Annotated in this window: 51 protein-coding genes, 1 other RNA gene and 1 riboswitch (1 of these 53 running past the window's edge); of the genes, 39 read left to right on the top strand and 13 right to left on the bottom strand. The window is 62.9% G+C overall.

Translation table 11 applies throughout. The annotated features are described in order from the left end of the window. On the top strand, positions 1–185 hold the 3' portion of the coding sequence (locus AC2FLM_RS13475; protein WP_496858551.1) for a protein-tyrosine phosphatase family protein. It extends 313 nt beyond the left edge of the window; only the last 185 of its 498 coding nucleotides appear in the window; the start codon falls outside the window, past its left edge; it ends in the stop codon at positions 183–185. A gap of 4 nt (positions 186–189) precedes the next feature. Here the strand turns inward: AC2FLM_RS13475 and AC2FLM_RS13470 are convergent, their stop codons facing one another. Continuing rightward, on the bottom strand, positions 190–402 hold the full coding sequence (locus AC2FLM_RS13470; protein ID WP_496858549.1) for a hypothetical protein: 213 nt from the start codon (positions 400–402) through the stop codon (positions 190–192). Between the two features lie 271 nt (positions 403–673). Beyond that, positions 674–886, bottom strand: a riboswitch (cobalamin riboswitch). A gap of 105 nt (positions 887–991) precedes the next feature. Between AC2FLM_RS13470 and ypfJ the strand changes: the two genes are divergently transcribed. Further along, entirely contained in the window at positions 992–1,840 is an 849-nt protein-coding gene (ypfJ, locus tag AC2FLM_RS13465; protein ID WP_496858547.1) for a KPN_02809 family neutral zinc metallopeptidase, read from the top strand. Here ypfJ and AC2FLM_RS13460 read toward each other — a convergent pair. Beyond that, positions 1,837–2,394: a TetR/AcrR family transcriptional regulator gene (locus AC2FLM_RS13460; RefSeq protein ID WP_234221271.1), complete on the bottom strand. Its 558-nt coding sequence runs from the start codon at positions 2,392–2,394 to the stop codon at positions 1,837–1,839. The genes ypfJ and AC2FLM_RS13460 overlap by 4 nt on opposite strands. An 83-nt stretch (positions 2,395–2,477) precedes the next feature. On the opposite strand from AC2FLM_RS13460, the gene AC2FLM_RS13455 reads away from it, so the two are divergent. Beyond that, complete coding sequence (locus AC2FLM_RS13455) at positions 2,478–3,338, top strand: alpha/beta hydrolase family protein (RefSeq protein ID WP_496858545.1); 861 nt, start codon at positions 2,478–2,480, stop codon at positions 3,336–3,338. A 23-nt stretch (positions 3,339–3,361) separates the two neighbouring features. On the opposite strand, the gene rsgA is transcribed toward AC2FLM_RS13455, so the two are convergent. The 3 genes from rsgA to AC2FLM_RS13440 all read right to left on the bottom strand — a co-directional run bounded on the left by rsgA (position 3,362) and on the right by AC2FLM_RS13440 (position 6,578). Then, positions 3,362–4,393 carry a ribosome small subunit-dependent GTPase A gene (rsgA, locus tag AC2FLM_RS13450; RefSeq protein ID WP_496858543.1) on the bottom strand — a complete coding sequence of 344 codons (1,032 nt, stop codon included), beginning with the start codon at positions 4,391–4,393 and terminating at the stop codon, positions 3,362–3,364. Between the two features lie 175 nt (positions 4,394–4,568). Continuing rightward, positions 4,569–4,667, bottom strand: an RNA gene (gene ffs / locus AC2FLM_RS13445) — signal recognition particle sRNA small type. A gap of 39 nt (positions 4,668–4,706) precedes the next feature. After that, entirely contained in the window at positions 4,707–6,578 is a 1,872-nt protein-coding gene (locus AC2FLM_RS13440; RefSeq protein WP_496858541.1) for a 5'-nucleotidase C-terminal domain-containing protein, read from the bottom strand. Positions 6,579–6,804: 226 nt separating this feature from the next. Between AC2FLM_RS13440 and nudC the strand changes: the two genes are divergently transcribed. After that, the gene (gene nudC, locus AC2FLM_RS13435; RefSeq protein WP_496858539.1) at positions 6,805–7,788 is read left to right on the top strand and encodes an NAD(+) diphosphatase; all 984 of its coding nucleotides are present in this window, start codon (positions 6,805–6,807) and stop codon (positions 7,786–7,788) included. 38 nt (positions 7,789–7,826) lie between these two features. Next, positions 7,827–8,288 carry an SRPBCC family protein gene (locus AC2FLM_RS13430; protein ID WP_234144501.1) on the top strand — a complete coding sequence of 154 codons (462 nt, stop codon included), beginning with the start codon at positions 7,827–7,829 and terminating at the stop codon, positions 8,286–8,288. Between the two features lie 38 nt (positions 8,289–8,326). On the opposite strand, the gene AC2FLM_RS13425 is transcribed toward AC2FLM_RS13430, so the two are convergent. Then, on the bottom strand, positions 8,327–9,160 hold the full coding sequence (locus AC2FLM_RS13425; protein WP_234138774.1) for a prephenate dehydratase: 834 nt from the start codon (positions 9,158–9,160) through the stop codon (positions 8,327–8,329). A gap of 119 nt (positions 9,161–9,279) precedes the next feature. On the opposite strand from AC2FLM_RS13425, the gene AC2FLM_RS13420 reads away from it, so the two are divergent. The 5 genes from AC2FLM_RS13420 (at position 9,280) to AC2FLM_RS13400 (ending at position 15,657) form a co-directional block, all read left to right on the top strand. Beyond that, entirely contained in the window at positions 9,280–9,786 is a 507-nt protein-coding gene (locus tag AC2FLM_RS13420; protein WP_234138814.1) for a c-type cytochrome, read from the top strand. A gap of 151 nt (positions 9,787–9,937) precedes the next feature. Further along, positions 9,938–11,869, top strand: coding sequence for an extracellular solute-binding protein (locus AC2FLM_RS13415; protein WP_496858537.1), 1,932 nt, complete (start codon positions 9,938–9,940; stop codon positions 11,867–11,869). A gap of 9 nt (positions 11,870–11,878) precedes the next feature. Then, the gene (locus tag AC2FLM_RS13410; protein WP_234138775.1) at positions 11,879–12,970 is read left to right on the top strand and encodes a microcin C ABC transporter permease YejB; all 1,092 of its coding nucleotides are present in this window, start codon (positions 11,879–11,881) and stop codon (positions 12,968–12,970) included. A 3-nt stretch (positions 12,971–12,973) separates the two neighbouring features. After that, positions 12,974–14,080 (top strand): ABC transporter permease, encoded by a 1,107-nt coding sequence (locus AC2FLM_RS13405; RefSeq protein ID WP_234138776.1) that lies wholly within the window; start codon positions 12,974–12,976, stop codon positions 14,078–14,080. Then, positions 14,077–15,657 carry an ABC transporter ATP-binding protein gene (locus AC2FLM_RS13400; protein ID WP_496858534.1) on the top strand — a complete coding sequence of 527 codons (1,581 nt, stop codon included), beginning with the start codon at positions 14,077–14,079 and terminating at the stop codon, positions 15,655–15,657. Before AC2FLM_RS13405 ends, AC2FLM_RS13400 begins: the two co-directional genes overlap by 4 nt. A 74-nt stretch (positions 15,658–15,731) precedes the next feature. Here AC2FLM_RS13400 and AC2FLM_RS13395 read toward each other — a convergent pair whose 3' ends face one another. Together AC2FLM_RS13395 and hemN are read right to left on the bottom strand one after the other, a co-directional pair. Beyond that, positions 15,732–17,660, bottom strand: coding sequence for an elongation factor G (locus AC2FLM_RS13395; protein ID WP_496858532.1), 1,929 nt, complete (start codon positions 17,658–17,660; stop codon positions 15,732–15,734). Positions 17,661–17,907: 247 nt separating this feature from the next. Beyond that, complete coding sequence (gene hemN / locus AC2FLM_RS13390) at positions 17,908–19,263, bottom strand: oxygen-independent coproporphyrinogen III oxidase (RefSeq protein ID WP_496858530.1); 1,356 nt, start codon at positions 19,261–19,263, stop codon at positions 17,908–17,910. A 64-nt stretch (positions 19,264–19,327) separates the two neighbouring features. Between hemN and fnrL the strand changes: the two genes are divergently transcribed. After that, entirely contained in the window at positions 19,328–20,071 is a 744-nt protein-coding gene (fnrL, locus tag AC2FLM_RS13385; RefSeq protein ID WP_496858528.1) for a transcriptional regulator FnrL, read from the top strand. A 72-nt stretch (positions 20,072–20,143) separates the two neighbouring features. Here the strand turns inward: fnrL and AC2FLM_RS13380 are convergent, their stop codons facing one another. Beyond that, entirely contained in the window at positions 20,144–21,016 is an 873-nt protein-coding gene (locus tag AC2FLM_RS13380) for a LysR family transcriptional regulator (RefSeq protein WP_496858526.1), read from the bottom strand. A gap of 98 nt (positions 21,017–21,114) precedes the next feature. On the opposite strand from AC2FLM_RS13380, the gene glyA reads away from it, so the two are divergent. From glyA to AC2FLM_RS13365, 3 genes are read left to right on the top strand one after another with little or no spacing between them, the layout of a single operon-like run. After that, positions 21,115–22,437, top strand: coding sequence for a serine hydroxymethyltransferase (gene glyA, locus AC2FLM_RS13375; protein WP_496858524.1), 1,323 nt, complete (start codon positions 21,115–21,117; stop codon positions 22,435–22,437). Positions 22,438–22,497: 60 nt separating this feature from the next. Further along, complete coding sequence (locus AC2FLM_RS13370) at positions 22,498–22,752, top strand: GlsB/YeaQ/YmgE family stress response membrane protein (RefSeq protein ID WP_234144495.1); 255 nt, start codon at positions 22,498–22,500, stop codon at positions 22,750–22,752. 31 nt (positions 22,753–22,783) lie between these two features. Then, the gene (locus tag AC2FLM_RS13365) at positions 22,784–24,523 is read left to right on the top strand and encodes an adenylate/guanylate cyclase domain-containing protein (protein WP_496858522.1); all 1,740 of its coding nucleotides are present in this window, start codon (positions 22,784–22,786) and stop codon (positions 24,521–24,523) included. A 12-nt stretch (positions 24,524–24,535) separates the two neighbouring features. On the opposite strand, the gene AC2FLM_RS13360 is transcribed toward AC2FLM_RS13365, so the two are convergent. Then, positions 24,536–25,375, bottom strand: a complete 840-nt coding sequence (locus AC2FLM_RS13360; RefSeq protein WP_234138784.1) for a universal stress protein — start codon at positions 25,373–25,375, stop codon at positions 24,536–24,538. A gap of 192 nt (positions 25,376–25,567) precedes the next feature. On the opposite strand from AC2FLM_RS13360, the gene ccoN reads away from it, so the two are divergent. From ccoN to rplA, 13 genes are all read left to right on the top strand, one after another. Then, on the top strand, positions 25,568–27,175 hold the full coding sequence (ccoN, locus tag AC2FLM_RS13355; RefSeq protein ID WP_234221247.1) for a cytochrome-c oxidase, cbb3-type subunit I: 1,608 nt from the start codon (positions 25,568–25,570) through the stop codon (positions 27,173–27,175). 14 nt (positions 27,176–27,189) lie between these two features. Continuing rightward, positions 27,190–27,918 (top strand): cytochrome-c oxidase, cbb3-type subunit II, encoded by a 729-nt coding sequence (ccoO, locus tag AC2FLM_RS13350; RefSeq protein WP_011049205.1) that lies wholly within the window; start codon positions 27,190–27,192, stop codon positions 27,916–27,918. Between the two features lie 10 nt (positions 27,919–27,928). After that, entirely contained in the window at positions 27,929–28,165 is a 237-nt protein-coding gene (locus AC2FLM_RS13345; RefSeq protein WP_234178007.1) for a cbb3-type cytochrome c oxidase subunit 3, read from the top strand. After that, positions 28,162–29,028, top strand: a complete 867-nt coding sequence (gene ccoP / locus AC2FLM_RS13340; RefSeq protein WP_234138787.1) for a cytochrome-c oxidase, cbb3-type subunit III — start codon at positions 28,162–28,164, stop codon at positions 29,026–29,028. Before AC2FLM_RS13345 ends, ccoP begins: the two co-directional genes overlap by 4 nt. A gap of 482 nt (positions 29,029–29,510) precedes the next feature. Continuing rightward, positions 29,511–30,839 carry a cytochrome c oxidase accessory protein CcoG gene (gene ccoG / locus AC2FLM_RS13335; protein WP_496858857.1) on the top strand — a complete coding sequence of 443 codons (1,329 nt, stop codon included), beginning with the start codon at positions 29,511–29,513 and terminating at the stop codon, positions 30,837–30,839. A gap of 2 nt (positions 30,840–30,841) precedes the next feature. Then, entirely contained in the window at positions 30,842–31,300 is a 459-nt protein-coding gene (locus AC2FLM_RS13330) for a FixH family protein (protein WP_234138789.1), read from the top strand. A 4-nt stretch (positions 31,301–31,304) separates the two neighbouring features. Beyond that, positions 31,305–33,482 (top strand): heavy metal translocating P-type ATPase, encoded by a 2,178-nt coding sequence (locus AC2FLM_RS13325; RefSeq protein WP_496858519.1) that lies wholly within the window; start codon positions 31,305–31,307, stop codon positions 33,480–33,482. A gap of 4 nt (positions 33,483–33,486) precedes the next feature. Continuing rightward, positions 33,487–33,645, top strand: coding sequence for a cbb3-type cytochrome oxidase assembly protein CcoS (ccoS, locus tag AC2FLM_RS13320; RefSeq protein WP_234138791.1), 159 nt, complete (start codon positions 33,487–33,489; stop codon positions 33,643–33,645). A gap of 47 nt (positions 33,646–33,692) precedes the next feature. Further along, positions 33,693–34,115 carry a (R)-mandelonitrile lyase gene (locus AC2FLM_RS13315; RefSeq protein ID WP_496858517.1) on the top strand — a complete coding sequence of 141 codons (423 nt, stop codon included), beginning with the start codon at positions 33,693–33,695 and terminating at the stop codon, positions 34,113–34,115. A gap of 58 nt (positions 34,116–34,173) precedes the next feature. Further along, complete coding sequence (gene secE / locus AC2FLM_RS13310) at positions 34,174–34,371, top strand: preprotein translocase subunit SecE (protein ID WP_234138793.1); 198 nt, start codon at positions 34,174–34,176, stop codon at positions 34,369–34,371. Positions 34,372–34,573: 202 nt separating this feature from the next. Further along, positions 34,574–35,107 (top strand): transcription termination/antitermination protein NusG, encoded by a 534-nt coding sequence (nusG, locus tag AC2FLM_RS13305; protein ID WP_234138794.1) that lies wholly within the window; start codon positions 34,574–34,576, stop codon positions 35,105–35,107. Between the two features lie 215 nt (positions 35,108–35,322). Beyond that, a complete protein-coding gene (gene rplK / locus AC2FLM_RS13300) occupies positions 35,323–35,748 on the top strand; it encodes a 50S ribosomal protein L11 (protein WP_234138795.1) in 426 nt (141 codons plus the stop codon). A gap of 1 nt (position 35,749) precedes the next feature. Next, a complete protein-coding gene (gene rplA / locus AC2FLM_RS13295; RefSeq protein ID WP_234138796.1) occupies positions 35,750–36,448 on the top strand; it encodes a 50S ribosomal protein L1 in 699 nt (232 codons plus the stop codon). A gap of 85 nt (positions 36,449–36,533) precedes the next feature. Here rplA and AC2FLM_RS13290 read toward each other — a convergent pair whose 3' ends face one another. Next, positions 36,534–37,361 (bottom strand): hypothetical protein, encoded by an 828-nt coding sequence (locus tag AC2FLM_RS13290; RefSeq protein WP_496858515.1) that lies wholly within the window; start codon positions 37,359–37,361, stop codon positions 36,534–36,536. Between the two features lie 194 nt (positions 37,362–37,555). Between AC2FLM_RS13290 and AC2FLM_RS13285 the strand changes: the two genes are divergently transcribed. From AC2FLM_RS13285 to AC2FLM_RS13250, 8 genes are all read left to right on the top strand, one after another. Beyond that, positions 37,556–38,482: a glycosyltransferase family protein gene (locus tag AC2FLM_RS13285; protein ID WP_496858513.1), complete on the top strand. Its 927-nt coding sequence runs from the start codon at positions 37,556–37,558 to the stop codon at positions 38,480–38,482. 289 nt (positions 38,483–38,771) lie between these two features. After that, positions 38,772–39,290 (top strand): 50S ribosomal protein L10, encoded by a 519-nt coding sequence (rplJ, locus tag AC2FLM_RS13280; protein WP_011049190.1) that lies wholly within the window; start codon positions 38,772–38,774, stop codon positions 39,288–39,290. Positions 39,291–39,369: 79 nt separating this feature from the next. Further along, positions 39,370–39,747 carry a 50S ribosomal protein L7/L12 gene (gene rplL / locus AC2FLM_RS13275; protein ID WP_234144484.1) on the top strand — a complete coding sequence of 126 codons (378 nt, stop codon included), beginning with the start codon at positions 39,370–39,372 and terminating at the stop codon, positions 39,745–39,747. 293 nt (positions 39,748–40,040) lie between these two features. Next, the gene (gene rpoB, locus AC2FLM_RS13270; RefSeq protein ID WP_496858511.1) at positions 40,041–44,177 is read left to right on the top strand and encodes a DNA-directed RNA polymerase subunit beta; all 4,137 of its coding nucleotides are present in this window, start codon (positions 40,041–40,043) and stop codon (positions 44,175–44,177) included. 89 nt (positions 44,178–44,266) lie between these two features. Further along, the gene (rpoC, locus tag AC2FLM_RS13265; RefSeq protein WP_496858509.1) at positions 44,267–48,508 is read left to right on the top strand and encodes a DNA-directed RNA polymerase subunit beta'; all 4,242 of its coding nucleotides are present in this window, start codon (positions 44,267–44,269) and stop codon (positions 48,506–48,508) included. Positions 48,509–48,602: 94 nt separating this feature from the next. Continuing rightward, on the top strand, positions 48,603–49,172 hold the full coding sequence (locus tag AC2FLM_RS13260) for a helix-turn-helix domain-containing protein (RefSeq protein WP_496858507.1): 570 nt from the start codon (positions 48,603–48,605) through the stop codon (positions 49,170–49,172). Between the two features lie 3 nt (positions 49,173–49,175). Then, complete coding sequence (locus tag AC2FLM_RS13255) at positions 49,176–50,384, top strand: MFS transporter (protein ID WP_496858505.1); 1,209 nt, start codon at positions 49,176–49,178, stop codon at positions 50,382–50,384. A 118-nt stretch (positions 50,385–50,502) separates the two neighbouring features. Further along, entirely contained in the window at positions 50,503–51,372 is an 870-nt protein-coding gene (locus AC2FLM_RS13250) for a DMT family transporter (RefSeq protein ID WP_234144477.1), read from the top strand. On the opposite strand, the gene AC2FLM_RS13245 is transcribed toward AC2FLM_RS13250, so the two are convergent. Together AC2FLM_RS13245 and AC2FLM_RS13240 are read right to left on the bottom strand one after the other, a co-directional pair. Continuing rightward, positions 51,355–52,170, bottom strand: a complete 816-nt coding sequence (locus AC2FLM_RS13245; protein WP_496858503.1) for a putative rhamnosyl transferase — start codon at positions 52,168–52,170, stop codon at positions 51,355–51,357. The two genes, AC2FLM_RS13250 and AC2FLM_RS13245, sit on opposite strands and share 18 nt — an antisense overlap. A 2-nt stretch (positions 52,171–52,172) precedes the next feature. After that, positions 52,173–52,979, bottom strand: coding sequence for a putative rhamnosyl transferase (locus tag AC2FLM_RS13240; protein ID WP_496858855.1), 807 nt, complete (start codon positions 52,977–52,979; stop codon positions 52,173–52,175). A 344-nt stretch (positions 52,980–53,323) separates the two neighbouring features. Between AC2FLM_RS13240 and rpsL the strand changes: the two genes are divergently transcribed. The 4 genes from rpsL to AC2FLM_RS13220 all read left to right on the top strand — a co-directional run. Next, positions 53,324–53,695: a 30S ribosomal protein S12 gene (gene rpsL, locus AC2FLM_RS13235; protein WP_005862801.1), complete on the top strand. Its 372-nt coding sequence runs from the start codon at positions 53,324–53,326 to the stop codon at positions 53,693–53,695. Between the two features lie 15 nt (positions 53,696–53,710). After that, positions 53,711–54,181: a 30S ribosomal protein S7 gene (gene rpsG / locus AC2FLM_RS13230; RefSeq protein ID WP_011049181.1), complete on the top strand. Its 471-nt coding sequence runs from the start codon at positions 53,711–53,713 to the stop codon at positions 54,179–54,181. A gap of 18 nt (positions 54,182–54,199) precedes the next feature. Continuing rightward, a complete protein-coding gene (gene fusA, locus AC2FLM_RS13225) occupies positions 54,200–56,317 on the top strand; it encodes an elongation factor G (RefSeq protein ID WP_234138806.1) in 2,118 nt (705 codons plus the stop codon). A gap of 86 nt (positions 56,318–56,403) precedes the next feature. Continuing rightward, a partial coding sequence (locus tag AC2FLM_RS13220; protein ID WP_496858501.1) for a GTP-binding protein occupies positions 56,404–56,780 on the top strand: 377 nt, incomplete at its 3' end.

Here is a 56,780-nt window from a genome sequence, read left to right as displayed (position 1 = left end):
GGCGCGTATTGATCCATTGCAAGGGCGGCTGTGGCCGGTCGGGCATGGCGGCGTTGCGCCTGATGATCGAGACGGGCGAAGAGCCGAAGGCGGCGCTGGCGCATTTGCGGTCGGTCCGCCCCTGCGCGGTGGAAACCGACGCCCAGATGGACTGGGCGCTGGCAGGCCGTGCTATCCGGGACTGATCCTTCAGGCCGTTGCTTGCACTGTCGCAGCAGAGTGGACGCAGCGGGGGCGGGCCTCGGCCATGGCGCATGGTACCGGGCCTAGCCCGGCGGCAAATCCCGCTCCGTCGGGAGCCATCAGCGCATCGGCAAAGCGATTCAGATGCGGCAGGGCGGTGTCTTCGTCGACGCCGCAAAACACGCGGATCCGGCTGTGCGAAGCGGCGTAGCGGGCCATGCAACCTGCTCCACACGGGGGCATCTCGCAATGCCCCTCTATCGCGAAACCTGCATCGGTCATCGGTTCAGCCTGCCGCAGCGCTCGGGCTAGGTTCTCGGCCAATGCCGACAGCGCCGGGCAGGGCCTGCCGGTTCGGCGACAGAGCGTTGCGGCAAATTCATGCGTTTTAGTCGTCCAGATCATCCTGCGCCCTCCGCGCGGCGGAACAGGGTGTCGGGGACCGGCCGATCAGGGCCTAGGCATCCCGTCCGGACACCCCGCCCGGGTTCGAGTTACGGTTGCGATGGCAGGTCTCCTGACTTGCGGGTCCGGGCTTTGCCGGCCTTCCCGGCCCGGAGGGCCAGTGGCATTTCGGCATCGCTCACCGCTTACAGTTGCGGGGGCAGTCTCGGCATTGGTCCCCTGTCGCCAGAGGGCCGCACCGTGTTCCCTTTTCATCCCGGCGCATGTGCCACCGGGAACCATCGCCTCAGCGGTAGCGGGTGTTGCGGGCCGGAGTCAAGCCGGGTGTTCGTGCCGTGTTTTTCCACATGCGGCGGGATGCTAGTGTCGGTATCGAGCAGTCAGGCTGAAGAAGGGTGCCGTTATGCGGTTGAGAGGGGTACGCGGCAGCAGGCATGTCGAGGATCGTCGCGGGCGACGTGGCGGCGGCATGGCCATCGGCGGGCGCGGGCTGGGTATCGGCGGGGTGCTGCTGCTTCTGGTGATCGGCGCCTTTACCGGCATCGACGTCACCCCGTTCCTGACCGAACAGCCGGGCCCGAGCCAGAGCACACCCAAGGAACTGACCGCCGAAGAGCGGCAGGCGGGCGAATTCGTCTCGCGCGTATTGGCCACGACCGAGGATGTCTGGGGCACGGTGTTCCGCGACCAGCTTGGCCGCGACTACATCCCGCCGACGCTGGTGCTGTTCTCTCAGGTCACCTCCAGCCCCTGTGGCGGCGCCTCGGGCGCGACCGGACCATTCTACTGCCCCGCCGATCAAAAGGCCTATCTCGACACTGATTTCTTTGCCACCCTGGCCCGGCGTCTCCAGGCAGGCGGTGATTTCGCCGCCGCTTATGTGATCGCACACGAGGTGGCCCATCACGTGCAGAATCAGCTGGGCATTCTGGGTCAGTTGGATCAGGCCCGCCGGCAATCCTCGCAGGTCGAGGCCAACGCCCTGACCGTGCGGCTGGAATTGCAGGCCGATTGCCTGTCCGGGGTCTGGGCGCGCTCGGTCCGGGGTCTGATGGAACGCGGTGATCTGGAAGAGGCGTTGAACGCCGCCCGGATGATCGGCGACGACCGGCTGCAACGGCAGGCGGGCCGGGTGCCGCAACCGCATACATTCACCCACGGCACTTCGGCGCAGCGGGCATCCTGGTTCGAACGCGGTTATCAAAGTGGCCGGGTCGCAAGCTGCGACACGTTCAGCACCAACCGGCTCTAATCCGCGCGCGGCAACATCTCGGGCAGGCGGCGCAGCACGTCCGAGGATTGCCGGGCCCGGGCCAGCATCCAGCCGCCTTGCAGCAGGATGAACATGGTCTCGGCGGTCTTTTGCGGATCGGTTAGCCCAAAGCGTCTGGCGTGATGCGCACCCTCGGTAATCCAGCCTTCGAACAGGTGGCGGGCATGGGCGCGAAACGCGGCATTGTCCGGCCCTTCGAACAGGGTCGACGAAATCGGGCAGCCATCCCACTGGCCCGATTTGTCGAATAGTTTCGCGACCTTGCCGCATAGCACCTGCATCCCGTCATGGAAACTGTCGGCCGGTTCAAACGAGGCCGCGATTAGCCGCAGCATCTGATCCGAGGCCCAGGTCGCCGAGGCCAGCGCCAGGTCGGATTTGCCGTTCGGGAAGTGGTGATAGAGCGAGCCCTTGGGCGCCTCTGCCTCGGCCAGCAGTTCGGACAATCCAACACCGTGATACCCCCGGCGCTGGAACAGCTGCGCGGCGGTACGGATCAGGCGGTCTTTGGTCGGAAGCGGACGTTGGGTCATGTGCCGGGGATATTGACAGCTCTGGACCGATTGGTCCAGACGTGAGAAATAGACCAATCGGTCTAGCTCATCTGGAGATCGCAATGCTGGATATGCAGTCATCTGTCAGGGTCGAGGATTTTCATTTCCCCGCCGGGTCGGCGCAGCTTTCGGCGCGGCTCTATCTCCCCGCGGGCACACCCCGGGTTGCAGTTGTGATCAACAGCGCCACCGGGGTGCCGCGCGAGTATTACCAGCATTTCGCCTCCTGGCTGGCGGCCGAGCGGGGCATGGCCTGCCTGACCTATGATTATCGCGATTTCGGGCATTCGTTGCGGGGGCCGCTTGCGGCCTCGACCGCCACCATGTCCGACTGGGCGCTCATTGACATGCCCGCCGCCTATACCGAAATGCAGCGCCGGTTTCCCGGCCTGCCGCTCTGGGTGATCGGCCATTCGGTGGGCGGCATGCTGGGGCCGCTGCAAACGGGCATCGAGCCCATCGCGCGCATGATCTGCGTCTGTTCCGGGCTGGTGCATCACTCGGACCACCCCTGGCCCTATCAGGCGCTGGCACGGCTGTTCTGGTTCGGCCATGCGCCCCTGCTGGTCAAGACACTGGGCTATCTGCCGGGGCGGGCGATTGGCTTTGGCACCGACCTGCCGCCCGGCGTCTATTGGGAATGGCGGCGCTGGTGCACCACGCCCGGCGCCTATCTGCCCGAAACAGGCACCCGCCTGCCGAAACCCGATTGGGGCCGGTCGGGCGCGCAGGTCGATCTCTTTGCCTGCGAAGATGACGACACGATCCCACCCAAATGTGTCTGGCGTCTGGCTGACCTTTATGGCGACACCGCGCGGCGGCACCTGTTGCGGCCAAAGGAACACGGGGTCCGCGAGATCGGCCATCTGGGTGCCTTTGCCCGGCGCAACGCCGCGCTTTGGCCTCGGCTGATCGCCCCCTGAGGCGGGGGCGATCCCGGGGCTGGTCAGCCCTTGCTTCGGCCCTGCTTATCGCGCATCACCGCGCGGACCATCTTGCCAAACGCCTTGTCGCGCGAGCGTGCTTCGGCCACGCTTTCCGAGTTGCGCGCATCCTCGCGCCGCAACTTGCGCCAGCGGTCGAGGCGGGCAGGCTCCAGCGTTCCCACCGCAATCGCGGCCTGGATGGCGCAGCCCGGTTCGCTGTCATGCCCGCAATCCGAGAAACGACAGCTGGCAGCAAGGTCCGAAAGGTCCTGAAACACCTCGTCGATCCCGTCGCCCGCATCCAGCAGGCGCAGGGCCCGCATGCCCGGTGTATCGACCAGCCAGCCGCCGTTGACCATCCGCCGCAGGGCGCGGGCGGTGGTGGTGTGACGGCCCTTGGCATCGTCCTCGCGGATACCGGCCGTGGCCTCCTGCGTACCGGTGAGGCCGTTCATCAACGTGGTCTTGCCCACGCCTGATGAGCCCACCAGCGCCCCGGTTTGGCCGGATGGGCACCATGAGAGGACCTGATCCAGATCGGCAGGATCAAGCGCGTTGACCGCCAGCACCGTCAGAAACGGCGCCAGCGCCTCGGCCCGCGCGACATAGGTGCGGGGGGCGGTACAGGTGTCGGCCTTGGTCAGCAGCACCACCGGATAACACCCGGCCTGATGGGCAAGCGCCAGATAGCGCTCCAACCGGGGCAGGTTGAAATCGGCGTTGCAGGAACTGGTGATGAACAGAACGTCGACATTGGCCGCGATCAACTGCGCCTCGGCCCCGGTACCGGCGGCGCGCCGTTTCAACAGGCTGCGCCGGTCGAGCAGATGCCGGACGCGGTGCTCGGGATCGGCCAGGACCCAATCGCCCGCGGCAAAGGTGCCGGTCGGCTGGTCGGGTGGGGTCATCAGGGTATGATCGCCCTCGGGCGACAATCCGGTCAGGGTGCTGCGGTGAATGGCTGTCAGGCGATAGGGCGTACAGCCGGAATGGGCCGCGGCCTGCGCGGCAAAGAAAGAGGACCATCCAAGGTCCGGGAGTGTAAGAGACATCGGTCTGCCTGTTGCGAAAGAACGCAAGACGGGCGGATGGCGCACGCGCATCCGACCGGAACGGGTTCAGGCAGGGGTGTGAGTCGTCAGAACCGCACTGCCCGAAGGGTCTTTGCTACAATCATACATCCCTCCGCAGTCTAAAGGGTTCCAAGTGCCGCAGGCGCGGCGGAGCAAGTGAGAGGCTGGACATCGACCCAAGCGGGACTCGTTGTGGCTGCTTCCTTCCGGACCTGACCAGGTTGGCGAGGCGCTCGCCCGCGCCAACCTCTCGCGTCCCGATATAGGCAGGTCGGGCCGGGATGACAAGATCTCAAAGCCCGACGCGCAGGCAGAGAAACCCGTCGTCATCCAGACCGAGATCGGTGATGTCGCGCCCGGCAAGCTCGTCCAGGTGCTCGCGGGCGCGTGGCCCGGTGCGCAGGATGGCGGCCCGACCCGGCAGCGGGGCAAATCGCCAGGGCTGGGGCGCGTCCTCAAGCGGATCGCGGGGCAGGTGCCCGGACAGGTAGTCGCGCAAGACGGCCTGTATCCGCAATCCCGGCAGGGAAACGGGCAGCCCATTGTCCAACATGTGGAAATGACCGCCGCCATTGGTGCGGTAATTGTTCAGCGCGACGACAAGCTTCTGTCCCTCTTCGACGGGCTTGCCGTCGTGAAACAGGGCGCCGATTCGATGGTTCCGGTCCGAGATCAGTTGGCCGCCGATATCGTATCGTGGTGGCGTTGACAGGTCGATTTCGTAACTGAGCCCATAGAGGATATCGAAATTGTGCCCAGGAACTCTGGCATCCCGCAGCAGGTCGGCGCCACCTGCCTCACCGGGTCTGTGGAACACGCCTGCTGCCATCTCGAGCCATTCGCGCAGCTCCGCCCCGGTCAGGACTAGCGCCCTCAACTCGTTGGGAAACATGTGCAGATCGGCCACGTGGCGCATCGATAACGGCCCTGCGGGCACGTCTGTATAATGATCCGGTCCGGCGCGACCGCCGGCCTTGAGCGGCGAGACCGCCGACAGCAAGGGCAGCCCCGCCAGTGCCGTGCCGGCTAGAAACGGGCGCAATCCAGCGGCCTGCGCGGCGGCGACCTTGGCCAGACCGCGATCGGGCGCAATGAAGGCGAAATAGCTGTGCATCGGCTGGTCCGAGTGACCGGCAGGCTGATTGGCGGCTGCGCGCGTGGTTGCATGATCGGCAGCCAGCAGGCGTACGAGGGTCGCATCCTTCTTGCCAACGGCTGCGCGCAGGGCGGCTTGTGCCCGCTCGACCCGCCAGCGGCCATTCGCTCCCAGCCTCAGATCGAGGTCGATGACCCCCAGATGCGAGCCATGATGTCCGGGCATGACGACAGGTTTGCCATGCACCAGCCCTTCGGCCATCCGCGTATGGGGGTAAGAACCGGTATCGGGCGCGGGCACCAGCAAATGGGTATGCCCGGCGATCACCGCATCAACGCCCTCCAGCGCGGCAAGCGGGATCACCGCGTTTTCCTGCTCGGGCGTCGCGCCGGGTTCGGCCAGCCCGGAATGTGCCAGCGCAACGATCAGGTCGCAGCCCTCGGCCTTGAGACGGGCCACTGCTTCACGTGCCGAATCTACGATACCCTCGACGCGCATCCGCCCTGACAGCAGGTGCGAGTCCCATTCCACCGTCTGTGGAGGCAATGCAGCCAATACGCCGATTTTGAGCCGGGATTGCACCGATCCGCTTTGCACAATGCGATCAAGGATCGCGGTGCGCTGCCACAAGGGTGAACTGTCCAGCCGGTGGGCGTTCGAGCAGACCACCGGGCAGGGTGCCTGACCCAGCACCCGGTCCAGAACCTCCAGCCCGAAGTTGAAGTCATGATTGCCCAGACCCAGCGCGTCATATCCGAGATAGGCAAAGGCCCGCATCAGCGGATGCGGGGTCTCGGGACTGTTGGCGCAGACATCGCCCATCTGGGTGCCCTGAAGGCAGTCGCCATTGTCGAACAACATGCACAGATCGACCCCCGGCTCGGCCCGCGCGGCATGGATCAGCCGGGCAATCCGGGTCAGCCCTCCGGACGGGTCAGGACGGTCGGCATAATAGTCGTGGCCCGTCAGTTGCATATGCAGGTCGGTGGTCGCCAGCAGGCGGACGCGTAATGCAGCGCCGTCCTCTGCGGCGGCATCCGTTGACAAGGCCTGATGTGAAGATTCCATTCAAATTCCATTGCCCGGTCAATGCAAAAACTCTCCCATAGGTAGAGTTGTCTATTCAGAAATAGAAAAAACCGTATCATGGCAAGGTGTTAGTTGATCACGATTTGTGTCAACCCTGTCTCTTTTCGGCGTCAGTGCGGGCAGTTCCCGATTGATCTGCGCCGCCCGCCGTGGCAGCCCTGTGCCACCGGTGAGCCGGTCAGGGCGAAGTCGAGAGAGGGCAGGCATGAAAACCGCAGAACAGGTCACGTTTGGAGGCTCGGGTCTGGATCGGGCGGCGCATCTGCGCGGTGATGCGATGGCGCAGGCGCAAATGGCCGCCGACCCCAAAGCACGCTGCCTGCTTCTGTGGCGCGGCAAGCTGCTGGTCGAAGGTGAGCGGTTGGAGCGTCTGGCCTGGGTGGCGCCGGCACATCCGCTGGTGACCGAGGGTCCGGGTGGAGAAGCCGAGACGCCGATTTTCCTGGGCCTGGACGACACCGGTGCGCCGCTTTTTGCACAGGACATTTCGGCCTGGGGGGCCGAGGGGCAGGACCTGACCGGGCTCGGCGGGTTCGTGGACCGCTCCGAGCAGCAGCACCCCGATTTGCCTGAGGGGCAGGTGTTTGCCGAGTTGCGGCGGATCATGACCCGGCTCAGCCCGCGCGATGCTGAACTGGCCGCTACGGCCAAGGCCGTGATCGGCTGGCACGCCAGTCACAGGTTCTGCGCCCGCTGTGGCGCCCGCAGCGAAATATCGCAGGCGGGGTGGCAACGCGGCTGCCCGGCTTGTGGTGGCCAGCACTTCCCACGCACCGATCCGGTGGTAATCATGCTGATCACACACGGCGACCAGGTGCTGATGGGGCGTTCTCCGGGCTGGCCAGAGGGGATGTATTCGCTGCTGGCGGGTTTTGTCGAACCGGGCGAGACGCTGGAGGCCGCCGTGCGGCGCGAGGTGCTGGAAGAGGCGGGCGTGCGCGTCGGCGCGGTCACCTATCTGTCCAGTCAACCCTGGCCGTTTCCGGCCTCTCTGATGTTCGGCTGCGCGGGCGAGGCCCTGTCGCGCGACCTGAAAATCGACCCGGTGGAAATCGAGGATGCGATCTGGGTCAGTCGCAGCGACATGATGCTGGCCTTTGCTGGCGAGCATCCGCGCCTGCTTCCCGCGCGCAAGGGAGCGATTGCGCATTTCCTGTTGCAGAACTGGCTTGCGGACACCCTGGATTAAGGGGAAACTCGCGCAAAAACCACAACCGGCGAGGGGTCATGCAGTTCATCAGCAAGGAAGACATCGAGGCGCCGGTGGCGCAAGTCTTTGCCATCCTTTCGGAATTCGAGACCTTTGAGCGCTCGGCCATGCGCCGCGGGGTCGAGGTGCAGCGCGTCGATGCCAGCGCCCCGATCGGGGCAGGCATGGCCTGGGACACCCGGTTTCGTCTGCGCGGTAAGCCGCGCGAGATGCATGTGGTGTTGAAACAGTATGACGCACCGTCGCTGATGCGCTTTGCCAGTCACAGCAAGGGCATCAACGGCGATGTTGTGATCGAGCTGCTGGCGCTGTCGCCGCGCCGTACCCGCTTGAGTTTCTCTGTCGAGTTGAAGGCCAATACCCTCTCGGCACGTCTGTTTCTGCAATCGCTGAAACTGGCGCGCAAGAACATGTCCCGCCGGTTCAAGCTGCGGATGGCCGAATTCGCCAAGGAAATCGAAAGCCGCTGCGCCCGCTGAGCGGGCACCTTTGCGAATCGAACTGTCAGGCGGTTGTTTCAGCTGCGGGGCCGGGCAGCGGGATAAACGCCCAGGATTTCGACATTGTTGGTGAAATGGTTCAACTCGTCCATCGCGAGGCGCACATTGTCGTCCTCGGGGTGACCGACGATATCGGCATAGAACTGCGTGGCCGAGAACGATCCATCCAGCATGTAGCTTTCCAGCTTGGTCATGTTGACGCCATTGGTGGCAAATCCTCCCAGCGCCTTGTACAGGGCGGCGGGAATGCTGCGCACCTCGAACACGAAACTGGTGATCATGCCGAAATCACCGCGGCGCGAATCGTCTGTCTCGCGCGACATCACCAGGAAACGCGTTGTGTTGTTGTCGGTATCCTCGATATGGCGGGCAAGCACGTTCAACCCATAGATTTCGCCGGCCAGTTCGCTGGCCAGTGCCGCGTGGGTCTTGTCGCCGCGTTCGGCCACTTCGCGCGCGGCGCGGGCGTTGTCTGGGCTGACCCGACCGGTGATGCCGTGCTGTTTCAGGAAACCCGCGCATTGTGGCAAAAGCACCAGGTGCGAATGGGCATCGCGGATATCGTCCAGCGTCGCGCCCGGCACACCCAGCAGGTTGATATGCACGCGAACAAAGGCCTCGTCGATGATATGCAGCCCGCTATGGGGTAGCAGGCGGTGGATATCGGCGACCCGGCCATAGGTGGTGTTCTCGACCGGCAGCATGGCCAGCTCGGCCTCGCCCCGGCGCACCGCGTCGATCACGTCCTCGAAGGTGCGGCAGGGCAGCGCCTCCATGTCCGGGCGCGCATTGCGACAAGCCTCGTGACTATAGGCGCCGGGCTCTCCCTGAAAGGCGATGCGATGGGTCATGGGGTCGTTTCCGTGCAACAAGTTACATTTTGGGCGTTTGGTCGCGGTGTCTATACCTTGCCTCTTGCGAGGGGAAGCCTTAGACAGCCGCCCAGACAGCTGAAATGGACTCGCGATCAATGTTCGACACGATGACAGTTACCAAGGCCGCTGCCGGCCTGTTCGGCGCTTTCCTGGCGCTTCTTCTCGCCAAGTGGGCGGCCGAGACGGTCTATCATGTTGGTGGCCACGGCGACGAGCCCGCCTATGCAATCGAAGTAGCCGAAGCCGAAGAGGCCTCCGGTGAAGAAGAAACCGTCAGCTTTGAAGAGCTGATGGCCTCGGCGGATGCCGCCAAGGGCGAAAAAGTGTTCAAGAAATGCGCCGCCTGCCACAAGGTCAATGGCGAAGACGCCACCGGCCCGCATCTGGATGGCGTGGTTGGCCGTGCGGTCGCCTCGGTTGCCGGCTTTGGCTATTCCGGCGCCATGCAGGGTCACGGCGGAGACTGGACGCCCGAGGCGCTGGATGAATTCCTGGCCAAGCCTTCGGCGGCGGTTCCGGGCACCTCGATGAGCTTCTCGGGCCTCAAGAAACAGGGCGACCGGGTTGACCTGATTGCCTATCTGCAGAGCGTTTCGAACTGATCGCTCGACATAGACCGGTTTTGACCAAAGGCCGCTGCCCCGAGCAGCGGCCTTTTTCGTTGGTCGGCGTGACTTCACGATTGCTTCACCTATTCTAAACTTGCAACTCCCCACGCTGGACCATTAGCTAACGGCAACAAGATTGGTGGATATGCCAACCCAACCCGGAGGAAGAGCCTTGACTATACGCCCCCGCGCCGCCACCCGTGCCAAAGCATTGGATATCCGGCCAGCTGTAATGGTGCTGGTCGCAGGGATCGTCCTGCTGGCACTGGCAGGGCTTGCGCGGGCCGAGGAGACGATCATCAAGAGCCACGGGTTCTCGGAATTCGGCGATTTGAAATACCCCGAGGGGTTCGCGCATTTCGATTATGTCAATCCAGATGCGCCAAAGGGCGGCGAACTGAGTTATGCCGCGATCGGGACCTTCGACAACCTCAACCCGTTCACCCGCAAGGGACGGGCGGCGGCGCGATCGGCGGATCAATACGAATCCCTGCTGATGCCGTCTTATGACGAACCGGCGTCCTATTACGGTTTGGTGGCCGAAAGCCTGGAATATCCCGAAAGCCAGGATTGGGTGATTTTCAACATTCGGCCTGAGGCGCGGTTTTCCGATGGCACGCCGATCACCGCCGAAGATGTGGTGTTCAGCCACGAATTGCTGCTGGAGCAAGGGCTGAAATCCTATGCCGAGGCAGTCAGGAAACGCATTCCCAAGGCCGAGGCGCTGGACACGCACCGGGTCAAGTTTCATTTCGCCCCGGACATCCCGCGCCGTGCGCTTATCACCCAGGTTGGGGGTACGCCGATCTTTTCCAAGGCCTGGTTCATGGCCGACCCCGAGAAACGCCGTCTGGACGAACCGCGTCTGGAGCAGGGCATCGGATCGGCGCCTTATGTGCTGGACAGCTTCGACATCAACCGGCGCATCACATATCGCCGCAATCCCGATTACTGGGGGGCGCATCTGAACGTGAATGTCGGGCGCAACAACTACGACAGTATCCGGGTCGAGTATTACACCGACACCATTGCCGCGATGGAGGGGTTCAAGGCGGGGAACTACACGCTGCGGCAGGAGAACAACTCGAAAAGCTGGGCCACCGCCTATGACTTTCCGGCCATCGAAAAGGGCCATGTGGTCAAGGCCGAGCTGTTGGATGGCGACGTGCCCAGTGCCAGCGGTTTCGTGATCAACATGGACCGGCCGCAGTTCCAGGATATCCGCGTGCGCGCGGCGGTGCAGTTGGCGTTCAACTTTGAATGGACCAACGAAAGCCTGCAATATGGCCTGTTCCAGCAGCGTCATTCCTTCTGGCAGGGCACGCCGCTGGAGGCGACAGGCCTGCCCGAGGGCCGCGAGCGCGAGGTGCTTGAGGCGCTGGGCGACGCCCTCGATCCAGCGGTTCTGAGTGAAGAGCCGGTCAGCGCCCACACATCCAGCCCCGACCGTCAGAACGACCGCAAGAACCTGCGCCGCGCGATGAAGCTGTTGGATGAGGCGGGCTGGGCCGTCGGCAGCGATGGTATCCGGCGTAATGCGGCGGGCGAAACGCTGAGGATCGAGTTCCTGTCAGATGAACCGACGCTGGACCGGATCATTCAGCCGTTTGTCGACAACCTCAAGGTCATGGGCATCGACGCCCGGTACAACCGCGTCGACGATGCGCAATTCACCCTGCGGCGGCGCGACCGCGATTTCGACATGATCATGGGCGGCTACCCGATGTCGTTGCAACCGTCGACCGGGCTCTATCAGCAATTCGGAAGCGAGGCGGCGGCCTATTCCGTGTTCAACCCTTCGGGCGTCCATGGGCCGGATATCGAGCCGCTGATCGACGGAATCGTCGCAGCCTCGACCACCGAAGAGTTGCAGGCCAACGTGCGCGCGCTCGATCGCGTCTTGCGGGCCAAGCGGATCATGGTGCCGACATGGTACCTGGGCAAATACTGGGTGGCTTATTGGGACAAGTATTCCTATCCCGAGAACCTGCCTCCCTATGCGCTGGGGGTCGAGGATTTGTGGTGGATCGATTCTGACCGTGCAGCAGCGCTGAAATCTTCGGGCGCGTTGAGGTAACCGGTCTCGATGGGTGCCTATATCCTCAGACGATTGCTGCTGGTGATCCCGACGCTGCTTGGGATCATGCTGGTCAATTTCGTGCTGGTGCAATTCGTGCCGGGTGGCCCGGTGGATCAGGCCATCGCGCAGTTGCAGGGCGGTGGCGATGTATTCGAAGGTTTCGCAGGCCAAGGCAACGATGCGCAGTTGAACAGCCAGACCAACGCGGTGAACGACCGCTATATCGGTGCACGTGGCCTGCCGCCGGAATTCATCAAGGAATTGGAAGAGCTTTACGGGCTCGACAAGCCGGCGCACGAACGGTTCCTGCTGATGCTTTGGAACTATCTGCATCTGGATTTCGGCGAAAGCTATTTCCGCAAGATCGACGTAGTTGATCTGGTGTTGGAGAAGATGCCGGTGTCGATCACGCTGGGCCTGTGGTCGACGCTGATTGCCTATGCGATCTCGATCCCCTTGGGCATCCGCAAGGCGGTGCGCGATGGCTCGCGTTTTGACACCTGGACCAGCGGGCTGATCATCGCGGCCTATGCGATCCCCGGATTCCTGTTCGCCATCCTGCTGCTGGTTCTGTTTGCCGGGGGCAGCTATTGGCAGATCTTCCCGCTGAGGGGCCTCACCTCGGACAATTTCTCGGAGCTGTCTTTGCTGGGCAAGGTGCTGGACTATTTCTGGCATATCGCCCTGCCGCTGACCGCCTATACCATCGGCGCCTTCACCACGCTGACGCTGCTGACCAAGAACAGCTTTCTGGACGAGATAAAGAAGCAATACGTGATCACCGCCCGCGCCAAGGGGCTGAGCGAAAGCCGGGTTCTCTATGGCCACGTATTCCGCAATGCGATGCTGATCGTGATCTCGGGCTTTCCGGGCGTGTTCCTATCGGTCTTTCTGGGCGGCTCGCTGATCATCGAGACGATCTTCTCGCTCGACGGTCTGGGCCGGCTGGGGTTCGAAGCGACGGTGGCGCGTGATTATCCGGTGATGTTCGGAACACTCTTCGTGTTCGGCCTGATTGGCCTCTTGGTCGGGATTCTGTCGGACCTGACCTATGTGTTGGTCGATCCCCGCATCGACTTTGAGCGGCGGGAGGGCTGAGCCATGCGCCTGTCGCCTCTGAACCAGCGCCGCTGGAACAACTTTTGCCGGAACCGCCGCGCCTTCTGGTCGCTGATCGTGTTTTCGGTCCTGTTCGGGATTTCGCTCTTTGCCGAGTTCCTGGCCAATGACAAGCCGATCCTCGTCAGTTATCGCGGCGAGTTGCGGATGCCGATCTTTTCTTTCTACCCCGAAACCGCTTTTGGTGGCGACTTCCAGACCGAGGCGATCTATCGCGACCCCGAGGTGAAATGCCTGATCGCCAGCGGCGGCATCGAAGACTGTTTCGACGATCCCGAAGGAGTGATCGAACAGATCGAGGCGGGCACCTATCAGGCCGAGGGTTTCGAACAGGGTTGGGCCATCTGGCCGCCGATCCCCTATTCCTATCGCACCTCGGTCGATCGCCCCGGCGCAGCGCCGCTGCCCCCGAACGAGCAGAACCTGCTGGGCACCGACGACACCAAGCGCGACGTGCTCGCGCGGGTGATCTACGGGTTCCGCCTGTCGATCCTGTTTGCACTGATCGTGACCTTTGCCGCCTCGATCATCGGGGTGATCGCTGGCGCGATACAGGGGTTCTTTGGCGGTCGTACCGACCTGATCATGCAGCGGGTGATCGAGATCTGGGGCGCCACGCCGGGCCTATACGTGATCATCATCATGTTCTCGATCTTTCAGCGCAGTTTCTGGATGCTGGTCATCATCTCGATCCTGTTTGGCTGGACCGCGCTGGTGGGCGTCGTGAGGGCCGAATTCCTGCGCGCCCGGAACCTGGAATATGTACGCGCGGCGCGGGCGCTGGGTGTCAGCGACTGGACCATCATGTTCCGCCACATGCTGCCCAATGCGATGGTGGCCACGGTCACCATCCTGCCGTTTCTGGTCACCGGGTCCATCGGCGGGCTGGCCTCGCTCGACTTTCTGGGCTTTGGCTTGCCCTCCTCGGCCCCGTCGCTGGGCGAGCTGACCTTGCAGGCCAAGCAGAACCTGCAAGCGCCCTGGCTGGCCTTTACCGCGTTTTTCACCTTTGCCATCATGCTGTCGCTCCTGGTCTTCATCTTCGAAGGCGTGCGCGATGCATTCGACCCCAGAAAGACCTTTTCATGAGCGCGCTTCTCGAGGTCAAAGGGCTGAGTGTCTCGTTTCGCCAGGATGGGCGGATCAGCCATGCGGTGCGCGGAGTCTCGTTCACGGTGAACCGGGGTGAAACCGTTGCGCTGGTCGGCGAAAGCGGCTCGGGCAAGTCTGTCTCGGCGCTCTCGACCGTGTCGCTGCTGGGGGATAGCGCGATTGTAGAAGGCTCGGTCACCTACGACGGGCAAGAGATGATCGGTGCCAGCGAACAGCGGCTGATGGATGTACGTGGCAACGACATAAGCTTTATCTTTCAAGAGCCTATGACCTCGCTCAATCCGCTGCACACGATCCGCAAGCAGATGGCGGAATCGCTGGCCTTGCATCAGGGTCTGGTGGGCGAGGCGGCACAAGAGCGCATTCTGGAGTTGCTAGTCAAGGTCGGCATCCGCGACCCGGAAACCCGGCTCGACGCCTATCCGCACCAGCTGAGCGGCGGGCAGCGGCAAAGGGTCATGATCGCCATGGCGCTGGCCAACAAGCCCGACATCCTGATCGCGGACGAACCGACCACGGCGCTGGATGTGACCATCCAGGCGCAGATCCTCGAATTGCTGGCCGATCTCCAGCGCGAGGAGAACATGGGGATGCTGTTCATCACCCATGATCTGGGTATCGTGCGGCGGATCGCCGACCGGGTCTGCGTGATGAAGGCGGGCGAGATTGTCGAGAGCGGCAGGACCGAAGAGATTTTTGCCAATCCCCGGCATCCGTATACACGCAAGCTGTTGGCGGCCGAACCCAAGGGCCGACCTGACCCTGTGCCGGCCGGAGCCGAAGAGGTGGCGCGCACCGATCACCTGCGGGTCTGGTTCCCGATCCAGCGTGGTTTCCTGCGACGCACGGTAGGGCATGTGAAGGCGGTGAACGACGCCTCGATTTCGGTGCGGGCGGGCGAAACGCTGGGCATCGTGGGCGAAAGCGGGTCGGGCAAGACCACGCTGGCGCTGGCGATCATGCGGCTGATCGGCTCCGAGGGCGGCATCACCTTTCGCGGCGAGGATGTACGCGGCTGGTCCACGCGCGAGCTGCGCCGACTGCGCAAGGACATGCAGATCGTGTTTCAGGATCCATTCGGCAGTCTGAGTCCACGGATGACCTGCGCCCAGATCATCTCGGAGGGGTTGGCGATTCACAAGGTCGACCCCCATCGTGCGCCGCGTGAGCTGGTGACCGAAGTGATGCAGGAGGTGGGATTGGACCCCGCCACGATGGATCGCTATCCGCATGAGTTCTCGGGCGGTCAACGGCAGCGTATCGCCATCGCACGGGCCATGGTGCTGCGGCCCAGGTTGCTGGTGCTGGATGAGCCCACCTCGGCACTGGACATGACGGTGCAGGTGCAGATCGTGGCACTGCTGCGCGAGTTGCAGCGCAAATACGGTCTGGCCTATCTGTTCATCAGTCATGACCTGAAGGTGGTGCGGGCGATGTCGCACAAGGTGATCGTGATGCGTCAGGGCGACGTGATCGAAATGGGCGAGACCGAGGCGCTGTTTACCAACGCACAGACCGACTATACCCGCAGCTTGATCGCGGCGGCAGGGTAGGTCGCCGTTTTCCGACACGGAAAACGGCCCGGAAAACATAAGTTTTCCGGGCCGGAATTCTTGCAGAATTCCGGTCAGCCTGCGGCTGCGGTTTCGCGGGACGGTTTCGGGACCGGGCCGCGCAATTCCTCGTAGTGATCGAAGCTCAGCCTGACCCAGCCGGTGCCCCGGCTGGAACTGGCCAGCATCCGATGAAGCTCGTCCTCTGCGACTGCTGGCAGTAGGGCGTTGAAGATTTCCCAGCCTGCGGCCGAGGGATGCGCCTCGAACCCCAGAACCTGGCCCTGGAGCCCGCTGATCGCGGGCACCAGATCTCCCACAAACATGGACGGCACGTGTATCTCGGCCCGCAGGATCGGTTGCAGTACCACCGGTTTTGCCTGCGGCAATGCCTCGCGCACCGCCGCCTTGCCGGCGGTGCGGAAGGCGTAATCGGAACTGTCCACCGCGTGATGCTTGCCATCCTTCAGTGTCACCTTCACATCGACCACCGGGAACCCTTCGGGACCGCGCGCCAGCGCCTCTTCGGCCCCCTGCGCAACCGAGGGAATATAGGTCTTGGGCACCGCGCCGCCTTTGACCACCTCGTCGAACTGGAACCCGGCCCCGCGCGGTAGCGGCTCGACCGTCAGCAGCACATCGGCGAACTGCCCGGCGCCGCCGGATTGCTTGCGATGGCGATAATGGTGTTCAACAGGTTTCTGGATCGTCTCGCGATAGGCCGTCGCCACCGGTTCCGAGGTGATCTCGACGCCAAAGTCCTCGGCCAGCTTGGTTGCGATCCGGCGCAGGTGCTGTGGCCCCTGACAACCCAATACTGCGTGGCCGGTCGCTTCGTCCACACCCAGATGCAGACCTGGGTCGATCTCGTCCATCCGGGTCAGGGCAGCGGACAGGCGGGCATCGTCGCGCTCATGGGCGGGGCTGACCAATTGACGATGACCGGGCGGATGGCTGCGTGCCCAATCGGGCAATTCCGTCGCGCCGGCACTGTGATAGATATGGCCTGGCCGCAGGTGTTCGGATTTCACCGCCAACCCGATCTGACCCGCCGCCAGCGCACCGATCTGGCTGCGGGCGTCCAGTTCCATCAGGCTGCCGACGGTATCGCCTCCCAGCGCCTCATGCGCCTTTACCCCATCGCCGAGGCCCCGCAGCACCACGATCTTGCCCATGTGTTTCTTGACATCGGCAAATCCCGCGATGGCGCGCGCTTGTTCGCTGGCTGCATCGCGACCGGCGGCAATATCGAATTCGGGGGCCTCGTGGCGCAGTGCCTTCATCATCCGGGTCAGCCCGTTGCCATGGCTCGCCGCGCCCAGATAGGCCGGGATCAACTGGTGATTCTGCGACACTCGGGCCGCCAGGTCATATACTTCGGCACTGGGCGGCTGGCGGTCCTCGATCAGCTGTTCGAGCAGATGATCGTCGAAATCCGACAGCGCCTCGAGCAATTCAGCACGCGCTTCCTGTTCACGCTCGACCGCCGCAGCGGGCAGTTCGATCAGGGCCGAGGGTTCGCCCTCACGGTATTTCCAGGCCCGCTCCGAGATCAGGTCCACCGCGCCCACCACCTGATCTCCCTCGCGGATCGGCACCTGGCGCAGGGCGATGTGATGGGTGCAATAGGCCTGAAGCGCCGCAACGATGTCGCGGATGCGGCCATTGGGGTTGTCCAGCCGGTTGATGAACAGAAAGGCCGGGATGCCAGCCTCTTCGACCAGCCGCAGGTAGGGTGCGCACAGCACCGCCGCCTCGGAGTCGGGTGGCACCACGATCACGGCCGCGTCCGAGATCGCCATGGCCGGCCCGGCAAAGGCCAGCGCATCGCTGCCGCCATCCACGTCGATTGCGCACCAAGGTTCCTCCAGATAAGAAAAACCGTGCAGATGCACGGTTTCGGACAGGTCGAATGTGGTCGGGCGGCTGTCGAGGCGACTGATGGCCTCGACCAGCGTGGACTTGCCGGATTGGCTCGGTCCGAGAACGGTGAATACGCGCATGGAGGCTATCCCTTTTCTTGTTGCAATCCTGTCATCTGCTGCGCAATCGGGGTTCCAGCGGATGCCCTCGCATCGCATGCCTGTCGTGCATCAATAGCCTGCCTCGGGGGCAAGGGCGCCACGCTGACCGGCGCAATCCTTGCCGGGTGCAGGGCAGCCCGCCCTGTCCCGAGTGTGTGAAATCCGGCACTTGGCCGTCAAGCCCTTTGGTGCGTATGGGCGGGAAACCGGCGCTGGTGCGGGTCTGTCAGATCGCCGAGCTGTGTCCGGCCTTGCTGAGGTCATAGGCGTCGAATACCCGCGCCACCATCCGGGTCAGCGCCCGCGCCTCTTGCGGGATGAACAGCCCGTCCGGGGTGATGCGCAGCAGGCCATCGAATGCCTCGTTGGCGGAGCGGAACATTTGATCCAACTCGTCGGCGGAGATCTCGTGATCGCGCAGGATCTCGGCCCGGTCGATGCGGAAATCGCACATCAGCGCCTCGATCAGGCGGGCGCGCATCACGTCCTGCCCCTTGAACAGGTGGCCGCGCGCGGTTGAAAAGCGCCCGGCCCGGATGGCGCCGGTATGGGCAGAGGTGGCCGGTGCGTTCTGCGCGTAACCCTGTGGGAATCGCGAGATCGAACTGGCGCCGACCCCGATCAGCACGTCGGCCTGATCGTCGGTATATCCCTGGAAGTTGCGGCGCAGCTTGCCCGCCTTCAGCGCGCGGGTCAGACCATCGTCCTGGGTGGCGAAATGGTCGATGCCGATCTCGGCGTAATTGTCCCACATGAACAGGCGCCGCGCGGTATCGAACAGGTCGAGCCGCTGTTCCGGCGTCGGCAGCGCGTCCGAGGGAATCAACTGTTGCCGCTTGGCCATCCAAGGTACGTGGGCATAGCCGTAGAGAGCGACCCGGTCCGGGTTGAGGGACAAGAGCTTCTGCACGCTTTCGGTCATGCGCGCGCGGGTCTGATGGGGCAGGCCATAAAGGATATCTGCGTTCAGGCTATAGATGCCGCGGGCGCGAATCATCTCGACCGCGTCGCGGGTGACGTCATAGCCCTGAATGCGGCCGATGGTTTTCTGGATCTCGTCGTCGAAATCCTGCACCCCGATCGAGGCGCGATTCATCCCCGCCTCGGCCAGCGCATCCAGCCGGGCCGGGTCGATCTCGTTGGGGTCGATCTCGACCGAGAATTCGGCCTCGGGGCCCAGCGGTACCGCGTCGAAGATGCTGCGTGCCAGATCGCGCATCAGGTCGGGGTTGAGCAGGGTCGGCGTGCCGCCGCCCCAATGCAGGCGCGACAGGTGCACGCCCTCGGGCAGGCGCTCGCCCAATAGGGCCAATTCCGCCTTGAGCGTGTCCACATAGGCGATGACCGGATTGTCGGTCTGGGTGCCCTGGGTGCGGCAGGCGCAGAACCAGCACAGCCTTCGGCAGAAGGGTACATGCACGTATAGCGAAATCGCGCTGCCCGGAGTGATTCCCGAAATCCAGTCACCGAAACGATCAGGCCCCACGTCATTGCTGAAATGGGGGGCGGTCGGGTAGCTCGTATATCTCGGCACTTTCGCGTCAAAAAGTCCGAGACGGGCCAATTGTGATTTCGCTATCATGCGAGTACCGTTATGAGAGCGGTCCGTGAAGGACCTTGACTCAGATCAAGTAGGACCGAATTCCATGAGCACCCAGCCTCAGCTTTGCCATTCCAACTGTGACGATTGCCCGATCCGGCATCGCGCCGTATGCGCTCACTGTGACACGAGCGAGTTGGAGGAGCTGGAAGAGATCAAGTACTATCGCAGCTTCGAGGCGGGGCAGACCGTGATCTGGTCGGGGGACCAGATGAGTTTCGTGGGATCGGTGGTGTCGGGCATCGCATCGTTGACCCAGACGATGGAGGACGGTCGCACCCAGATGGTGGGGTTGCTTTTGCCGTCGGATTTCGTCGGCCGTCCAGGGCGCGAAGGGGCGCCCTATGACGTGGTGGCGACCACCGATCTGGTCATGTGCTGTTTCCGCAAGAAACCGTTCGAAGAGCTGATGGCGCGCACCCCGCATATCGCGCATCGGCTGCTGGAAATGACGCTGGACGAGCTGGATGCCGCGCGCGAATGGATGCTGGTGCTGGGCCGCAAAACTGCGCGCGAGAAGATCGCCAGCCTGTTGTCGATCATCGCCCGCCGCGATGCCTCGCTGACCAAGCGCGGCATGAGCGGGCCGATGGTGTTCGACCTGCCGCTGACCCGCGAGGCGATGGCCGACTATCTGGGCCTGACACTGGAAACGGTGAGCCGCCAGATTTCGGCGCTGAAAAAGGATGGGGTGATTCACCTGGAAGGCAAGCGCCATGTCACCATCCCGGACATGGGCCGGTTGATGGAGGAAGCGGGCGACGATACCGATGGCGGGTTCCTGGTCTGAGACCGGGTAAATGCGAGGCTCTGCCTCGCGCTCCGGAGTATTTATGGCGAAATGAAGGGGGTGGGCCGCGGCTCACCTCTGGCGCCGCAGCCAATCGGCCACGCGCCAGGCGGCTGAGCCGGGCGCAAGCGGCCGCGGGGCCCAGAGTCGCAAGGCGCGCGACAGAGTAATCCGGGTGGAAAAGGGTGCCACAAGTTGGCCGCGCGCCAGATAGGGTGCAACCAATGCCTCGTGCCCCATCAGTACCCCGGCCCCGTTCACCGTTTCCTCGACCGCCAGCGCATAGAGCGAGAATTCGGGGCCGCGCGGCACAAAGGTCTGGCCGGGTAGCGCAGCCGCCATCCAAAGCGACCAGTCGCCATGCCATGTGGTGTCGATAAGACAGGGCAGGTGGCGCAGATCCTCGGGCCGGTTCAACCGATCCGCCAGTACGGGTGCGCAGACGGGGGTAATCGTATCTGCGGCCAGCGCCTCGCCCGGAGCGTCGCCAAAGAACAGGCAAAGATCGAAGGGCGCCCGTTTCAGATCGGGTGGCTGTTCCATCGCGGTAACCGAGATCTCGATCTCGGGGGCCGCGGCGCGCAGACCGGGCAGGCGCGGCGACAGCCAGAGCTGGGCGACCGAGGGCAGGGCCGCCACATGTACCACCTGCGGCTTGGCGCCGGTGCGCAGGTCATGGCTGACCGTGGCCAGCCGGTCGAAAGCGTCGGTCAGATCGGGCAGAACATCGGCCGCGAGAGCGGTGAGGGTGACGCCCCGGGCGCTGCGGTCGAAGAGTGGTGCGCCCAGCATATCCTCGAGCTGCTTGATCTGAGCCGAGACCGCGCCGGGACTGACGCCCAGCTCCTCGGCGGCAGCGGCGAAACCGCCCAGTCGCGCGGCGGCCTCGAAGGCGCGCAGGGCGTTCAGCGGCAAGGGGCGGGGGCGTGGTGGGGCGACGGGCATGAGAAAGCCTTAGATTTTCTGACCCTAGTTTTCCGGGAAACTGATTTGCGCGCAAGGGGTGGTTTGGTGATCCTGCGGGCAGAGATACGGAGGTTCCCATGCCACAGCTTGCCGCCCGACCCTGGGTGCCCGCCCATTGCGAAACCCGCGTCCAGCAGATCGCGGACGTGACTGCGCGCGCCGACAGCGCGTCGATCGATGCCCGACTGGAGGCGCTGATCGAAGAAAATCGCGCGATTCATGACGAAGAGTGTTTCAACCTGAACCCCGCGACCAACGTGATGAACCCGCGCGCCGAGACCGCGCTGGCGCGGGGATTGGGCAGCCGTCCCTCGCTGGGCTATCCCGGCGACAAATACGAGATGGGGCTTGAGGCGATCGAAGAGATCGAAGTCATCGCAGCCGAACTGGCTGCACGGGTGTTCAACGCACGCTATGCCGAGCTCCGGGTGGGCTCGGGCGCGCTGGCCAATCTCTATGGGTTCATGGCGTTGGCCCGGCCCGGTGACACGATCATCGCGCCACCGGCCAGCATTGGCGGCCATGTGACCCATCACAAGGCGGGTTGTGCGGGGCTTTACGGTCTGAGCACCATCGAGGCGCCGGTAGATTCGGATGGTTACAGTCTGGATCTGGTGGCGCTGGCCGAACTGGCCGAGCGGCACCGGCCCAAGCTGATTACGGTGGGCGGCTCGTTGAACCTGTTTCCGCATCCGGTAGCGGCCGTGCGCGAGATCGCCGACCGGGTCGGTGCCAAGGTTCTGTTCGACGCGGCACATCAATGCGGGATCATCGCCGGTGGCGTCTGGGCCAACCCGCTGGACGAGGGGGCGCATCTGATGACGATGAGCACCTACAAGAGCCTGGGCGGGCCTGCGGGCGGGCTGATCGTGACCAACGAGGCCGAGATTGCCGAACAACTGGACGCCATCGCCTTTCCCGGCATGACCGCCAATTTCGACGCGGCGAAATCGGCGGCGCTGGCGATCTCGCTGCTGGACTGGGTCGATCATGGGGCGGCCTATGGGCAGGCGATGGTCGATCTGGCGCAGGCGCTGGCCGCCGAACTGGCGGCGCTGGGCCTGCCGGTCTTCCATGGGGCAGGAGGGGCTACCGCCTCGCACCAGTTCGCGCTCGAGGCGGCGCGGTTCGGGGGCGGTCAGGCCGCATCGAAGATGCTGCGCCGGGCGGGGTTCCTGGCTTGCGGTATAGGCCTGCCTATCGCACCGGTTGCGGGGGATATGAACGGCCTCCGGATCGGCACGCCGGAACTGGTGCGGCGCGGGGTAACGCCCGATCATGCTGCCGAGCTGGGTTGGCTGATCACCCAAGGACTTACCGGTAACGACCCCGAGGCGGTGGCGCGGCGTACACGTGAGATGCGGGCGCGGTTCCAGGGGATGCATTACATCAGGTCGTGACCGGTTCGGTGATCCGTGCTCTACTCCGCTCGAGGCCTCAGATTTCGGGAGACAGGGATCATGCAGTTCGAAAGCCTGTTCGTGATGCTTATCGTGGGTGTTCTGGCCGGGTGGTTGTCCGGGCGGATCATGGCGGGACGCGGATTCGGCCTGATCGGCAATATCATAGTCGGGGTGGTCGGCGCTTTTCTTGCTGGTTTGATCTTTCCCGCCTTGGGCTTTGCGGTCGGAGGCGGGTTCCTTGCGTCGGTGCTGCATGCCACGATCGGTGCGGTGATCCTGCTGTTCCTGATCGGATTGGTCCGCAAGGCATGATGCTCGTGCCTTGAAGCGGGGAAATGTCCGCATGGAGAGACGGTTGGCGGCCGTGCTGGTCGCGGATTTTGCGGGCTACAGTTCCCATGTCGGCCGCAATGAAGAACGCGCGGTACACGCGGCGCGTGGACATCTGGATGCCGTCGAACTGGTGATTGGCCTGCACCACGGGCGCGTGGTCAAGACCATGGGGGACGGGTTGCTGGCCGAGTTTGCATCGTCCCGGGATGCAGTGGGCTGTGCGGCGGCCATCCAGCATCGGATGATGGAACGCAATGCACCGCTGGAGACCGATGAGCAGATGCTGTTGCGGGTCGGCGTTCACTCGGGCGAGATCCTTTCGGAGAGTGGCGATATCTTCGGCGATGATGTGAACATCGCAGCCCGGATCGAGGCCCATGCGCCGATAGGCGGTTTTGCCGTATCAGAGCGGGTCCGCGACGAAGTGGCAGGCCGTTTGGACATTGCTTTTCGGGATGCGGGTTCGCCTGTGTTGAAGAACATATCGCGCAGCATCCACCTGTTCGATTGGATGCCGCTGCGACAGGCGGATGCGCCCGTGGCGCGCCCAAAAGCGGTTGCCGACAAACCCTCGCTGGCGGTTCTTCCCTTGACGAACTGGTCGGCAAATCCCCAGACCGAATACATCGCCGATGGATTGACCGAGGATATCATTTCCGCCCTTGCACGGGTTCCGTGGCTTTTTGTGATCGCCCGTAACTCTTCCTTTGTCTACAAGGGCACCCCGATGGACGTGCGACAGATCGGCAGGGACCTGGGCGTCCGATATGTTCTGGAAGGCAGCATGCGCATCCAGGGCAATCGGATTCGAGTCAGCGGCCAGCTTGCGGACACGGCATCCGGTGCGCAGGTCTGGTCAGAGCGCTTCGACGGAACCGACGAGGACATATTCGATTTGCAGGACAAGGTGGCCGCCGCCGTGGTCGCCGCCGTGGCGCCCACCGTGCAGATGGCCGAGATGGAGCGCGCAGCGCAGAGTGTGCCAGGTAACGCCAGTGCCTATGACTACTATCTGCAAGGGCTGGCGGCGCTGAATCGGGCGCAGGTGACAAAAGCCGCCGGTTTTCTGGATGCCGCTATCAAGGCTTCGCCAGGTTATGCCAAGGCCATGGCGCTCAGAGCATGGTGCCATACGCTCAATGTGGCTTGGCGGGTCGGCTACCTCCAGGATACTGATCGCGCGCGGGGTGGGGAACTTGCCAACGCGGCGCTTGATCTTGCGCCTGACGATCTCGAAGTGGCGGCTTATGCCGGGTATACGTTATCCTTCTTCGGTCTTGAAATAGAACGGGGAATGGGGCTGGTCCGGCAGGCCTGCGAGGGCTGTCCGAGCTTTGCCTGGGCCTGGACATCGCTGGCGATGCTGGAAGCATTGCAGGGTGACAGCCTGAAAGTTCTGGACCTTGCGGATCGCGCACGGCAACTCAACCCCAAGGACCCCTTGTGGTTCCGTGCTCTGGTCGCGATTGCTGCCGTTCATCGGGATGCCGGGCGCTTTGAGGAAGCGCTCGAAGCCGCGCAAGAAGGATTGCGTCTAAATCCCAACGTGGTCGTCTTGTACGTTCATTCGATCTGTGCGCTGTGCGAACTCGACAGGATGAACGAAGCGAAAACACTGGCGCGCAGGCTGCTGGACCTGTCGCCGCAATTCACGGTGTCGCGGTTCCAAGATCACCACATTCATTTTCGAGCGGCACTGCATACGAAGCAGAACACGCACTGGCTCAGAGAGGTGGGGCTACCGGAGTAGCCCCGCACCGGATCAATGCGCCATGAAAACGGGAACGGTGGCCTGTTCCAGCATGTTGCGGGTGGCGCCGCCGAGAATCGCCTCGCGGAACCGCGAATGACCATAGGCGCCCATAACCAGCATGTCGGCGCTGGTGTCGGTGGCGTGGCGATTGAGGATGTCCGACACCCGCGTCATCGTCTTGCTGAGTACGTCGATCTCCACCTTGACGCCATGGCGGGCCAGCATCTGGCTGAGCAGGCCGCCCGGGTCCGAGCGGTCGGGGCCGTGGCGCGGCGGGTCGATTACCACGATCCGAACCAGATCGGCGGCCCGAAGGAACGGCATCGCCAGCCGGATCGCGCGCATCGCCTCGACGCTTTCATTCCACCCCAGCAGGACAGTGCGCGGCTGTTTCAACGCCGGAGCGTTGTCGGGCACCACCAGAACCGGGGCGTGCCCCTCGAACATGGCGGCTTCGACGATCGGCTCGGCCTCGCTGCCGCGATCCTCGCCATAGGGGCGCGACAGAACCACCAGGTCCGAGAAACGGGCACGATGAGCCACATGCCGCCCCAGATCGGCAATCTGGGCGACGCCGCTTTCGGCGGACCAGCGCACGCCGGACTTGCCCAGTGTATCCTGAGCCAGTTTCAGCACCTCTTCGGCCTCGGCATTGGCCCGGTTCAGCGTTTCTTGCAGGATCAGCGCGTTGGCGCCGGCATAGTAATAGCCGGTCTGACTCCGGTCGACGCCAAGGCATAGCGCCTCGGCATGGGCGTCCTGAGCCTCGGCCAGGGCGACCAATTGTGCCAAGGCCGCCGGGGCGAGCTTGGGATCGGTCAGAACGGTCAACAGGGATTTATAGGCCATCATGAACCTCGTGACTGCATTTTTGCCCGGATCGGCCCGGGCGTTTCAATTGAGATATGCGTGTCACACATTTCAGGGTCGCGTCTTGATGCAGATCAAAGCGGGTTTTTGCTCAACTCTTCAATTAAGCGACCAGTCTAATCCGTCTGGCGTGGCGTGAGAATCGCGCGGGACAAGGCAAAGGGACGCAATATGTCGAACTATATCAAGCTCATCGCGCTTGGTCTCATCGCACTGTTCGCGGCGATGGGGATCAACTATGCGCGCGACGTGGCTTACATGGTGCATGCAGTCATCGTGCTGCTTGTCTCCGGTGGGCTGTTCATCTGGACGCTGCGCAAGACCGACGAGGCCGGCGGTCTGCTCGACCTGTCGGGCGAATACATGGACGATGTCGTCCGTTACGGTGTCATCGCAACCGCATTCTGGGGCGTCGTCGGCTTTCTGGCCGGGACGTTCATCGCATTTCAACTTGCCTTTCCGGGGCTGAATTTCGAATGGGCCCAGGGTTATGCCAATTTTGGTCGTCTGCGCCCGCTGCACACCTCGGCGGTGATTTTCGCCTTTGGCGGTAACGCGCTGATCGCGACCTCGTTCTATGTGGTTCAGCGCACCAGCGCCGCGCGGCTCTGGGGCGGCAATCTGGCGTGGTTCGTGTTCTGGGGTTACCAGCTGTTCATCGTGCTGGCGGCAACCGGCTATCTGCTGGGCGGTACCCAGTCCAAGGAATATGCCGAGCCCGAATGGTATGTGGACCTGTGGCTGACAATCGTCTGGGTGGCCTATCTGGCCGTGTTCCTGGGCACGATCATCAAGCGCAAGGAACCCCATATCTATGTGGCCAACTGGTTCTATCTGAGCTTCATCGTCACCGTCGCCATGCTGCATGTGGTCAACAACCTGACCATCCCCGTCAGCATCTGGGGTTCGAAATCGGTCATCGTGTGGCCGGGCGTGCAGGACGCGATGGTGCAGTGGTGGTATGGCCACAACGCCGTGGGCTTCTTCCTGACCGCCGGCTTCCTCGGCATGATGTACTATTTCATCCCGAAACAGGCCGAACGTCCGGTGTTCAGCTACAAGCTGTCGATCATCCACTTCTGGGCGCTGATCTTCATCTATATCTGGGCCGGTCCGCACCACCTGCACTATACCGCGCTGCCTGACTGGGCCTCGACGCTGGGCATGGTGTTCTCGGTCGTGCTGTGGATGCCGTCCTGGGGTGGCATGATCAACGGTCTGATGACGCTCTCGGGCGCATGGGACAAGTTGCGCACCGATCCGATCATCCGGATGATGGTGATCTCGGTAGGCTTCTACGGCATGTCCACCTTCGAAGGCCCGATGATGTCGATCCGCGCGGTCAACTCGCTGTCGCACTACACGGACTGGACCATCGGTCACGTGCACTCGGGTGCGCTGGGCTGGAACGGCATGATCACCTTCGGCGCGCTCTACTTCCTGGTGCCGGTGCTGTGGAAGCGGGATCGCCTCTACTCGCTGAAACTGGTGAACTACCACTTCTGGCTCGCCACCATCGGCATCGTGCTCTACGCCGCCTCGATGTGGGTGACCGGGATCATGGAAGGCCTGATGTGGCGCGAAGTGGATGCAAACGGCTTCCTGGTGAACTCGTTCGCCGACACCGTGGCCGCCAAGTTCCCGATGTATGTGGTGCGTGGTCTGGGCGGGGTCCTGTACCTCACCGGTGCCATCATCATGTGCTACAACCTGTGGATGACCGTTCGGAAGGCACCGGCCAAAGAGGCCAGCCTGTCCGTCGCGGTCCCGGCTGAATAAGGAGGGCCGGAGCAATGGCAATTCTCGACAAACATAAAATCCTCGAGACCAACGCGACCCTCCTGCTGATCTTCAGCTTTCTGGTCGTGACCATCGGCGGCATCGTGCAGATCGCACCGCTGTTCTGGCTGGAAAACACCATCGAGAAGGTGGAGGGCATGCGGCCCTACACCCCTCTCGAGATGGCGGGGCGCGAAGTCTACATTCGCGAAGGCTGCTATGTGTGCCACAGCCAGATGATCCGCCCGATGCGGGACGAGGTCGAACGCTATGGCCACTACTCGCTGGCGGCGGAATCGATGTACGATCACCCGTTCCAGTGGGGGTCCAAGCGGACCGGGCCCGACCTGGCCCGCGTGGGCGGTCGCTACTCGGATGACTGGCACGTGGATCACATGCGCGACCCGCAATCGGTGGTGCCGGAATCGGTGATGCCCAAATATGGCTACCTGGAACGCACCATGATCGACGGCAAGTATATCGGTGATCTCATGGCCGCCAACGCGATCGTCGGCGTGCCTTACACGGACGAGATGATCGAAGCCGCCCAAGCCGATTTTGCCGCCCAGGCCGATCCCGACAGCGACTATGACGGGCTGCTGGAGCGTTATGGCGACAAGGTCAATGTGCGCAACTTCGATGGTCAGCCGGGTGTCTCCGAGGCCGATGCGCTGATCGCCTATCTGCAAATGCTGGGTACGTTGGTCGATTTCTCGACCTTCACGCCGGACGCGAGCCGCTGAGGAGGGGGACATGGAAGAATATACCCTTCTCCGGCAGTTCGCGGACAGCTGGATGCTGCTTGCACTGTTCGCGTTCTTCATCGGTGTGGTGGTCTGGGTGTTCCGCCCCGGATCGACCAGAACCTATGACGACACCGCCAACATCCCGTTCCGGCATGCGGACGCACCTGCGCCCCGTGAGGGCGTTACGGCAGCGCCCCTGCGAGGCAACGACAAACCCGCCACATTCAAGGAGGCGCGGCAATGAGCAAGAAACCTGTTCAGAAACAAGAGGTCGAAACCACCGGCCACAGCTGGGACGGGATCGAGGAATACAACAACCCGCTTCCCCGCTGGTGGCTGTGGACCTTCTATCTCTGCATCATCTGGGGCATCGGCTATACCATTGCCTATCCGGCCTGGCCCATGATCAACTCGGCCACCGCCGGGGTTATGGGTTGGTCGACGCGGGCCAATGTGGCGAACGATATCGCCGCAGTGGAAGAGGCGAACGCCCCGATCAATGCCAAGCTGGAGTCAGTCGAACTGACCGCGATCGCATCGGATGCGGATCTGAACTCCTATGCCGTGTCGGCGGGGTCTGCCGTGTTCAAGACCTGGTGCGCCCAGTGTCACGGGTCGGGCGCCGCCGGTGCGGTGGGTTACCCCAACCTGCTGGATGACGATTGGCTGTGGGGTGGTTCGGTCGAGGAGATCCACGAAACCGTCACTGTCGGTATCCGGAACACGGAAAACGACGATGCGCGCTATTCCGAGATGCCCGCCTTTGGCCGTGACGAGTTGCTGGAAGCCGCCGAGATCGACCAGGTGGTCAATTTCGTGATGTCACTGTCGGGTGAGCCGCAGGATGCCTCTCAGGTGGCGGCCGGTGCAGTGGTCTTCGAGGACAACTGCTCGTCCTGCCATGCCGAGGACGCCACTGGCGACCGCGCGCAGGGTGCCCCCAACCTGGCGGATGCCATCTGGCTCTATGGTGGCGATTACGCTGCGATCGCAGAGTCGGTGAACAACGCCCGCTTTGGCGTGATGCCTCCGTGGGACAGCCGCCTGACCGAAGCGCAGATCCGCGCGGTTTCGGTCTATGTCCACCAGTTGGGTGGTGGCGAGTAGCATAAGGATACCTCCGGGCTGCTATCGCGGCCCGGAGGGTGGCGTCGGCTGTTCGATCTGTTCGCGCGTTTCCTGAACAGCCGGCGCCTTTAGTCATAATGACAAAGCATCCGCCGACCAATCCGGTCGGCGGATCTTTTTTGTGACAGGGGCGCGGAACAGTTAATGGCTTGGGATGTAATCACTATTTCGTGATGCTCAGCGAATGGATGCGCTATTTGTACAATGTTTTCGGTCGTTTTGGCCGCGTGCGACGTAACGCCCGATGCAATTGCAGCATCAAAAGCTGCGCCACAGATACGCTTTTTGACCCATGTCAAAGTCTGTCGCGCGCGCATCTGGAAGAAGTCGCGCTGTAGAATAGCCAAAACCGGAGTGAGTCCGTGAGCGAGTCGACCCCAGAACCCAGCCTTTACGCTGCCCGAGAGCCCATATTCCCGCGGCGCGTATCGGGCACGTTCCGCAATCTCAAATGGTTCATCATGGCGGTGACGCTGGGGATTTACTATCTGACACCCTGGATTCGCTGGGATCGTGGGCCCAGCCTGCCGGATCAGGCGGTTTTGCTGGATATGGCCAACCGGCGCTTTTACTTCTTCTGGATCGAGATCTGGCCGCACGAATTCTACTTTGTCGCGGGTCTGCTGATCATGGCGGGGCTTGGCCTGTTCCTGTTCACTTCGGCGCTGGGCCGGGTCTGGTGCGGTTATGCCTGTCCGCAAACAGTGTGGACCGACCTCTTCATTCTCGTCGAACGCTGGATCGAGGGCGACCGCAACGCCCGTCTGCGCCTGCACCGCCAGGAAAAGCTCGATTTCCGCAAGGCGCGGCTCAGGATCACCAAATGGACCGCCTGGTTGTTGATCGGTCTCGCCACCGGCGGGGCGTGGGTGTTCTATTTCGCGGATGCGCCGACGCTGCTGCGTGATCTGGTGACCGGCAATGCCCACCCCATCGCCTATACGACGATGGCCGTGCTGACCTTTACCACCTTCTTTTTCGGTGGTTTTGCGCGCGAGCAAATCTGTATCTACGCCTGCCCCTGGCCGCGTATTCAGGCCGCGATGATGGACGAGGATACGCTGGTTGTGGGCTACCGCGAATGGCGGGGCGAGCCGCGCGGCAAGGGCAAGCGCACCGAGGATTCGGAACTGGGCGATTGCATCGACTGCATGGCCTGCGTCAATGTCTGCCCGGTCGGGATCGACATCCGAGATGGCCAGCAGCTGGAATGCATCACCTGCGCGCTGTGTATCGACGCTTGTGACGACATGATGGAGAAGATCGGCAAGCCGCGCGGACTGATCGACTATATGGCGCTCAAGGACGAAGAGGCCGAACGTGCCGGTCACCCGCCCAAGAACATCTGGAAACATATCCTGCGGCCGCGCACCATCATGTATACCAGCCTGTGGTCGCTGGTCGGTTTCGCGTTGCTGTTCGCGCTGTTCATCCGGTCCGACATCGACCTGACGGTGGCCCCGGTTCGCAACCCGACCTTTGTTACCCTTTCGGACGGGTCGATCCGCAACACCTATGACGTGCGACTGCGCAACAAGCATGGTGAGGAACGCCCGTTCCAGCTGTCCGTGGTCGGCGATCCGGCGATGCGGATCGAGCTCGAGGGCCTGCCCGATAACAAGGTCGCCGTTCCTGCCGATACCGCCTTTTTGCAGCGGGTCTATATCGTGACACCCAAGGACGCGGCCCCATCGCAAGCGGCCAGCACAGATGTCCGTATCTGGGTCGAGGATCAGAGCAACGGCGAGCGCGCCTATAAGGACACGACATTCAACGGACGGGGAAACTGAAGATGGCTGAGCGCACCTTCACCGGCAAACATGCGGCCATGGTCTTTGTCGGCGCATTCGGTATCATCATCGGGGTGAACATCCTGCTGGCTTATAGCGCGATCAAGACCTTTCCGGGTCTGGAGGTTAAGAACTCCTATGTCGCCAGCCAGGAATTCGACACCCGCCGCGACGCACAAGAGGCGCTGGGCTGGCATGTGCGCGCCGATGCGACCGGTGGCCTGGTGGTCCTGTCGATCACCGATCAGGCGGGCAAGCCGGTCGAGGTTTCCGAACTGAAGGCGGTGTTGGGTCGCGCCACCCATGTGCAAGAGGATTTCGCGCCCGATTTCGCCTTTGACGGCACGGCCTATGTGGCCAAGGCGGAACTGGGTGATGGCAATTGGAACATCCGCATGGTGGCGCGGGCCGAGGACGGCACCGAATTTATCCAACGCGTCGTTTTGCATGTGAAGGGTTGACCCGATGACGGCGCAACTTCGCCCCTCGCCCGCGGCCTGTCCGGCCTGTGTTGCGGTCCCGGCCCAGCCGGCCCGCCCGGTGCCCGAGGATGCGCAGATCGCGCTGTCTTTGCCGGGCATCCACTGTTCGGCCTGTATCTCGACGGTCGAGCGCGCCTTGCAGGCGCATCCGGGGGTCGAGGATGCGCGGGTGAACCTGACGCTGAAACGGGCCCTGATCAAGGCCGGGCCCGAGCTGCGCGCCGCCGATCTGATCCCGGTGCTGGAGCGTGTCGGATACGAGGCGCACGAGCTGGATCCCGGCACGCTCAACGCCACCCGCACCGACCGGGCGGGGCGCGACCTGCTGATGCGGCTGGCGGTGGCGGGCTTTGCCTCGATGAACGTGATGCTGCTGTCGGTCTCGGTGTGGTCCGGTGCCTCGGACGCGACGCGGGACATGTTCCACTGGATCTCCGCCGCCATCGCGATGCCCGCCATCGCCTTTTCCGGCCAGCCTTTCTTTGTCAGCGCCTGGGGGGCGCTCAAGGCAAAGCGGCTCAACATGGATGTACCCATCGTGTTGGCCATCGTTTTGGCGCTGGTCACCTCGCTTTGGGAAACCTCGCTGAGCGGCGAGCATGCCTATTTCGATGCGGCGTTGACGCTGACCTTTTTCCTGCTTGCAGGTCGCTATCTGGACTACCGTACCCGCGCCGTGGCCCGGTCTGCGGCCGAGGAACTGGCCGCGCTGGAGGTGCCGCGCGCGATCCGGCTGCAAGACGGGGTCGAAACCGAGGTCGCCGTTGCGCAACTGGCGGTGGGCGACCTGATCCTAGTGCGCCCCGGCGGGCGGATGCCCGTCGATGGCGAGATTGTCGAGGGGCGTTCGGAACTGGACCGCTCGCTGCTCACCGGCGAGACGCTGCCGGTCTTTGCCGAACCGGGGCTTGTCGTCAGCGCGGGCGAGGTCAACCTGACCGGTCCGCTGGTGATCCGCGCCAGCGCGGTGGGGCAGGATACCTCGCTGCACCGAATGACCGATCTGGTGGCCATCGCCGAAAGCGGGCGCTCGCGCTATACCTCACTGGCCGACAGCGCCGCGAAACTCTATGCGCCGGGGGTACATATCCTCTCGGCGCTCAGTTTTGTCGGCTGGTATCTCTACAGCTGGGATGTGCGTACCGCGCTCAACATCGCCGCCGCCGTGCTGATCATCACCTGCCCCTGTGCGCTGGGCCTTGCGGTGCCGGCGGTGACCACGGCCGCTTCGGGGCGGCTTTTCAAGCGGGGTATGCTGATCAAGCATGCCACCGCGCTGGAACGTCTGGCCGAAGTGGACACGGTGGTGTTCGACAAGACCGGCACGCTGACGGCGGGCACACCCGAACTGACCAATCTGGGCGATCACCGCCGTTCCGACATGGAGGTCGCGCTGGCCCTGGCCGAAGCGTCCTCGCATCCGCTTTCCGTTGCGATCACCCGCGCGGCGCGGGCTGCGGGGCTGCATCCGGCCCGGATCGACGATGTGACCGAGGTGCCGGGCTTCGGCACCGAAGGTGTCTGGCAGGGGCAACGGGTGCGGCTGGGCCGTGCCGCCTGGGTGGGCGCTGAACAGGCCGCGCAGACCTCGGCCTGGCTGGCGGTCGGCGACCGGGCGCCGGTGGTCTTTCTGTTCTCCGACGCGCTACGCCCGGGGGCCGAGGAAACCGTCTCGGGCCTCAAGGCCGCGGGCAAGGAGGTTCTGCTGATTTCGGGCGATACCACCGGCGCGGTCGAGACGCTGGCCCGCCGTCTGGGGATCGAGACCTGGATGGCAGAGGCCCTGCCGAAGGACAAGGCCGATCGGGTGCAGGCATTGGCCGACGCGGGCAAGCGGGTGCTGATGGTGGGCGACGGGCTGAACGATACCGCCGCTCTGGCCGCCTCCCATGTGTCGATCTCGCCGGCCTCGGCGCTGGACGCGGCGCGCGTGGCGTCTGATATCGTGCTGCTGGGCACCGACCTGTCCCCGATTGCGGGGGCCTGCGAGACAGCCGTCCGCGCGACCAGACGTATCCGCGAAAACTTCCGCATCGCCACTGTCTATAACGTGATCGCGGTGCCGCTGGCGGTTGTTGGTCTCTGCTCGCCGCTGATCGCGGCCTTGGCGATGTCGACCTCGTCGATTACCGTGTCCCTGAATGCCCTGCGCCTGAGGTGAGTTGATGGAAGTCCTGACGATCCTGATCCCGATATCGCTGATCCTGGGGGCGGTGGGCCTGCTGGCTTTTGTCTATACGGTTCGGTCCGACCAGTATGACGACCCCGAGGGCGACGCGCGCCGCATCCTGTCGGGGGACTGGGACGACAAGCCCAAGCCTTGACCCCGCCGCGCCTTGCGCCAGAGTTGGAACCGAAGGGGAGGGATAAGATGGATATCTATGAGAATGGCAGTCGCCCGACGCGCAAAGCGCGGTCGGATTGGTTCACCGGTACCGTCTGGCAGGATCCGGTGATCGAGGCGCCGGCGCCCGCGCGGGTGCGGGCGCTGCGGGTCGGGTTCGAACCGGGTGCGCGTACTGCATGGCATACTCATCCGCTGGGCCAGACGTTGTATGTGCTGTCCGGCACCGGTCTGGTCGGCCTGCGCGAGGCCGCCCCGCGCGTGATCCGCGCGGGCGATACGGTCTGGATCCCGCCCGGCGAGGAACACTGGCACGGCGCGGGCCCGGAAACCGGCATAGTGCATCTGGCCATTCAGGAGGCCGAGGACGGCCAGGTCGCCAACTGGCTGGAGAAGGTGAGCGACGCCGACTATCTGTCCCCGCCCCAGGCGACGCCGAACCGGCCTTGAATTCGCGGCCTGCTCCGGCTATGTGCCGATAGTCCGCAAGCAGAGAGAAGTCAGGCATATGGCCACCATCAACCCGATCCAGTTCATCCAGCAGGTCCGCGCCGAAGTGTCCAAGGTCGTCTGGCCGACCCGCCGCGAGGTGCTGCTGACCACGGTGATGGTGTTCATCATGGCGGCGTTGACGGCTGTTTTCTTCGCGCTGGTCGACCTGTCGATCCGGGGCGGCTTGCAGCTTCTGCTGGGCATGTTCAACTGACCAAGGCCCGCGTCGCGGCGCAATCCGGCCTTGCACATCGCCGGATCAGGGGCTAGGTCACGCAGTACCTTCGGGACGGGCGTGCGGCGATTCGAGCTGCGCGCCGCTTTTTGTTCCGGCGGGCCGCTCAATGGGTGGCCACAATTCAGAAATGCTCCGGGACGCGCCCGCGAACCGGCCAGAAGACGAGGACGACAGGGTCATGGCGAAACGGTGGTATTCGGTCAGCGTGCTTTCGAACTTCGAAAAGAAGGTCGCCGAGACGATCCGCGCCTCGGTCGCCGAACACGGGCTTGAAGATCAGATCGACGAGGTGCTGGTGCCGACCGAAGAGGTCATCGAGGTGCGCCGCGGCAAGAAGGTCTCGACCGAGCGCCGGTTCATGCCCGGCTATGTGCTGGTGCACATGGAAATGTCCGACCAGGGCTATCACCTGATCAACACGATCAACCGGGTCACCGGTTTCCTGGGGCCGCAGGGCCGCCCGATGCCGATGCGCGATGCCGAGGTCAACCAGATCCTCAACCGCGTGCAGGAAGGCGAAGAGGCGCCGCGCACCCTGATCTCGTTCGAGATCGGCGAGCGCGTCAAGGTCAATGACGGCCCGTTCGAAGGCTTTGACGGCATGGTCGAGGGCGTCGATGACGACAGCCAGAAACTGCGGGTCTCGGTGTCGATCTTCGGTCGCGAAACCCCGGTCGAGCTCGACTTTACCCAGGTTTCGAAACAGGGCTGATCGCGGCAAGGCTGCGCTGCCCTTCAAACCATCGGCGCCTTGGACCTTTACCGCGCGCGGCCCTTGCATTGCCGGGCGATCCGGTCTATCGGCACCCGATGCCGCCCTTGGGCGGCGAATCCCGTGGGAGACGGAGGGGGCGCGCCCCGGATGTCGGACCACATCAATAGCATCTGCCGGATCGCGTTCCGGTGGAGTTGAAAAGGAGAAGGCCAATGGCCAAGAAACTGATCGGCACGCTGAAGCTTCAGGTGCCCGCAGGCAAGGCGAACCCGTCGCCGCCAGTTGGACCGGCGCTGGGTCAGCGCGGCATCAACATCATGGAATTCTGCAAGGCGTTCAACGCCAAGACCGCAGACATGGAAGTGGGCGCACCCTGCCCGACCGTGATTTCCTATTATCAGGACAAGTCCTTTACCATGGACATCAAGACGCCGCCCGCGTCCTATTTCCTGAAGAAAGCCGCCAAGATCCAGTCGGGTTCCAAGACCCCCTCGCGCGCGACCGCCGGCACCGTCACCGTTGCCCAGGTCCGCGAGATCGCCGAAGCGAAGATGAAGGATCTGAACGCCAACGATATCGACGGCGCAATGCAGATCATCCTGGGCTCTGCCCGGTCCATGGGCATCGAGGTGAAGTAAGATGGCAAAGCTTGGAAAACGCACCCGCGCTGCCCGCGAGGCCTTTGCCGGCAAGGAAGAACTGTCGGTCGAAGAAGCCGTTGCGCTGGTCAAGTCGGCCGCCTCGGCCAAGTTCGACGAGACCGTCGAGATCGCGATGAACCTGGGTGTTGACCCGCGTCACGCCGACCAGATGGTCCGCGGCGTTGTCGGCCTGCCCAACGGCACCGGCAAGACCGTGCGCGTCGCCGTGTTCGCCCGTGGCCCCAAGGCTGAAGAAGCCCAAGCCGCAGGCGCGGATATCGTCGGTGCCGAGGACCTGATGGAAACCATCCAGTCCGGCAAGATCGAGTTCGACCGCTGCATCGCGACCCCGGACATGATGCCGGTTGTCGGTCGTCTGGGTAAAATCCTGGGCCCGCGCAACCTGATGCCGAACCCCAAGGTCGGAACCGTGACCATGGATGTCGCCCAGGCCGTGCAGAACGCCAAGGGCGGTGAAGTTCAGTTCAAGGTCGAAAAAGCCGGCGTCATCCATGCCGGTGTCGGCAAGGTGTCGTTCGACGAGGCCAAGCTGGTCGAAAACGTCCGCGCCTTTGTGGATGCAGTGGCCAAGGCCAAGCCGGCAGGTGCCAAGGGCACCTACCTGAAAAAGATCGCGATCAGCTCGACCATGGGTCCGGGCGTGTCGGTTGACGTGGCGAGCGCCTCGGGCAACTAAGCGGTCAGACTGGCGGTTCTAGCCGCCAGATACAGACAAGGGAACCCGGCCTGTTTCTCGCAGTGCCGGGTTTTCTTTTTCCGGTTCAGCCCGCCCGCCCCAGCAAGCTGCGTTTCCACCGCCCCAGCAGGATGCGCGCGCGCCGATGCAGGGGGGGGCGTTTCTCCATGTAGAAACGAGCCCGGGCGCCCATGAAATCATCCTGATACCCCTTCAGAAAGGGGGCGATGCCCCGGCCTGCCTGAAAGGCTGCGCGCACCAGTTCCATGCGCGGTCCCCATTCCTGGCAATGAAACACACGCAATTCGGGACGATTGATCAAGCGCAGACCAAAGGCCCCGGTTTCCGAGCAGTAGAGTTCCACCGCCGCTTCGGAGCCAAACCGGCCAAAGGTATCGGCATCGCTTTGCTGAGCCCGCTGCGCCTCGCGCCACACGTTCGCGGGCAGGATCGCGAAACAGTTGCTGAACCGCTGCGTGCGCATCAGGTCTGTGCCGGGCAGGGGCGTATCCGCGCGAAACGGCAGGGTCGAGCCTGTCAGGAAGAGGGCATCGTGTTGGGCCATCGCTTCCATCGCCTCGGCCTGCCAGGGCAGATTGGACTGGCGATAGGGCAGGGTATCAAGCCGTACGATACAGGCCAGATCGTCGCCGATCAGATCGAATTGCTGCCACAAGAGGCCGGTTTCGTTCTCGGTCGTCTCGGCGGGATCGGTTTGGCCCGCAATCACCAATTCGGCGCCAAACGCGCCTGCGAGGTCGGTCAAATCCTTGGCGATGGCCGGGTCCTGGCCGACATGTACGACAAGGCGATCCGGCGGCTGGTCGAAAAAAACCATCCAGTCGCGCAGGATAGTGCAATGCGCCGGTTGCAGGACAAAGGTCAGAAGTGAGAAACCGTTTGCTTCGGTCATCGGCCTCCGTCCTTTGAGTTGCACGGTCTTGGGCGGGGCTGCCCGTCGCATGGCGGGATGCTAGCAACGGCCTTTGCCGGGGTCAACGCGCGCCAGGCCCGCTTTGACTTGCTGCGGGCGCGCGGTATAGGCTACGCGGCGGAAAAGAGCAGCATATCAATGAGGCAGGCAGTGATGAACGATCGGAACGCGGGATGACGGCGCCTTGGCGCGTTGGTGCCATTCTCAACGAACCTTTGCCCGATACGCTTCGCTTCGCGGCCTGGTATCTCGAAGCCGGGGCCGAGGGGCTTACCTTGCTGTTCGATAATCCGCATGACCCCGCGATACCGGTTCTGAGCACGCATCCGCGCATCGACTGCGTCGCGTGTACGCCCGAGTTCTGGGCCGATCTGGGGTTGACGCCGGAAACCCGGTTTACCAAGCGACAGAATGCGGCGCTGACCTGGGCTTACAGGCGGCAGACCGAGGGGTGGTTGCTGAATGTCGATGCCGACGAGTTCATGTGGGTGTCGGATGGCGGGATTGCTGCCTTTCTTGCGGAACAGCCAACCCAAGTCGAGGCGATCCGTGTCGAAACGGCCGAGATCGTGGCAGGTCCTGATGGCGTGGCGGGCCAGATCTATCGCCTGCCGATGGAGCGCGACGCCGCGCGCCGTGTCTACGGCGACAGCGCGGCGCTGTTCGGACCGCGCCGCAAGGGGCTGATTGGGCATCCACAAGGCAAATCTTTCATTCGTTGCGGGTTAAAGAACGTGTTCCTGCGCCAGCACTGGGCGCAACGTCAGGGCGGCGGCGAGTTGGCCGAAACTTTTGTGCCGGTGCGCGGTGGGGCGGCGGCGCTGCTACATCATATCGGGCTCGACTACGAAGTCTGGCGGGCCAAGCTTGACTGGCGCCTTGTGTCGAGCGGGTTCACGGTGCCTCTGACCGAACGGATCCGCGCGCTGTTGGAGGAACCCGATGTCGAGACACGCCTGCGCGCCTTGCATGGCGACCTGCACGGAGTGGACCCGGTGCGGCTCGACCGGTTGCGGGCCGAGGGGGCTTGCCTGGAACTGTCGATCGATGTGGATGGGGTCGCGGCGCAGATCTTTGGTGCGCGGTTCCCCGCCGGGTGAGCCCGCGATCGGTCGTTTTACCCCTTGGAAACCCCGCCGCTCTGGCCTAAGGAGAGATGCGAAGTAAAGCGTGCGATTCGTCGTGCGCTTTATTTTGTTTCGTCCAAGACGGTGGGTGGCCGCATCCGTGGCCTTAATTTCCTGCCTGAGACGGGTAAAGACCAAAGAGATCGGGGGCTCGACCCTCGGGCGATTATTTGGCTCCACCCCGTAAAACGGACATGAACGCCGGGTGCGAGCCCGGCAAATATGAGCCGGGATGTTCACCATCCCAAATTTGGAGAGAACTGTGGATAGAGCCCAGAAAGAGAAAGTGGTCGAGGAACTCGGCCAGATCTTCGAAAGCTCTGGCGTCGTGGTGGTTGCTCACTACGCCGGTCTGACAGTTGCCGAGATGCAGGACCTGCGCGCGCGTGCACGCGAAGCGGGTGGGTCTGTGCGTGTTGCCAAGAACAGGCTCGCCAAAATCGCCCTGGAGGGTAAGCCGTGTGCAAGCATGGCCGACCTGCTGACGGGTATGACCGTTCTGACCTATTCCGAGGACCCCGTGGCAGCAGCCAAGGTGGCCGAGGGCTTCGCCAAGGATAACAAGAAATTTGAGATCCTCGGCGGTGCAATGGGCGAGAACGCTCTGGACCGTGCCGGCGTCGAAGCCGTGTCGAAAATGCCGTCGCGTGAAGAGCTCATCGCTCAGATCGTGTCCTGCATCGGCGCACCTGCTTCGAACATCGCTGGCGCGATTGGCGCACCTGCAAGCAATATCGCTGGCATCCTTTCCACCATCATCGAGAAGGCGGAAGCTGCGTAAGCGGTTGGCACTGAATGATCTGCGTGGGGCATGTGCCCTGACGTTGGAACACACACTGTAAACGGAAAGAGCTGATAAAATGGCTGATCTGAAAGCACTCGCAGAAAGCATCGTGGGTCTGACCCTGCTGGAAGCACAGGAACTGAAAACCATCCTGAAGGATGAATACGGCATCGAGCCCGCAGCTGGCGGCGCCGTGATGGTTGCAGCGGCAGGCGGCGACGCCGGCGCAGCGGCCGAAGAAGAAAAGACCGAATTCGACGTCGTTCTGAAGAACGCCGGCGCTTCGAAGATCAACGTGATCAAGGAAGTTCGCGGCATCACCGGTCTGGGCCTGAAAGAAGCCAAGGACCTGGTCGAAGCCGGCGGCAAGATCAAAGAAGGCATTGCCAAGGCAGAAGCCGAAGAGATCAAGGCAAAGCTGGAAGCAGCTGGCGCCGAGGTCGAGCTGGCCTAAGGCCGATCGGTCAGGAGCCGTTTTCCGACACGGAAAACGGGCCGGAATTTTTGCAAAATTCCGGTTGCGCTCCGAAACTACGAGGCTGGACCCGGGAAATCCGGGTCCAGCCGAACCTGTCTTAGAAAGGACCCCTTCGGCGGGGTGTTTTCTAAGGCGCGGTTCACGGATCGGGAGGCCGCCACTCGGGACGGTGGCCATGAATTGATCCGAAACGCTCCGTCTCGAATGGTCAAGGCACCGGGGCCCGGCGGTGCCCTTGACCGGTGAGAAACTGAAAGGTGACATCTGACATGGCTCAAACGTTCCTTGGCCAGAAACGTCTTCGCAAATATTACGGCAAAATCCGCGAAGTGCTGGAGATGCCGAACCTCATCGAGGTCCAGAAATCCTCCTACGACCTGTTCCTGAACTCCGGCGACGCGCCTCAGCCGCTGGATGGCGAAGGCATCATGGGCGTGTTCCAGTCGGTCTTTCCGATCAAGGATTTCAACGAAACCAGCGTACTGGAATTCGTGAAATACGAGCTGGAAAAGCCGAAATACGATGTCGAGGAGTGCATGCAGCGCGACATGACCTACAGCGCCCCGCTGAAGGTCACGCTGCGTCTGATCGTGTTCGATGTGGACGAGGACACCGGTGCCAAATCCGTCAAGGACATCAAGGAGCAGGACGTGTTCATGGGCGACATGCCCCTGATGACACCCAACGGCACCTTCATCGTCAACGGCACCGAGCGTGTGATCGTGTCCCAGATGCACCGCTCGCCCGGTGTGTTCTTCGACCATGACAAGGGCAAGACCCACTCTTCGGGCAAGCTTCTCTTTGCCTGCCGCATCATCCCGTATCGCGGCTCGTGGCTGGATTTCGAATTCGACGCCAAGGACATCGTCTTTGCCCGTATCGACCGTCGCCGCAAACTGCCGGTGACGACCCTGCTCTATGCGCTGGGCCTGGATCAGGAAGGCATCATGGATGCCTATTTCAAGACCGTCTCCTATCGTCTGGAGAAGAAGCGCGGTTGGGTCACTCCGTTCTTCCCCGAGCGTGTGCGCGGCACCCGTCCGACCTATGACCTGATCGACGCCGCCTCGGGCGAAGTGATCGCCGAAGCCGGCAAGAAGGTCACCCCGCGCGCGGTGAAGAAGCTGATCGAAGAAGGCAGCGTGACCGACCTGTTGGTCCCGTTCGACCATATCGTCGGCAAGTTCGCGGCCAAGGACATCATCAACGAGGAAACCGGCGCGATCTATGTCGAGGCCGGTGACGAGCTGACACTGGAATACGACAAGGATGGCGACCTGATCGGCGGCACCGTCAAGGAGCTGATCGACAACGGCGTCACCGACATCCCGGTGCTGGATATCGACAACATCAATGTCGGCCCCTACATCCGCAACACCATGGCGCAGGACAAGAACATGAACCGGGAAACCGCGCTCATGGACATCTACCGTGTCATGCGCCCGGGCGAGCCGCCCACCGTCGAGGCCGCATCGGCCCTGTTCGACACCCTGTTCTTTGACAGCGAGCGTTATGATCTCTCTGCCGTGGGCCGGGTCAAGATGAACATGCGTCTCGATCTGGATGCCGCCGATACCCAGCGCACCCTGCGCCGCGAAGACATCATCGCCTGCATCAAGGCGCTGGTCGAACTGCGCGACGGCAAGGGTGACATCGACGATATCGACCACCTTGGCAACCGCCGGGTGCGTTCGGTCGGCGAACTGATGGAGAACCAGTATCGCGTTGGTCTGCTGCGGATGGAGCGCGCGATCAAGGAGCGCATGTCCTCGGTCGAGATCGACACCGTGATGCCGCAGGACCTGATCAACGCCAAGCCCGCGGCTGCCGCCGTGCGCGAGTTCTTCGGCTCCTCGCAGCTCAGCCAGTTCATGGACCAGACCAACCCGCTGTCCGAAGTGACCCACAAACGCCGCCTGTCGGCGCTTGGGCCGGGCGGTCTGACCCGCGAGCGTGCCGGTTTCGAGGTGCGCGACGTGCACCCGACCCACTATGGCCGGATGTGCCCCATTGAAACGCCCGAAGGTCCGAACATCGGTCTGATCAACTCGCTGGCCACCTTTGCCCGTGTGAACAAATACGGCTTCATCGAGACCCCCTACCGCGTCGTCAAGGACGGGCAGGTCACCGATGAGGTGCACTATATGTCCGCGACCGAGGAAATGCGCCACACCGTGGCACAGGCCAATGCGACCCTGGACGAGAATGGCAAGTTCGTGAACGAGCTGGTCAACACCCGTCAGGCGGGCGACTATACGCTGGCCCCGATGGAAAGTGTCGACCTCATCGACGTGTCGCCGAAACAGCTGGTTTCGGTCGCTGCCTCGCTCATTCCGTTCCTCGAAAACGACGACGCCAACCGCGCTCTGATGGGCTCGAACATGCAGCGTCAGGCGGTTCCGCTTCTGCGGGCCGAAGCGCCGCTGGTCGGTACCGGGATCGAGGAAAAGGTCGCCATCGACTCGGGCGCGGCCATTCAGGCCAAGCGTGCCGGCATCATCGACCAGATCGACGCGCAGCGGATCGTGATCCGCGCCACCGAGGATCTGGAACTGGGCGATGCGGGCGTCGACATCTACCGCATGCGCAAGTTCCAGCGCTCGAACCAGAACACCTGTATCAACCAGCGTCCGCTGGTGAAGGTGGGTCAGCAGGTCTCCAAGGGCGAGGTTATCGCCGACGGTCCGTCGACCGACATGGGCGAACTGGCTCTGGGCAAGAACGTGGTCGTCGCCTTCATGCCGTGGAACGGCTACAACTACGAGGACTCGATCCTGATCTCGGAACGCATCGCGCGTGACGACGTCTTTACCTCGATCCATATCGAGGAATTCGAAGTTGCCGCCCGCGACACCAAGCTGGGGCCGGAAGAGATCACCCGCGACATCCCGAACGTCGGCGAGGAAGCGCTGCGCAACCTCGACGAGGCGGGTATCGTCTATATCGGTGCCGAGGTGCAGCCGGGCGACATTCTGGTGGGCAAGATCACGCCCAAGGGCGAAAGCCCGATGACCCCGGAAGAGAAGCTGCTGCGCGCCATCTTCGGCGAAAAGGCCAGCGATGTGCGCGACACCTCGCTGCGCGTCAAGCCGGGCGATTACGGCACCGTGGTCGAGGTGCGCGTGTTCAACCGCCACGGCGTCGACAAGGACGAGCGTGCGCTGCAGATCGAGCGCGAGGAAGTCGAGCGTCTGGCCCGTGACCGGGACGACGAGTTGGCGATCCTCGACCGCAACATCTATGCGCGTCTGAAGTCGCTGATCCTGGGCAAGGTTGCGGTCAAGGGCCCCAAGGGTGTCAAGGCCGGGTCCGAGATCACCGAAGAGCTGCTGGAAACCCTGACCCGCGGTCAGTGGTGGATGCTGGCGCTGGAAGGTGAGCAGGATGCCCAGATCGTCGAGGCGCTGAACGAGCAGTACGAACTGCAAAAGCGCGCCCTGGATGCCCGTTTCGAAGACAAGGTAGAAAAGGTGCGTCGCGGCGACGATCTGCCCCCGGGCGTGATGAAGATGGTCAAGGTGTTCATCGCGGTGAAGCGCAAGCTGCAGCCGGGTGACAAGATGGCCGGCCGTCACGGCAACAAGGGTGTGATTTCGAAAGTGGTGCCGATGGAGGACATGCCGTTCCTCGCGGATGGTACCCCGGTCGATTTCTGCCTCAACCCGCTGGGTGTGCCGTCGCGGATGAACGTCGGTCAGATCCTTGAAACCCATATGGGCTGGGCCGCGCGCGGTCTGGGCCTGAATGTGGACGAGGCGCTGCAAGAATACCGCCGCTCGGGCGACCTGACCCCGGTGCGGGACGCGATGAAGCACGCCTATGGCGAGGATGTCTATGCCGAGGGCATCTCGGGCATGGATGAGGACACGCTGGTCGAGGCCGCAGGCAACGTTACCCGTGGCGTGCCGATCGCAACGCCCGTCTTTGACGGTGCAAAAGAGGCGGATGTGAACGACGCGCTGGCACGTGCCGGTTTCGATACTTCGGGTCAGTCTGTCCTGTTCGACGGTCGCACGGGCGAGCAGTTCGCGCGCCCCGTAACCGTGGGCATCAAGTATCTGCTCAAGCTGCACCACCTGGTCGACGACAAGATCCACGCACGTTCCACCGGCCCCTACAGCCTGGTGACCCAGCAGCCGCTGGGCGGCAAGGCGCAGTTCGGCGGTCAGCGTTTCGGGGAGATGGAGGTCTGGGCTCTGGAAGCCTATGGCGCCGCCTACACCCTGCAGGAAATGCTGACGGTGAAGTCGGACGACGTGGCTGGCCGGACCAAGGTCTACGAGAGCATCGTCAAGGGCGAGGACAATTTCGAGGCGGGCATTCCCGAGAGCTTCAACGTTCTGGTGAAAGAAGTCCGCGGCCTCGGCCTGAACATGGAACTCCTGGATGCGGAGGTGGAGGACTGAGAATTTTCGTCGAAAATTCTCGACCCCACATTTTTCGTCGAAAAATGTGGGGCCTCCCCCCATCATCCGCACGAATTTGAGGTACACAAATGAACCAGGAACTGACCAACAACCCGTTCAATCCGCTGACACCGCCCAAGGTGTTTGACGAGATCAAGGTCTCTCTGGCATCGCCCGAGCGGATCCTGTCGTGGTCCTATGGCGAGATCAAGAAGCCCGAGACCATCAACTATCGCACGTTCAAGCCTGAGCGTGACGGCCTGTTCTGCGCCCGTATCTTTGGCCCGATCAAGGATTACGAATGCCTGTGCGGCAAGTACAAGCGCATGAAGTATCGCGGCGTCGTCTGCGAGAAATGCGGTGTCGAGGTGACGCTGCAAAAGGTGCGCCGCGAGCGCATGGGCCATATCGAACTGGCCGCGCCCGTCGCGCATATCTGGTTCCTGAAATCGCTGCCCAGCCGCATCGGCCTGATGCTGGACATGACGCTGCGCGATCTGGAACGCATCCTCTATTTTGAAAACTACGTGGTCACCGAGCCGGGCCTGACCGATCTCACCTACGGTCAGCTGATGACCGAAGAAGAGTTCATGGACGCCCAGGACCAGTATGGCATGGACGCCTTCACCGCCAATATCGGCGCCGAGGCGATCCGCGAGATGCTGTCCCAGATCGACCTCGAGGCCGAAGCCGAGCAGCTGCGCGCCGATCTGGCCGAGGCCACCGGCGAACTGAAGCCCAAGAAGATCATCAAACGGCTGAAAGTCGTCGAGAGCTTCCTGGAATCCGGCAACCGCCCGGAATGGATGGTGCTGACCGTGATCCCGGTCATTCCGCCGGAACTGCGCCCGCTGGTGCCGCTGGACGGAGGCCGCTTTGCGACCTCGGACCTGAACGATCTTTATCGTCGCGTCATCAACCGGAACAACCGCCTGAAGCGTCTGATCGAACTGCGCGCGCCCGATATCATCGTGCGCAACGAAAAGCGGATGCTGCAGGAATCAGTTGATGCCCTGTTCGACAATGGCCGCCGTGGCCGCGTGATCACCGGTGCCAACAAGCGTCCGCTGAAATCGCTGTCTGACATGCTCAAGGGCAAGCAGGGCCGCTTCCGCCAGAACCTTCTGGGGAAACGGGTCGACTTCTCGGGCCGTTCGGTCATCGTGACCGGCCCTGAACTCAAGCTGCACCAGTGCGGGTTGCCCAAGAAGATGGCCCTGGAACTGTTCAAGCCCTTCATCTATTCGCGGCTCGAGGCCAAGGGCCTCAGCAGCACCGTGAAACAGGCCAAGAAGCTGGTCGAGAAGGAACGCCCCGAGGTCTGGGACATCCTCGACGAGGTGATCCGCGAGCATCCGGTTCTGCTGAACCGCGCGCCGACGCTGCACCGTCTGGGCATCCAGGCGTTCGAGCCGATCCTGATCGAAGGCAAGGCCATTCAGCTGCATCCGCTTGTCTGTTCGGCCTTCAACGCGGACTTTGACGGTGACCAGATGGCCGTGCACGTCCCGCTGAGCCTTGAGGCCCAGTTGGAAGCCCGCGTGCTGATGATGTCGACGAACAACGTTCTGTCGCCCGCCAACGGCGCACCGATCATCGTTCCCTCGCAGGACATGATCCTGGGTCTCTACTATCTGACCCTGGAACGCGAAGGCATGGTCGGCGAAGGCAAGATCTTTGGCTCGATCGACGAGGTTCAGCACGCGCTGGACGCGGGCGAGGTGCATTTGCACACCAAGATCACGGCGCGCATCGCGCAGATCGACGACGAGGGCAACGAGGTGCTCAAGCGCTTCGAGACCACTCCGGGTCGTGTGCGCCTGGGGGCGTTGCTGCCGATGAACAACAAGGCCCCGTTCGAACTGGTCAACCGTCTGCTGCGCAAGAAAGAGGTGCAGCAGGTGATCGACACCGTCTACCGCTATTGCGGCCAGAAAGAGTCGGTGATCTTCTGCGACCAGATCATGACCATGGGCTTCCGCGAGGCGTTCAAGGCCGGGATTTCCTTCGGCAAGGACGACATGGTGATCCCCGACGACAAGTGGGGCATCGTGGACGAGACCCGCGATCAGGTGAAGGATTTCGAACAGCAGTACATGGACGGCCTGATCACTCAGGGTGAAAAGTACAACAAGGTTGTCGATGCCTGGTCGAAATGTAACGATCGCGTCACCGAGGCGATGATGTCCACCATCTCGGCGGACAAGCGTGACGAGAACGGTGCCGTGATGGAGCCGAACTCGGTCTACATGATGGCCCATTCGGGCGCGCGTGGCTCGGTTACGCAGATGAAACAGCTGGGCGGCATGCGCGGCCTGATGGCCAAGCCGAACGGCGACATCATCGAGACGCCGATCATCTCGAACTTCAAGGAAGGTCTGACCGTTCTTGAATACTTCAACTCGACCCACGGCGCCCGTAAGGGTCTGTCGGACACCGCTCTGAAAACCGCGAACTCGGGTTACCTGACCCGCCGTCTGGTGGACGTGGCGCAAGACTGCATCGTGCGCGAGCATGACTGCGGCACCGATCGCGGCGTGACCGCCGAAGCAGCGGTCAACGACGGTGAAGTCGTCGCCTCGCTGGCCGAGCGCGTGCTGGGCCGTGTCGCGGCCGATGACATCCTGCGTCCGGGCACCGAAGAAGTGCTGGTGGCTGCCGGTCAGCTGATCGACGAGCGGATGGCCGATACCATCCACGAGGCCGGTGTTCAGACCGCCCGCGTGCGCTCGCCGCTGACCTGCGAGAGCGAGGAGGGCGTCTGCGCCATGTGCTATGGTCGTGACCTGGCGCGCGGCACCATGGTGAACCAGGGCGAGGCCGTGGGCATCATCGCGGCGCAGTCGATCGGTGAACCGGGCACCCAGCTGACAATGCGGACCTTCCACATCGGCGGCGTGGCCCAGGGTGGCCAGCAGTCGTTCCAGGAAGCCAACCAGGACGGCACCATCGCGTTCGAGAACCCGCAGCTTCTGGTCAATGCCGCAGGTGAAAGCCTGGTCATGGGCCGCAACATGAAGCTGTTGATCAAGGACGCGCAGGGCGAGGAACGCGCGAGCTTCAAGCTGGGCTATGGTTCCAAGCTGTTCGTCAAGGACGGCGCCCAGATCAAGCGCGGCGACAAGCTGTTCGAATGGGATCCCTATACCCTGCCGATCATTGCCGAGAAGGCCGGTACCGCCAAATATGTCGACCTGGTTTCGGGCATCGCTGTCCGCGACGAGACCGACGAGGCCACCGGCATGACCCAGAAGATCGTGATCGACTGGCGGGCCGCGCCCAAGGGCAGCGATCTCAAGCCCGAGATCATCCTGGTGGACAGCGATGGCGAACCGGTCCGCAACGACGCGGGCAACCCGGTTCACTATCCGATGTCGGTGGACGCGATCCTGTCGGTCGAGGATGGACAGGTCATCGAGGCCGGCGACGTCATCGCCCGTATCCCGCGCGAAGGCGCCAAGACCAAGGACATCACCGGGGGTCTGCCCCGCGTGGCGGAACTGTTCGAGGCCCGTCGTCCCAAGGATCACGCGATCATCGCCGAAATCGACGGCTATGTCCGCTTTGGCCGCGACTACAAGAACAAGCGTCGCATCTCGATCGAGCCGTCGAACGAAGGCATGGAACCGGTCGAATACATGGTGCCCAAGGGCAAGCACATCCCGGTGCAGGAAGGCGACTTCGTGCAGAAGGGTGACTATATCATGGACGGCAACCCGGCCCCGCACGACATCCTGTCGATCCTGGGCGTCGAGGCTCTGGCCAATTACATGGTGAAAGAGGTGCAGGAGGTCTATCGTCTGCAGGGCGTGAAGATCAACGACAAGCACATCGAAGTCATCGTGCGCCAGATGCTGCAGAAGTGGGAGATCTCGGACTCGGGTGACACCACGCTGCTCAAGGGTGAACATGTCGACAAGCAGGAATTCGACGCGGCCAATGAAAAGACCATCGCCCGTGGCGGTCGTGCGGCCTCGGGCGAGCCGATCCTGCTGGGGATCACCAAGGCCTCGCTGCAGACCCGCTCCTTCATCTCGGCGGCCTCCTTCCAGGAGACCACCCGCGTGCTGACCGAAGCCTCGGTTCAGGGCAAGAAGGACAAGCTGGTCGGCCTCAAGGAGAACGTGATCGTCGGTCGTCTGATCCCGGCAGGGACCGGTGGCGCGACGCAGCAGATGCGTCACATCGCAACCCAGCGCGACAACGTGGTCATCGCTGCGCGTCGCGAAGAGGCCGAAGCCGCCGCCGCGCTGGCCGCGCCGATCATGGATGCGGATATCGTGGACGACGATTTCGACACGCTGGTGGACACGCCGGAAAGCCGCGATTGATCCAATCGCATGTGAACGAGAAAACCCCCGTGCCGCGCACGGGGGTTTTTCTTTGTGCGACCTGGCGTAGAATGGGCGGCGCAGGAGGTGTGACATGCCCGAACCCATGCTCCGGGATTTGCCCGGCTTTGGCCCCCGGTTGCGCCGTTTGCGGCGGGCGCGGTCGATGAAACAGGCGGCGCTGGCCGAGGCGCTGGATACCAGCCAAGCCACCGTTTCGCGTTGGGAGGCGGGGACGCAGTTGCCAGACAGGGCAACCCGGCGCCGCGCGCTGGAGTTGTTGACACGGGATGTCTGCGACGATGCGGTGCTGCGTCGACTGGTCGAGCATTCATCGGACTGCCTGCATCTGGTGGATGAGGCCAATCATGTCTGTCTGGCCTATTCCCCATCCCGTGCGCGGCAATGGCGGCAATCACAGCGAGCGTTGCTGGGGCAATCGCTCTGGCCTTATGCCACGGTCGAGATCCAGGCCGCCGAGGCGGCGCTGGACGGATCGGACTGGTGGGCGAGCCAGACGCCGAACCCCCGGCTGTTCCATACCAGCCGCCGGGTTTATGACGCGCTGACCGTGGTCGAGGGCGGTCTCTTGTGGGAGCGGCTCTATCTTTCCGACGGCACGCCGGTCCGGCTCTGCTCGCAGGCGCACAGCCCGCATAATTAATACGTGGCGCGTGATGCCCTGGCGGGGTATCGCGGGATCATGCGCCCGAAACTGACCTTGCCCCCCTTGCCCCTGATCCTGCTGCTTTGGCTGGCAGGGCTGGGTGCTGCGGGGCAATTTGCCAAGATCGCGGTACCCTTTGACTTGGTCAGGCAACTCTATTCCGATGCGGGCGCGGGGCAGGGCTGGCTGCTCTCGGTGATCAGCGTCTTTGGTATTCTCTTTGGCATGGTGGCGGGTCTTCTGACCGCGCGCTACGGCTGCCGCCGCTTGCTGGTAGCTGGCCTCGCTTTAGGCGCGCTCATGTCGCTGTGGCAGGCCACGCAGCCCGCATTTGCACTGATGCTGGCCAGCCGCATGATCGAGGGGCTTTCCCATCTGGCCATCGTAGTGGCCGCACCCACCCTGATTGCGCAGATTGCCCCCGAGCCGCTGCGCAACTTTGCCATGACCCTGTGGAGCACCTTTTTTGGCGTCGCCTTTGCGCTGGTCGCCTGGATCGGCCTGCCCTGGGCGCAGACGCATGGGGTGGCGGGCCTGTTCCTGTGCCACGGGGGCGCGATGGCGATGCTGGCGATTGCGGTCTGGAGACTGCTGCCTTCCGACGAGACCGCCGCTGACGCGGAAAACAGCCTGCGCCCGCGTGACCTGCTTGCCCGGCACCTGTCGGCCTATGGGTCTCCCCGCATTGCCGCGCCAGCTGTGGGCTGGCTGTTCTATACGCTGACCTTCGTCTCGCTGGTGGCGATCCTGCCGCCGCTATTGCCGGAAAATCTGCGGGCGACCATCGTGGGCCTGATGCCCTTGACCAGTATTGCGGTGGCGCTGTTGGTGGTGACCCCGCTGTTGCGACGCTGGCCTGCGACCGATGTGGTGATCGCGGGCTTTGGCCTGTCGGCACTGGTTCTGTCGGGCTTCTGGCTGGGGGTGCCTACACCGGTTCTGTGCGTGATGCTCTTTGCGACATTGGGGCTTGTGCAGGGGGCGAGCTTTGCCGCGATCCCGGCGCTCAATGCCACCGCTCAGGATCGGGCGCTGGCGAATGGGGCGCTGGCGCAGATGGGCAACCTGGGCAACACGCTGGGCACACCGCTGCTGTTGCTGGTGCTGGCCGCTTGGGGAACCGGAGCGTTGCTGGCGGCGGTGATCCTGATCTATCTGGCGGGTATCTCACTGCATCTCTGGTTATGGTGGCGCCGCCGACGCGAATAGGCGCGGGCCCGAAATGTGGCGACTTGCCATTTCGTTCTGGCCTCGCCAGAAATGAAACGCAGCCAGTGCGCGGCCTCGGAGACCGGTACCGGCCTATTCCATTTGGCGAGGCCAGGTTATGTCACCCAATATGCGCGGCGCGCTTCTGATGATGGCGAGCATGGCGGCATTCACCTGCAACGACACGGTTGTGAAACTGCTGGGCGCCGAGATGCCGCTGTTCCAGATTCTGGTCCTGCGCAGCGGTTTGTCGGCGGTCTGGATCTATTTCATGGCGCGGCATCTGGGGGCGCTCCACCTGCGGTTTGGGCGCCGCGACAGGATGCTGGTGGCATTGCGCTGCCTGTCCGAGATCGGCGCCACCTACTTCTTTCTTACCGCGCTGCTGAACATGCCGCTGGCGAATGTGACGGCGGTGCTGCAAATGTTGCCGCTGACCGTGACACTCGGGGCGGCCCTGTTCTTTGGCGAACAGGTTGGATGGCGGCGGATGCTGGCGATCGGACTTGGTTTTTGTGGCATGCTGCTGATCGTGCGACCGGGGCCGGACGGGTTCACGCTTCATGCGATCTATGCGATGGCGGCGGTGATCTGCGTCACCGCGCGCGACCTGGTAACGCGGCGGATGTCGTCGCAGGTGCCTTCGCTGACGGTCACGCTGGCCACGGCCGTGTCGGTGATGTGCTTCGGGCTCGTAGGGTCGCTGACAGTGGATTGGATTCCCTTGAGAACGGACCTGTCCCTGGGGCTGCTGGCGGCCTCGCTGCTGGTTCTGGGCGGTTATCTGTTCAGCGTGATGGTGATGCGAATCGGTGAGGTCGGCTTTGTCGCGCCGTTTCGCTATTCGAGCCTGATCTGGGCGCTGGTTCTGGGGTGGCTCGTCTTTGGCGACTGGCCCGATCCGCTGACCATGGCCGGGGTGGCGCTGGTGGTGGCGACCGGGCTGTTTACCCTGTTCCGCGAACGGGCGTCACGGCGGCGGAGCTGAGAAGATCTCGCGCACGCGGGCATTGTCGATATTGAAGCGGGCCTTGAAATAAGCCTCTTCGTCCGCATCAAGGGGTTGATAGCGGAACTGTTTGGCACCCGGCTTGGCGCGGGAATCGTTAAAGTCGTTATGGCCGCGCAGCATCATGTCCTCGCCGGGGATCGTGATCGTGGGCATGACGGTCCATAATTTGTGATGACCGAAATGCATGATGCCCTCACGATGACCGGGGGCCACGATCACCCCAAGCGCGATGGCGCTGTAGGCGAACTGGAACGGGCTGACCTCGATCCCGCGTTGGCCACAGCGAAACACGTAGCCGGTATTGAAATCGACCGCCACCGCCGGGTGTTTGCGCCAGAGCGCTTCGGTATCTGCGGCGACCTCGCGATAGCGGGCGATGAAATCGCGGGCCATGCCGTCATCGTCATCCAACCGGAATTGCAGGCAGGGCGCATCGATGTCGCGGCGGTGATCGTCGAGCGCCTGCGCCATGGCGGTACGGTGGCGCAGCGGTGGATAGGCGCGGATCCGAACCTGCGGGACGTCCCGCACCAGACCCTCCAGCCGGGCCCGGTAGCTGTCGGGAAAGCATTCGCCGATCACCACCAGAAACTCGAAATCCGGGTCGGTCTGTCTCGCGACCGAGGGCAGGGTGATCGCCTCGAACTGGCGGAACCGGTCCTCCATCCGGGCAGGCGCATAGAGATAGGCGCGCCGTTCGTCCAGCGTTTCGTGCATCACCTTGAAGCCGCCATGGCCAAGATAGCTGAACCGGCAAAGACCCAGAACCTGCATGCTCAGCCCCCCGAAAAGACGCGTTTGACGTGATCCTCGCGGATCGCGAAGCGGGCGGCAAAATCGGCTGCCTGCTCGTCGCTCAACGGCTCCAGCGACACCGGCTTGCCCTTGTTCTGACGCGAGTCGTTGTAGTCGTTCAGGCTGCGCACCCACATTGGTGCGTCTGAAATGCTGATCACCGGCATGAAGCGTCCGATCTTCTCATGGGCAAAGTTCATGATCGTCAGCTTGCAACCACCTTTCACGTACATGCCCAGCGCGGCGACATACAACGCCCGGACCGTTTCTGTGGCGGCGATGCCCGGGGCGTCAATCTCGGCCAGGTATCCCCGGTTGAAATCGACCGCGACGGTGCGGTTTCCGGCCACCAGCCCGGCGCAGTCGTTCAGGGTGCGGCGCAACCGTTCGATGAAATCGACAGAAATCGCGTCATCATCGTCATGGCGGAATTGCAGGCAGGGTTTGGTCGGGTCCTTGCGGGCCTTGTTCAGTATTTCTTTCATCACCTCGCGCTGGGGTCGGGGTGGTTCTGTCACGATCCGCACCTGCGGTACATCCGCCGTCAGATCGTGCAGCCGGTCGCGGTGCTCTTTTGGAAGGCTGTCGCCGATGACGACGATCAGGTCATAATTCTGATCCGTCTGTTCGCGCAGACAGGGCAAGGCCGAGGTTTCGAAGAGGCGGAACCGCTCTTCCAGGCGGTCGTTGGAATACAGATAGGCGATACGCTCTTCGGTGGTCTCATGATCGACCTGAAAGCCGCCGATCGCGGGATAGGAAAACCGGCACAGACCGATGGCCTGCATGTCCCTGCTGTCCATAAACAAAACCTTCTCGACACTGCCGGGCAAGTTTGGCAGTCTGCCACGACCTTGGCAACCGGGGGTGGGCTGTTGACACTCTGGCCGACTCCCCCTATTACGCGCGCTATCTCGGAAACCGTGGGTTGCCCCACGACCGATTTCAAATAGACGTGGTCAAGGTCCGGACAGTTTTGTTGTCCCGATCCTCTGATAACCAACCGCGACGTTCGCCTCGGAATGGGAACGTTCGCGGGTTTTGCGCTTGCATATGATGCAGGTGCGCCAAACTAAGCCGCACGCAGCGCGCGTGCATGACATGTGTGTTGCAAAACGGGGAAAAGACCGGAATGCCAACGATCCAACAGCTGATCCGCAAGCCGCGGCAGCCGAAAGTAAAACGCTCGAAGTCCCAGCACCTGGAACAGTGCCCGCAGAAGCGCGGCGTCTGCACCCGGGTCTACACCACCACTCCGAAGAAACCGAACTCGGCAATGCGTAAAGTTGCCAAGGTCCGCCTGACCAACGGTTACGAAGTGATCTCCTACATCCCCGGTGAAAGCCACAACCTGCAAGAGCACTCGGTTGTTCTGATCCGTGGCGGCCGTGTAAAAGACCTTCCCGGCGTGCGTTACCACATCCTGCGCGGTGTTCTGGATACCCAGGGCGTCAAAGACCGTAAGCAGCGTCGTTCGAAATACGGCGCGAAGCGTCCCAAATAAGAAGGAGAGGCCGAGATGTCCCGTCGTCACGCCGCAGAAAAACGCGAAGTCCTGCCCGACGCCAAATTTGGCGACAAGGTTCTGACCAAGTTCATGAACAACCTGATGATCGACGGCAAGAAGTCGGTCGCAGAGCGCATCGTTTACAACGCCTTCGATCGCGTTGAGAACAAGATCAAGCGCGCCCCCGTCGAAGTGTTCCACGAAGCACTCGACAACATCAAACCCTCGGTCGAGGTCCGCTCGCGCCGTGTGGGTGGTGCCACCTATCAGGTTCCGGTCGAAGTGCGCCCCGAGCGCCGCGAAGCGCTGGCCATCCGCTGGCTGATCGCCGCCGCGCGCAACCGCAACGAAAACACCATGGAAGAACGCCTCGCCGGCGAGCTGCTGGACGCTGTCCAGTCGCGCGGAACCGCCGTGAAGAAGCGCGAAGACACCCACAAGATGGCCGAGGCGAACAAAGCCTTCAGCCATTACCGCTGGTAATTCTAGAGGCTCAGACCAATGGCACGCGAATATCCGCTGAACCTGTACCGGAACTTCGGTATCATGGCTCACATCGACGCAGGCAAAACGACCTGCTCGGAACGTATCCTGTATTACACCGGCAAATCCCACAACATTGGTGAGGTGCATGACGGCGCCGCCACCATGGACTGGATGGAGCAGGAGCAGGAACGCGGCATCACCATCACTTCGGCTGCGACCACCACCTTCTGGGAGCGCACCGAGGACGGCCAGACCGCCGACACCCCCAAGCACCGCCTGAACATCATCGACACCCCCGGCCACGTTGACTTCACCATCGAAGTCGAGCGTTCTCTGGCCGTGCTCGACGGTGCTGTCTGCGTGCTCGACGCCAACGCCGGTGTCGAACCCCAGACCGAAACCGTGTGGCGTCAGGCTGACCGCTACAAGGTGCCGCGCATGGTGTTCGTCAACAAGATGGACAAGATCGGCGCCGACTTCTTCAACTGCGTGCGCATGATCGAAGATCGCACCGGCGCCCGCGCGGTTCCGGTCGGTATCCCGATCGGCGCGGAAAACGAGCTGGAAGGCCTGGTTGACCTGGTCACCATGGAAGAATGGCTGTGGCAGGGCGAAGACCTCGGCGCAAGCTGGGTCAAGGCCCCGATCCGCGACAGCCTGAAGGACATGGCTGACGAATGGCGCGGCAAGATGATCGAAGCGGCCGTCGAAGAAGACGACGACGCGATGATGGCCTATCTCGAAGGCGAAGAGCCCGACGTGCCGACCCTGCGCAAACTGCTGCGCAAGGGCACGCTGGCGCTGCATTTCGTGCCGGTTCTGGGTGGCTCCGCATTCAAGAACAAGGGTGTTCAGCCGCTGCTCAACGCCGTGATCGACTATCTGCCCAGTCCGCTGGACGTTGTCGACTACATGGGCTTCAAGCCCGGCGACGAGGAAGAAGTGCGGAACATCGCGCGCCGCGCCGATGACAACATGGCCTTCTCGGGCCTGGCGTTCAAAATCATGAACGACCCGTTTGTCGGCTCGCTGACCTTTACCCGCGTTTACTCGGGCGTCCTGAAAAAGGGCGACACCATGCTGAACTCGACCAAGGGCAAGAAAGAGCGCGTTGGTCGGATGATGATGATGCACTCGAACAACCGCGAGGAAATCGATGAAGCCTTTGCAGGCGACATCATCGCGCTGGCGGGTCTGAAGGACACCACCACCGGTGACACGCTTTGCGACGCCAAGGATCCGGTGGTTCTGGAAACCATGACCTTCCCCGATCCGGTGATCGAGATCGCGGTCGAGCCCAAGACCAAGGGCGACCAGGAAAAGATGTCCCAGGGTCTGGCCCGTCTGGCCGCCGAAGACCCGTCCTTCCGCGTGGAAACCGACCTGGAATCGGGTCAGACCATCATGAAGGGCATGGGCGAACTTCACCTGGACATCCTGGTGGACCGTCTCAAGCGCGAGTTCAAGGTCGAGGCCAACATCGGTGCGCCGCAGGTGGCTTATCGCGAGACCATCTCGAAAGAGGTCGAGCATACCTACACCCACAAGAAACAGTCGGGTGGTTCGGGTCAGTTCGCCGAGGTCAAGCTGGTCATCACCCCGACCGAGCCGGGCGAAGGTTACTCCTTCGAGAGCCGGATCGTCGGCGGTGCCGTGCCCAAGGAATACATTCCGGGTGTGGAAAAGGGCATCAAGTCCGTCATGGATAGCGGTCCGCTGGCCGGTTTCCCCGTGATCGACTTCAAGGTCGCCCTGATCGACGGTAAGTTCCACGACGTTGACTCCAGCGTTCTGGCCTTCGAAATCGCGGCCCGCATGGGTATGCGCGAAGGCATGAAGAAAGCCGGCGCCAAGCTGCTGGAACCGATCATGAAGGTCGAGGTGATCACACCTGAGGAATACACCGGTGGCATCATCGGTGACCTGACGTCGCGTCGGGGTCAGGTGTCCGGGCAGGAAAGCCGTGGCAACGCGATCGCGATCAACGCCTTCGTGCCGCTGGCCAACATGTTCGGCTACATCAACACCCTGCGTTCGATGTCGTCGGGCCGTGCCCAGTTCACCATGCTGTTCGACCACTACGATCCGGTCCCGCAGAACATCTCGGACGAGATCCAGGCGAAATACGCGTAATCGGTGGTGCGTGGGAAACCACGCACCCTGTCAACCCTTAGGGTGCGTGCCTGCACGTACCGGCAAGAGAAAAAAGGAGCTTTGCAATGGCAAAGGAAAAGTTTGAGCGTAATAAACCGCACGTCAACATTGGCACGATCGGCCACGTTGACCACGGGAAGACGACGCTGACCGCAGCGATCACGAAGTATTTCGGCGACTTCAAGGCGTATGACCAGATTGACGGCGCGCCGGAAGAGAAAGCACGCGGGATCACCATCTCGACCGCCCACGTGGAATACGAGACCGAAGCGCGTCACTACGCCCACGTCGACTGCCCCGGCCACGCCGACTATGTGAAGAACATGATCACCGGTGCGGCGCAGATGGACGGCGCGATCCTGGTGGTGAACGCCGCTGACGGCCCGATGCCGCAGACCCGCGAGCACATCCTGCTGGCCCGCCAGGTTGGCGTGCCCGCGCT

It is taken from the genome of Ruegeria sp. SAZD011 (assembly GCF_059612545.1).
This window is presented reverse-complemented; position numbering and strand designations above follow the sequence as displayed.

What these genes read in the sequence shown, in the direction of transcription:
- AC2FLM_RS13440 (WP_496858541.1), bottom strand. Translation starts at nt 6,578, where the DNA reads ATGGAATCTTCACATCAGGCCTTGTCAACGGATGCCGCCGCAGAGGAC.
- AC2FLM_RS13290 (WP_496858515.1), bottom strand. Translation starts at nt 37,361, where the DNA reads ATGACCGAAGCAAACGGTTTCTCACTTCTGACCTTTGTCCTGCAACCG.
- AC2FLM_RS13400 (WP_496858534.1), top strand. Translation starts at nt 14,077, where the DNA reads ATGAGCGCGCTTCTCGAGGTCAAAGGGCTGAGTGTCTCGTTTCGCCAG.
- ccoG (WP_496858857.1), top strand. Translation starts at nt 29,511, where the DNA reads ATGGCGGTGACGCTGGGGATTTACTATCTGACACCCTGGATTCGCTGG.
- rpoB (WP_496858511.1), top strand. Translation starts at nt 40,041, where the DNA reads ATGGCTCAAACGTTCCTTGGCCAGAAACGTCTTCGCAAATATTACGGC.
- AC2FLM_RS13370 (WP_234144495.1), top strand. Translation starts at nt 22,498, where the DNA reads ATGCAGTTCGAAAGCCTGTTCGTGATGCTTATCGTGGGTGTTCTGGCC.
- AC2FLM_RS13470 (WP_496858549.1), bottom strand. Translation starts at nt 402, where the DNA reads ATGGCCCGCTACGCCGCTTCGCACAGCCGGATCCGCGTGTTTTGCGGC.
- AC2FLM_RS13460 (WP_234221271.1), bottom strand. Translation starts at nt 2,394, where the DNA reads ATGACCCAACGTCCGCTTCCGACCAAAGACCGCCTGATCCGTACCGCC.
- rplK (WP_234138795.1), top strand. Translation starts at nt 35,323, where the DNA reads ATGGCCAAGAAACTGATCGGCACGCTGAAGCTTCAGGTGCCCGCAGGC.
- AC2FLM_RS13380 (WP_496858526.1), bottom strand. Translation starts at nt 21,016, where the DNA reads ATGCCCGTCGCCCCACCACGCCCCCGCCCCTTGCCGCTGAACGCCCTG.
- AC2FLM_RS13250 (WP_234144477.1), top strand. Translation starts at nt 50,503, where the DNA reads ATGTCACCCAATATGCGCGGCGCGCTTCTGATGATGGCGAGCATGGCG.
- AC2FLM_RS13425 (WP_234138774.1), bottom strand. Translation starts at nt 9,160, where the DNA reads ATGACCCATCGCATCGCCTTTCAGGGAGAGCCCGGCGCCTATAGTCAC.
- rpsL (WP_005862801.1), top strand. Translation starts at nt 53,324, where the DNA reads ATGCCAACGATCCAACAGCTGATCCGCAAGCCGCGGCAGCCGAAAGTA.
- rpoC (WP_496858509.1), top strand. Translation starts at nt 44,267, where the DNA reads ATGAACCAGGAACTGACCAACAACCCGTTCAATCCGCTGACACCGCCC.
- AC2FLM_RS13325 (WP_496858519.1), top strand. Translation starts at nt 31,305, where the DNA reads ATGACGGCGCAACTTCGCCCCTCGCCCGCGGCCTGTCCGGCCTGTGTT.
- ccoP (WP_234138787.1), top strand. Translation starts at nt 28,162, where the DNA reads ATGAGCAAGAAACCTGTTCAGAAACAAGAGGTCGAAACCACCGGCCAC.
- AC2FLM_RS13405 (WP_234138776.1), top strand. Translation starts at nt 12,974, where the DNA reads ATGCGCCTGTCGCCTCTGAACCAGCGCCGCTGGAACAACTTTTGCCGG.
- AC2FLM_RS13420 (WP_234138814.1), top strand. Translation starts at nt 9,280, where the DNA reads ATGTTCGACACGATGACAGTTACCAAGGCCGCTGCCGGCCTGTTCGGC.
- fnrL (WP_496858528.1), top strand. Translation starts at nt 19,328, where the DNA reads ATGAGCACCCAGCCTCAGCTTTGCCATTCCAACTGTGACGATTGCCCG.
- AC2FLM_RS13345 (WP_234178007.1), top strand. Translation starts at nt 27,929, where the DNA reads ATGGAAGAATATACCCTTCTCCGGCAGTTCGCGGACAGCTGGATGCTG.
- hemN (WP_496858530.1), bottom strand. Translation starts at nt 19,263, where the DNA reads ATGATAGCGAAATCACAATTGGCCCGTCTCGGACTTTTTGACGCGAAA.
- rplL (WP_234144484.1), top strand. Translation starts at nt 39,370, where the DNA reads ATGGCTGATCTGAAAGCACTCGCAGAAAGCATCGTGGGTCTGACCCTG.
- AC2FLM_RS13245 (WP_496858503.1), bottom strand. Translation starts at nt 52,170, where the DNA reads ATGCAGGTTCTGGGTCTTTGCCGGTTCAGCTATCTTGGCCATGGCGGC.
- AC2FLM_RS13260 (WP_496858507.1), top strand. Translation starts at nt 48,603, where the DNA reads ATGCCCGAACCCATGCTCCGGGATTTGCCCGGCTTTGGCCCCCGGTTG.
- AC2FLM_RS13430 (WP_234144501.1), top strand. Translation starts at nt 7,827, where the DNA reads ATGCAGTTCATCAGCAAGGAAGACATCGAGGCGCCGGTGGCGCAAGTC.
- nudC (WP_496858539.1), top strand. Translation starts at nt 6,805, where the DNA reads ATGAAAACCGCAGAACAGGTCACGTTTGGAGGCTCGGGTCTGGATCGG.
- AC2FLM_RS13415 (WP_496858537.1), top strand. Translation starts at nt 9,938, where the DNA reads ATGCCAACCCAACCCGGAGGAAGAGCCTTGACTATACGCCCCCGCGCC.
- ccoN (WP_234221247.1), top strand. Translation starts at nt 25,568, where the DNA reads ATGTCGAACTATATCAAGCTCATCGCGCTTGGTCTCATCGCACTGTTC.
- ccoS (WP_234138791.1), top strand. Translation starts at nt 33,487, where the DNA reads ATGGAAGTCCTGACGATCCTGATCCCGATATCGCTGATCCTGGGGGCG.
- ypfJ (WP_496858547.1), top strand. Translation starts at nt 992, where the DNA reads ATGCGGTTGAGAGGGGTACGCGGCAGCAGGCATGTCGAGGATCGTCGC.
- rsgA (WP_496858543.1), bottom strand. Translation starts at nt 4,393, where the DNA reads ATGTCTCTTACACTCCCGGACCTTGGATGGTCCTCTTTCTTTGCCGCG.
- AC2FLM_RS13240 (WP_496858855.1), bottom strand. Translation starts at nt 52,979, where the DNA reads ATGCAGGCCATCGGTCTGTGCCGGTTTTCCTATCCCGCGATCGGCGGC.
- AC2FLM_RS13315 (WP_496858517.1), top strand. Translation starts at nt 33,693, where the DNA reads ATGGATATCTATGAGAATGGCAGTCGCCCGACGCGCAAAGCGCGGTCG.
- AC2FLM_RS13395 (WP_496858532.1), bottom strand. Translation starts at nt 17,660, where the DNA reads ATGCGCGTATTCACCGTTCTCGGACCGAGCCAATCCGGCAAGTCCACG.
- rpsG (WP_011049181.1), top strand. Translation starts at nt 53,711, where the DNA reads ATGTCCCGTCGTCACGCCGCAGAAAAACGCGAAGTCCTGCCCGACGCC.
- fusA (WP_234138806.1), top strand. Translation starts at nt 54,200, where the DNA reads ATGGCACGCGAATATCCGCTGAACCTGTACCGGAACTTCGGTATCATG.
- glyA (WP_496858524.1), top strand. Translation starts at nt 21,115, where the DNA reads ATGCCACAGCTTGCCGCCCGACCCTGGGTGCCCGCCCATTGCGAAACC.
- AC2FLM_RS13360 (WP_234138784.1), bottom strand. Translation starts at nt 25,375, where the DNA reads ATGGCCTATAAATCCCTGTTGACCGTTCTGACCGATCCCAAGCTCGCC.
- secE (WP_234138793.1), top strand. Translation starts at nt 34,174, where the DNA reads ATGGCCACCATCAACCCGATCCAGTTCATCCAGCAGGTCCGCGCCGAA.
- AC2FLM_RS13330 (WP_234138789.1), top strand. Translation starts at nt 30,842, where the DNA reads ATGGCTGAGCGCACCTTCACCGGCAAACATGCGGCCATGGTCTTTGTC.
- AC2FLM_RS13410 (WP_234138775.1), top strand. Translation starts at nt 11,879, where the DNA reads ATGGGTGCCTATATCCTCAGACGATTGCTGCTGGTGATCCCGACGCTG.
- AC2FLM_RS13285 (WP_496858513.1), top strand. Translation starts at nt 37,556, where the DNA reads ATGACGGCGCCTTGGCGCGTTGGTGCCATTCTCAACGAACCTTTGCCC.
- ccoO (WP_011049205.1), top strand. Translation starts at nt 27,190, where the DNA reads ATGGCAATTCTCGACAAACATAAAATCCTCGAGACCAACGCGACCCTC.
- AC2FLM_RS13365 (WP_496858522.1), top strand. Translation starts at nt 22,784, where the DNA reads ATGGAGAGACGGTTGGCGGCCGTGCTGGTCGCGGATTTTGCGGGCTAC.
- rplA (WP_234138796.1), top strand. Translation starts at nt 35,750, where the DNA reads ATGGCAAAGCTTGGAAAACGCACCCGCGCTGCCCGCGAGGCCTTTGCC.
- AC2FLM_RS13455 (WP_496858545.1), top strand. Translation starts at nt 2,478, where the DNA reads ATGCTGGATATGCAGTCATCTGTCAGGGTCGAGGATTTTCATTTCCCC.
- nusG (WP_234138794.1), top strand. Translation starts at nt 34,574, where the DNA reads ATGGCGAAACGGTGGTATTCGGTCAGCGTGCTTTCGAACTTCGAAAAG.